This window comes from Spirochaetota bacterium, from assembly GCA_026415295.1.
In the GTDB taxonomy this organism is placed as follows: domain Bacteria; phylum Spirochaetota; class JAAYUW01; order JAAYUW01; family JAOAHJ01; genus JAOAHJ01.
Genome location: JAOAHJ010000026.1, coordinates 57,672 through 104,304, shown reverse-complemented (window position 1 = coordinate 104,304; position 46,633 = coordinate 57,672). Strand labels below are relative to the sequence as shown.

At 21.8% G+C, this 46,633-nt stretch carries 35 protein-coding genes (1 of these 35 running past the window's edge); 21 read left to right on the top strand and 14 right to left on the bottom strand.

The genetic code is table 11. The features are described from left to right. Window positions 1-289, bottom strand: a 289-nt coding sequence (locus N3A58_06515) for a hypothetical protein (protein MCX8059051.1), incomplete at its 3' end; no start/stop codon positions are given. Window positions 290-585: 296 nt separating this feature from the next. Between N3A58_06515 and N3A58_06510 the strand changes: the two genes are divergently transcribed. Together N3A58_06510 and N3A58_06505 are read left to right on the top strand one after the other, a co-directional pair. After that, on the top strand, window positions 586-1,974 hold the full coding sequence (locus N3A58_06510) for a hypothetical protein (protein MCX8059050.1): 1,389 nt from the start codon (window positions 586-588) through the stop codon (window positions 1,972-1,974). A gap of 92 nt (window positions 1,975-2,066) precedes the next feature. Next, complete coding sequence (locus N3A58_06505) at window positions 2,067-3,431, top strand: hypothetical protein (GenBank protein MCX8059049.1); 1,365 nt, start codon at window positions 2,067-2,069, stop codon at window positions 3,429-3,431. A gap of 88 nt (window positions 3,432-3,519) precedes the next feature. Here N3A58_06505 and N3A58_06500 read toward each other — a convergent pair whose 3' ends face one another. The 4 genes from N3A58_06500 to N3A58_06485 form a co-directional block, all read right to left on the bottom strand. Next, on the bottom strand, window positions 3,520-5,628 hold the full coding sequence (locus N3A58_06500) for a radical SAM protein (GenBank protein ID MCX8059048.1): 2,109 nt from the start codon (window positions 5,626-5,628) through the stop codon (window positions 3,520-3,522). A gap of 102 nt (window positions 5,629-5,730) precedes the next feature. After that, window positions 5,731-6,774: a CBS domain-containing protein gene (locus N3A58_06495; GenBank protein ID MCX8059047.1), complete on the bottom strand. Its 1,044-nt coding sequence runs from the start codon at window positions 6,772-6,774 to the stop codon at window positions 5,731-5,733. 144 nt (window positions 6,775-6,918) lie between these two features. Then, window positions 6,919-7,980 carry a hypothetical protein gene (locus N3A58_06490; GenBank protein MCX8059046.1) on the bottom strand — a complete coding sequence of 354 codons (1,062 nt, stop codon included), beginning with the start codon at window positions 7,978-7,980 and terminating at the stop codon, window positions 6,919-6,921. Window positions 7,981-8,138: 158 nt separating this feature from the next. Then, window positions 8,139-8,873, bottom strand: a complete 735-nt coding sequence (locus N3A58_06485) for a hypothetical protein (protein ID MCX8059045.1) — start codon at window positions 8,871-8,873, stop codon at window positions 8,139-8,141. 194 nt (window positions 8,874-9,067) lie between these two features. Between N3A58_06485 and ligA the strand changes: the two genes are divergently transcribed. The 5 genes from ligA to N3A58_06460 all read left to right on the top strand — a co-directional run bounded on the left by ligA (window position 9,068) and on the right by N3A58_06460 (window position 15,190). Then, window positions 9,068-11,377, top strand: coding sequence for an NAD-dependent DNA ligase LigA (gene ligA, locus N3A58_06480; GenBank protein MCX8059044.1), 2,310 nt, complete (start codon window positions 9,068-9,070; stop codon window positions 11,375-11,377). Further along, window positions 11,355-13,865, top strand: a complete 2,511-nt coding sequence (locus N3A58_06475; GenBank protein ID MCX8059043.1) for a hypothetical protein — start codon at window positions 11,355-11,357, stop codon at window positions 13,863-13,865. The genes ligA and N3A58_06475 overlap by 23 nt, the downstream gene beginning before the upstream one ends. Window positions 13,866-13,875: 10 nt before the next feature. Continuing rightward, on the top strand, window positions 13,876-14,295 hold the full coding sequence (locus N3A58_06470) for a secondary thiamine-phosphate synthase enzyme YjbQ (protein ID MCX8059042.1): 420 nt from the start codon (window positions 13,876-13,878) through the stop codon (window positions 14,293-14,295). Window positions 14,296-14,373: 78 nt separating this feature from the next. Beyond that, window positions 14,374-14,907, top strand: coding sequence for a hypothetical protein (locus N3A58_06465; GenBank protein ID MCX8059041.1), 534 nt, complete (start codon window positions 14,374-14,376; stop codon window positions 14,905-14,907). Window positions 14,908-14,947: 40 nt separating this feature from the next. Then, the gene (locus N3A58_06460) at window positions 14,948-15,190 is read left to right on the top strand and encodes a DUF370 domain-containing protein (protein MCX8059040.1); all 243 of its coding nucleotides are present in this window, start codon (window positions 14,948-14,950) and stop codon (window positions 15,188-15,190) included. A gap of 13 nt (window positions 15,191-15,203) precedes the next feature. Here N3A58_06460 and N3A58_06455 read toward each other — a convergent pair whose 3' ends face one another. The 3 genes from N3A58_06455 to N3A58_06445 all read right to left on the bottom strand — a co-directional run bounded on the left by N3A58_06455 (window position 15,204) and on the right by N3A58_06445 (window position 20,548). Further along, window positions 15,204-16,034, bottom strand: a complete 831-nt coding sequence (locus tag N3A58_06455; GenBank protein ID MCX8059039.1) for an ABC transporter permease — start codon at window positions 16,032-16,034, stop codon at window positions 15,204-15,206. A gap of 67 nt (window positions 16,035-16,101) precedes the next feature. After that, window positions 16,102-18,120, bottom strand: a complete 2,019-nt coding sequence (locus tag N3A58_06450) for a SpoIIE family protein phosphatase (GenBank protein ID MCX8059038.1) — start codon at window positions 18,118-18,120, stop codon at window positions 16,102-16,104. Window positions 18,121-18,766: 646 nt separating this feature from the next. Beyond that, entirely contained in the window at window positions 18,767-20,548 is a 1,782-nt protein-coding gene (locus tag N3A58_06445; GenBank protein MCX8059037.1) for a tetratricopeptide repeat protein, read from the bottom strand. 143 nt (window positions 20,549-20,691) lie between these two features. Here N3A58_06445 and N3A58_06440 point away from each other — a divergent pair, with 143 nt between their 5' ends. The 5 genes from N3A58_06440 (at window position 20,692) to N3A58_06420 (ending at window position 26,438) form a co-directional block, all read left to right on the top strand. Then, on the top strand, window positions 20,692-23,151 hold the full coding sequence (locus N3A58_06440; GenBank protein ID MCX8059036.1) for an EAL domain-containing protein: 2,460 nt from the start codon (window positions 20,692-20,694) through the stop codon (window positions 23,149-23,151). Window positions 23,152-23,341: 190 nt separating this feature from the next. Next, window positions 23,342-24,316, top strand: a complete 975-nt coding sequence (locus tag N3A58_06435; GenBank protein ID MCX8059035.1) for a ketoacyl-ACP synthase III — start codon at window positions 23,342-23,344, stop codon at window positions 24,314-24,316. Between the two features lie 59 nt (window positions 24,317-24,375). Then, window positions 24,376-24,801 carry a 3-hydroxyacyl-ACP dehydratase FabZ gene (gene fabZ, locus N3A58_06430; GenBank protein MCX8059034.1) on the top strand — a complete coding sequence of 142 codons (426 nt, stop codon included), beginning with the start codon at window positions 24,376-24,378 and terminating at the stop codon, window positions 24,799-24,801. 79 nt (window positions 24,802-24,880) lie between these two features. Further along, window positions 24,881-25,528 carry a TetR/AcrR family transcriptional regulator gene (locus N3A58_06425; GenBank protein ID MCX8059033.1) on the top strand — a complete coding sequence of 216 codons (648 nt, stop codon included), beginning with the start codon at window positions 24,881-24,883 and terminating at the stop codon, window positions 25,526-25,528. A 148-nt stretch (window positions 25,529-25,676) separates the two neighbouring features. Further along, a complete protein-coding gene (locus N3A58_06420; protein MCX8059032.1) occupies window positions 25,677-26,438 on the top strand; it encodes an enoyl-ACP reductase in 762 nt (253 codons plus the stop codon). A 9-nt stretch (window positions 26,439-26,447) separates the two neighbouring features. Here N3A58_06420 and N3A58_06415 read toward each other — a convergent pair whose 3' ends face one another. The 4 genes from N3A58_06415 to N3A58_06400 all read right to left on the bottom strand — a co-directional run bounded on the left by N3A58_06415 (window position 26,448) and on the right by N3A58_06400 (window position 31,957). After that, complete coding sequence (locus N3A58_06415) at window positions 26,448-27,650, bottom strand: ATP-binding protein (GenBank protein MCX8059031.1); 1,203 nt, start codon at window positions 27,648-27,650, stop codon at window positions 26,448-26,450. Window positions 27,651-27,689: 39 nt separating this feature from the next. Beyond that, window positions 27,690-28,616: a rhomboid family intramembrane serine protease gene (locus tag N3A58_06410; GenBank protein MCX8059030.1), complete on the bottom strand. Its 927-nt coding sequence runs from the start codon at window positions 28,614-28,616 to the stop codon at window positions 27,690-27,692. Window positions 28,617-28,708: 92 nt separating this feature from the next. Beyond that, the gene (locus tag N3A58_06405; GenBank protein ID MCX8059029.1) at window positions 28,709-30,814 is read right to left on the bottom strand and encodes a hypothetical protein; all 2,106 of its coding nucleotides are present in this window, start codon (window positions 30,812-30,814) and stop codon (window positions 28,709-28,711) included. 105 nt (window positions 30,815-30,919) lie between these two features. Then, the gene (locus N3A58_06400) at window positions 30,920-31,957 is read right to left on the bottom strand and encodes a hypothetical protein (GenBank protein ID MCX8059028.1); all 1,038 of its coding nucleotides are present in this window, start codon (window positions 31,955-31,957) and stop codon (window positions 30,920-30,922) included. A gap of 208 nt (window positions 31,958-32,165) precedes the next feature. On the opposite strand from N3A58_06400, the gene uvrB reads away from it, so the two are divergent. Further along, complete coding sequence (uvrB, locus tag N3A58_06395; protein MCX8059027.1) at window positions 32,166-34,148, top strand: excinuclease ABC subunit UvrB; 1,983 nt, start codon at window positions 32,166-32,168, stop codon at window positions 34,146-34,148. Window positions 34,149-34,152: 4 nt separating this feature from the next. Here the strand turns inward: uvrB and N3A58_06390 are convergent, their stop codons facing one another. Beyond that, window positions 34,153-34,800 (bottom strand): hypothetical protein, encoded by a 648-nt coding sequence (locus tag N3A58_06390; protein ID MCX8059026.1) that lies wholly within the window; start codon window positions 34,798-34,800, stop codon window positions 34,153-34,155. A 280-nt stretch (window positions 34,801-35,080) separates the two neighbouring features. On the opposite strand from N3A58_06390, the gene N3A58_06385 reads away from it, so the two are divergent. Together N3A58_06385 and N3A58_06380 are read left to right on the top strand one after the other, a co-directional pair. Next, on the top strand, window positions 35,081-37,465 hold the full coding sequence (locus tag N3A58_06385) for a hypothetical protein (GenBank protein MCX8059025.1): 2,385 nt from the start codon (window positions 35,081-35,083) through the stop codon (window positions 37,463-37,465). A gap of 89 nt (window positions 37,466-37,554) precedes the next feature. After that, window positions 37,555-38,262 carry a glycogen-binding domain-containing protein gene (locus N3A58_06380; GenBank protein MCX8059024.1) on the top strand — a complete coding sequence of 236 codons (708 nt, stop codon included), beginning with the start codon at window positions 37,555-37,557 and terminating at the stop codon, window positions 38,260-38,262. Window positions 38,263-38,323: 61 nt separating this feature from the next. Here N3A58_06380 and N3A58_06375 read toward each other — a convergent pair whose 3' ends face one another. After that, entirely contained in the window at window positions 38,324-38,824 is a 501-nt protein-coding gene (locus N3A58_06375) for a MarR family transcriptional regulator (GenBank protein ID MCX8059023.1), read from the bottom strand. Between the two features lie 143 nt (window positions 38,825-38,967). Here N3A58_06375 and N3A58_06370 point away from each other — a divergent pair, with 143 nt between their 5' ends. From N3A58_06370 to N3A58_06345, 6 genes are all read left to right on the top strand, one after another. After that, window positions 38,968-39,195, top strand: a complete 228-nt coding sequence (locus N3A58_06370) for a glutathione S-transferase N-terminal domain-containing protein (protein ID MCX8059022.1) — start codon at window positions 38,968-38,970, stop codon at window positions 39,193-39,195. A 21-nt stretch (window positions 39,196-39,216) separates the two neighbouring features. Beyond that, on the top strand, window positions 39,217-41,706 hold the full coding sequence (locus N3A58_06365) for a hypothetical protein (GenBank protein MCX8059021.1): 2,490 nt from the start codon (window positions 39,217-39,219) through the stop codon (window positions 41,704-41,706). Window positions 41,707-41,729: 23 nt separating this feature from the next. Continuing rightward, complete coding sequence (locus tag N3A58_06360; GenBank protein ID MCX8059020.1) at window positions 41,730-42,362, top strand: N-acetyltransferase; 633 nt, start codon at window positions 41,730-41,732, stop codon at window positions 42,360-42,362. Window positions 42,363-42,466: 104 nt separating this feature from the next. After that, the gene (locus N3A58_06355; GenBank protein MCX8059019.1) at window positions 42,467-44,014 is read left to right on the top strand and encodes a methyl-accepting chemotaxis protein; all 1,548 of its coding nucleotides are present in this window, start codon (window positions 42,467-42,469) and stop codon (window positions 44,012-44,014) included. Window positions 44,015-44,184: 170 nt separating this feature from the next. Then, complete coding sequence (locus N3A58_06350; protein ID MCX8059018.1) at window positions 44,185-45,723, top strand: methyl-accepting chemotaxis protein; 1,539 nt, start codon at window positions 44,185-44,187, stop codon at window positions 45,721-45,723. A gap of 307 nt (window positions 45,724-46,030) precedes the next feature. Next, window positions 46,031-46,633, top strand: partial view of a methyl-accepting chemotaxis protein gene (locus N3A58_06345; protein ID MCX8059017.1) — the 5' portion only. The gene runs 1,260 nt beyond the window's last position; the window shows 603 of its 1,863 coding nt (coding positions 1-603); it begins with the start codon at window positions 46,031-46,033; its stop codon lies beyond the right edge, outside the window.

Here is a 46,633-nt window from a genome sequence, read left to right as displayed (position 1 = left end):
AAAAAAAATTAAAAAGTTTAAAATTACTAAAAAATAAAATATTTTTAAAATTAAATTTATAAAAATCATTGAAATATTTTATAAATAGTTTGTCAATATATTTATTAAATTTTTCTGGGTCATTTTGGTATTCAAATAATTTTAATTTTGATAGAATAATTTTATTGTAAATAAAAAAGTCTTTTGGGGTTAGGTGATGAAAAGAATTTTTTAAATAAACAATATTTTTATAAATAGAGAATGGTTTAAGATATATTTTTAATTTTTTTTTTGGTAAAGCGTTTTCCATTTCTTATATTTTATTATATATTTTTTGTATTTTTAATTTTAAAATTAATATCTAATAAATATCATTTTTATAAATTTAACATAATTTTATCTCTTTTGAATAATAAAATTTTAAAAATTTAAGTTAAAAAAAATTAAGATAAGTAGTTATAATTTAAGTTAAGTTGATATAAATAATAGTTGTGTTATTTTTTAGATAGTGAGAAAAATATTTTAATAATTTATTTATTTAATATATTTTAATAGATAACAAAAATTATTTAATTTTTAATGTATTTAATGTTAGTGAGGTTAAATATGAAACCCAGAAATATTTTATTAATAATAATTATTTTTTTTATTTTGTTTATTTTTAACCATAGGATATGGGCTTATGAGGATTATAAAAAGAAAGATGTAGTTATTTTTTCTATTTTTTCAAAAGTTTCAAATGTTCCAGATAGTGTCTTACAATCAATAAATAGTTCAATTGAAAATGTTTTTGGTTCCTCAAAGAGGTTCAATGTTTATTATTATCCAAATTTACAGATGGATTTAAATTATATAGATGATTTAATTCTAAAGATAAAACAGATAAGAGAAAATAGTTATTCTGGGCAACAGGATTCAATTTTTGGTAATCTTGTAATTAATTATAGTGATCTATATAAATTTTCTCAATCTTTTTATATAGTTGTATCTAATTTAAGTTATTTTTCACAGTATCTAGATAAAAGCCAGGATAAAACAAGATATGTTTGTGAACTAGTAGTTAATGTTAAGATAATTAATGTTGAGTCTTATAAAATTGAAGCTGATATTTTAATAAAAGATAAATCTTATTCAGAAAAGGATATTTCAGATGCAGAGCTTAAATCCATTAATAGTTTTCAAACAACTTTGAGGAATAAGGTATATGAGCTTGATATGTTTAAACTAAAAGCAGGAATTATTAAAAGAGAAGGAAATTTGGTTTACATAAGTATCGGGGAATTTGTAGGAGTTGTTTCTGGACATGAGTTTATTGTAGTAGGAAAAGAAAAAATTGGAGAAAAGTTTATTGAAAAAGAGGTTGGTTTAATAAGAATAAAAAGTGTTTCAAAAGATATTGCAATGGGGGTTATATTGATTGAAAATCAAACTATAACAGAAGGTGACCAGATTAAAGAATTTGTTAGAAATATTTCTATAGGAATTGATAATTCTTATTATTTAACTGGATTAAAAGTAAACATTCCCTATAATATTTATGCTACTGATCAAACACTTCCTGAGATTTCATCACTTTTTGGAGGGGGTTTCAATTTGAGAGTTTATTTTGATTTTAATAAATATTTTTTAGTTGGAGCCGAAGCTTATATTTATAAATTACCTTTTATAAATTATTTTGGAGGTATGGGTTATAGTTTTTTTATTAGAAGGCTTATTACTTCTATTGAATTAAATTTTTGTTTGCTCGATCTTGGAATATATTCAGTTGAAAATTCTTATTCTTCAAGAACTTTTGGGGTTAGAGCTTTATTAAATTTTGAGTTTTTATTATCTCCATATTCTTCTATTTTATTAAGTGGTGGATATTGTATATTTGTTCCATTTAATGAAATTATTTATTTTGACAAAGACAAAAATCAATATAAATATTTCTTACAGAATCCTATTTCTATAAATGATTTTTTCATAAGATTGTCTTATAATTTAAGATTATAAATACAAAAAGTCAGAAATTAAATAAAAAGCGGTTAATAAAAAATATTTAAATATAAAATAAAAAAATTAAATAAAAAAGTAAGGAATTTTTTATGAAAAAGATCAATTTAATAAATTTTATTAAATCAAAGATAAAGATAAGACTTATTTTTATTTTTTTTATCAGCATTTCTTTATTTTCTTGTTCAATTAATAATTACGAAAAAAATGTTAGTCAAGGGCAAATATTAGAACAGAAATCTGAAAATAGAGTAAAAGTTATTGGACAAGATCCAGATTTTAATAAAGCTAAAATGAATGCTTATATGCTTGCTTGTAAGTATTATGTTATATTATTTATAGGTGAGCAAAGGGAAAAAGAAAACATAAAAAAAATAACTGAGAATATTTATAATAATCCTCTTAAATTTATTATTGAATATAAAATTTTAGATAAATATACTTCAGGCGGAGTTGTAAATGTTGTAATGGAAATTGTTATTAATATTGAAAAAATTAGAAATACATTGATATCTATAGGTCTTTTAAATACAGGTTCTTCAAATATGGTATCGAATCAACAATCTTCAACTAGCTTATCTTCATCAAGTACTACACAGTCAGTTCAATCAACTATTGATGATCTGTTTGGTATTGATGATGTTGAGGTTATGAAAGCTATAAACTCAATGAAACCAGAAGAAGTAAAAATTGTTAAAAATTATGTTAAAAACATGATATATATGGTTTATTATGATGAAACAAAGATCAAAGAGAACCTTGAATATTTTAAGTTTACTGTTTCTAGAATAAATAATTTTTTTTCTTCAAGAAATATAGAATATGTTGATCCAGATTATATAAATGAGTTAAAAAAAGATGCAGAGATAATAAGGTTAGCAACTCAAGGAGGTGTTTCTGAGTTACAACTTGTTGCTGATAGAATTGGGGCAGATGTATATACTGTGGTTGATATAGCTATTAACAAAAGACAGGAAAGTAATAGATATATTGCTCAGGTTAATTTAACTTTAAAAATGTTTGAAGCAGCAACAGCTAGAGGCCTTGGGGAAGAGATAGGAATTTCTGATGAACTCTTTTCAAACTCATCATTTGATGTTGTTATAAGAGCTTGTATTGATAATGCTGTGAAAAAAGTTATGGAAAAAATGATAAAATCAGTACAATATAAAATGTTTTTAGCTTTTAAAGATGGAATAAGATATAAAGTAGTCTTACACAATGTTCAAACCACAAAGAATAGACTTGAGTTTGAACAAGCAATAATGAAAACAAAAGGTTTTAGAAGTTTGAAGCCGATATCTGCAACAAAGGATGAAGCTTCCTATTTTGTTTATTATATGGGAACTTTGGAGGAGTTTGAGTTGGAGCTTTTTAAAATACTAGCAACTGTTGGTGGCTTTGAAAATTTTGATGAAGTTATAAAAAGAAGAAATAGTATTGAGTTTAAAATATAATTGTTTACTATTATTAAATATAGAATATTTCAAAAAGAAACCTGAATATTTTTTTTAAGAACAATTTATTAGGATTTATAAAGTTTTTTTATAAAATTTTAATAAAACCAATATTATTTATTAGTTTTTTTAACTCTTTATTTTTACTTGAAGATTTTAACATATCATTATCGACATAGGAAAAGAATCCGTATTCTTTGTATATTTCTTTTGCTTTTTGTAGCTTATTATTAATATTTAGAAAGTTTTCTATAAAAAGTGTAGTATTAAAATCTAGATAAAATATTTTTATAAAATGATCTATAAAGTTTAAGGTACTTAAAATTGTTATATTTTTTGAAAAGATTTCATCTGAATTGTAATTTATACATTCATGAAATTTATCAAAATAATTTTTATATCCAAAAAGATTTTTTTTAAATTCAATTAATATTTTGTATATATTTTCCAAATCAGAATTTTTTAATTCTTGATTAATATTTGTATTTTCAATATTTTCATTTTTTTTGCTTTTTTTATTTAGGAAAGTATTAATTGAAAAATCATAATTATAATTAAAGTAAAAAAAAATTTTTATAAAACATTCTTTTTTTTTTATAATTATTTTATATAGTTTATTGATAAAAGAATTAAAAAAATTTAAATTAAAAGGCATTGAAATTTCAAATAAAATAGTGAAAGAAATGTAACTAATATTTTGTAAATTATAAAAAAAAGATTCTATTTGATTTATTTTAGTAATATTAACTTTTAAAAAAGGAAAATTTTTATTAAACTCAAAAGGTTCAAAATATGATATATCTTTTTCAAATTCAAGATAAGAATAAAATTTTTTTATATCATCGAAATTATAATTTGAAGTTTCTATTGCGTAGTATGGAGGTTCATCTAAATATTTAAATCCACTTTTTTCAAATTTTTCTCTAATTTTTGTTCCTGGTAAAACAAGGAGATGATAAAAGTTTGAATTTCTTAACATATTATTATTTTCAAGATATGATATAGTAGATACCCAAGAATTGTAATTATCTTCAGGTAATCCTATGATGAAGTCAATAATTGGTTTGATTTTATATTTTTTTAATGATAAGAATAAACTTTTTAATTTTTCTTCTTTATTAAAAATTAAATTTTTATTTTTTATATTAAAGTTTAAAGATTGAACTCCAATCTCAATTTCTTTAAAATTTGCGTCTGATAAGAGCTTTATATCTTCTTCATTAAATATATATGGATTAAATTCACCAAAAAGCTTAATTTTTCTATATGATTTGCTTTTTCTATTATTATTTTCTAAGAAATTATTGTTAGTGTTTTCTAAAATAAAAGAATTATTGAGATTAATAAAATAATTTAGTAATGTATAAAAAAGATTTTTGTTATAATTTAGAGTTGGAGCTAAGAAGTAGATTTCTTTTAATTTTTTATTATTTTTTATAATGTTATAAATATAATTCAAAAATATATTTTCATCAATTGAAGTTTGCTTATAGATATTCTTAGCATATTGACAGAAATCGCATTTTTGAAAACATCCCCTTTCTATTTCACAAAAAACTATCTTAGAATTAAAATTTTTTTCTGATAATATCTTGAAAATCTCATTGATAAAATATTTTTCAAATTTGAATAATTTTTTATTTACATTTTCGATATTTTCAACATTGATTGATTTATAAAACAGAGATATCTTTATTTTTGAAAAAAAAATTGGTTCTAGAGGGTCTTTATTTAAAATAAATTTTTTTATTATTGAATCAATATTATTAAAAAATAGTGGTAGATCAAATAAATAGTCAGAGTCAAAATATAAATCAAATTTATATCCTTCTAAAAAGTTTTTATATAAAAAATTATTTTCTTTTCTAATTTCTGGTCCACCTGAAATGGTAAAGATATTTTTTCCAAACATTTCTTTAACTTTTTTTGATATATATAAAAACCTTTCAATATTCCAAAGGTAGCAAGAAAATAAAATAATATCTGGAGTGTATTTTTTGATTAAATTTATAATTCCTTCATTATTGAGTCTTCCAAGAATATTTTCATTTAAAGTAATAATGTTGAACAATTTTTTATTAATAATATTTTTCTTTATTAAAGCTTGAATATAGTGCTGAATTAGTGCAAAGTTTGTGTTATAAAACCATTTCATTGGTTCAGGGACAGGAGTTGATATGAGAAGAATTTTATACATTATATTAAAACAATTAAATTTTATATTAATTTTTATATTTTTATTTTAATATTAAATTAAAATCAAAAACAATATTTATTATATTTTAATTAATTTTGTTTTCTATTTAAAATAAACTTCAACTGTTAGATTTGTTGGAGAGTCCTTAGCAGACTTTAAGTCGAAGTAATCTACTGATTTTTTAATATTTGGAAGGCCCATTCCTGCTCCAAATCCAAGTTCTCTTGCTATAGAAGGTGCAGTAGAGTAACCTTCTTGGAGTGCGAGTTCTATATTTTCAATTCCAGGTCCTTCATCTATAAATTCAGCATGAAATTTGTCTTTATCTATATAAATATAAGCATAGCCTCCTACTGAATGAATTACAACATTCATTTCAGCTTCATAAGTTGCAACAGAAATTCTCCTTATTATGTTTCTGTCAATATTTAATTTTTTAAGAAGTTTTTTAACTTCAGATGAAAGTTTTCCAGCATTGTTAAAATCACCTTTTTTAAGAGGCCATTTAAATTCAATAGGTTTATCAAGTTTAATTTCATTAACAAGATTTAATTTTTGAATAAGAACATTTATTTCTGATTCTGTCTTTTTTGACATTTCATCTATTTGATAAAGAAGTTTTTTAATAATTATTCCATTTGTAATAATTCCTACAACATGCCTCTCATTATCTACAACAGGAATTCTACCAAATTTATATTTGTCTATAAGATTAAATGCTTTAATTAAATTAACATCTGGAGAAATGGTTATAACATTTTTGGTCATCCATTTTGTAACAGGATCATGTAATCCATTTGATGAAAGAGCATCAAGAAGATCGGCTATTGATATAATACCAACGATTTTATTTTCTGAGTTTACAACAGGAGCTCCTGTTATATGGTAACATTTCATTACTTCTTTAACTTTTTCAATATTCCATGTATCTTTTAAAAGTACAACTTCTATTTCCATAACATCTTTAACAAGCAATGTGTACAAAAGTTCCATAACAGGTGAAACAGATTTATTATCATCATAATCTTTATCTAAGTTTAGTTCAGCTAAATTAGAAGAATTAATTATATAAGTTATATTATTCTCATCATAATTTTCTATTTTTTCTTTTATTTCAGGTTGTTGGTCTTTTAATTTTTCATCCATTTTTTATCCTTTTTGTAAATTTTTTTATTGATTAATGTTTAAATATAAACTCAAAAAATTTGATAAAAAATTCTATTTAAAATATTTTATATTATTTTTTTTTTATTTTTATTATTTTTTATATAAAATATTTTATTAATAAACTTAAAAAGATGATTCACAACTTATTGTTATGGATTCAAAATAATTTGAAGTATTTATAAATTGGAAATTTGCATTAATATTAAAAAGTATTCCTCCTGATAATAGCTTAATAAATGGAACTACATATACTTCGTTTAGAGCAAAACCATCCAAAAGAAGTTTTGATAAAACTCCAATATGTAAAGTTTTATAAATGTTATTATATGCTAATGTTAATGAAAAAGTTATTTTAGAATAGTCAGAAATATTTTGATTATTAAAAAATGAAGGTTTAGAGAAGATAACAAAAGATTGAGAAAATTGTTCTAAATTAATTTTTTGTTCGAAAGAAATATATAGATCATATATATTTTGATAGTTTAAGAGATTGTGAGTTCCAATATTTAATTTAATATTAAAGAAGTCCTGATCAAAATAGATCATCCCACCTAATCTATAAATAGAAAATTTATCAGTTCCACCAAAAATTTCAAATTTTAAGTTTTCTATTATATTAAAAATTAAATAAATATCTATAGAGTAATCATTAATAAAAATATTTTTAAGGTAGCCTATAATTGAAAAATTAAATATTCCACCTGGTATGTTAAAATTTAAATCTACTCCACTACCGTATATAATAAAATTGTATTGAAAATTATTTAAATAATTGGGGGTTAAAAATTCTAAAGTGTATATAGGTGACATAAAATATGGGCCCTCAAATATTTTTTTATATAATCCATGAAAAATACTTATGTTTAATATATTAAAAATATCCTTAATTTGGGTAGTTATTAGAGATAGTTTAAACCCTGGATTCGTTTCTGTGCTTAAATAATAAAAATTTAATAAAATATTATATTTTAAACCACCAGAAATTGAAAAGTCTATATAAAAATAATTGGATAGACCATTAATAATATTGTACTTTGAAATAAATAAAACATATGGTATATCAAGGTTTGCAGAATATGCATGAAATGGTAAAATTAGTAAAGAAAAAATAATAATGAAAGAGAAGATTACTAAGTTAAAAAATTTATTTTTATTGAATTTTTTCAAATAAAGATATTTTTTCATCTATTCCTCCATAAATAAAATTAAACACAATTGGTTTTGTAAAATTATCTTTTTTAATAAAAATAAAAGATTTGTAAATTGCTTATAATTCTAAAATAGTTTTATATATAAATTTTAATATTTAAAATAATATATTTTATAAAATATCATAGCAATTATTATTTATAAAAGATGAAGTACTTTAGAAAACTTAATAGTTTTTCAAAATGCTCTTTTTTTATTTCTACAAATTTTAAACCAGCTTCTTTATTATAATAATAAATTAATTTTGTTAAAGAAACAAATGGTTCATCTGTAAAAAAGATTTTAGTTTCAGAAATTTTTTCTTTTAATTTATCATAAAATTCAAGATCTCTGTAAAATTTAATCTTTATCCCTGTTAATGAAATATTTAAAATTTTACCATTGGTATTTTTGAGTGTTAATGGGTTCTTATAAGAAGCTTCAAGATCAAAATTTTCAGTATCATAACGTTCACAAGATCTTTTTTCATTAGGCATTGGATGATAATTAAATATAAAATTTTTTATATTTATTATTGATAAATCTAAAGTATTTAATAAAAAAATTTTTTTTGGATAAAATTTTGAGATTTGCTCAAAATCATCTTTTGAAATATTTGAAGAAATTATTAATAAATTTTGTTTATTGCAAGAAATTTTTTCCTTTATTTTATTTAATAATTCAATATTATTATTGAAGTGAAATATTATTAAGCATTGTTCATCTTTTGGTGTAATAGACAAATCTATTTTTGTATTATGATTATAAGTAGTATTATTTTTATAAAATTCATCTATATTAATAAAAAATAACTTATAACCTTTTATAAATAATTCATTAAATATATTTTTATAAATTGTGTCATCATTATCAAAAAAGTAAATATTCATTTTACCCTGTTTAAATTATTTTTTACAAATTTTAACTAATTAAAATTATGTTATAAATTTTATTTAAGTCAAGATTAAAAAGATTATTGAAAAATATTAAACTAAAATTAAAATTTTTAAGAAAATATGTATAAAAAACAAAATTAATTTATAATATTAAATAGGATTTAAGAATAATAGTAAATAGGATTTTTATGAGTAATAAAATTGAAAAAAATGATAGTATTGAAAAATTAAAGAAAAGAGTTGAAGATTTAATTAAAAAAATTAATGAATATGATTACCATTATTATGTATTAAATCAACCTATTATTTCAGATAATGAATATGATGCTCTATATGAAGAATTAAAAAAAATAGAGCAAGAGTACCCTCAACTTAGATATCCAGATTCTCCAACTCAAAGAGTCGGATCTGATCTTGATAATAAATTTGAGAAACTCCCGCATAAAATTGAAATGCTTTCCCTAGATAAAATATATAATATAGAGGAAAGTAAAAATTGGATTTATAAAAATTTAAACTTATTTAATAATAGTTTTCCTGATAATAATATATTTTTTTCTCTTGAATATAAGTATGATGGTTTATCAGTTGTTCTCTATTATGAAAATGGCATTCTTTCTAAAGCTTTAACAAGAGGGGATGGAATTTATGGAAAAGATATAACAGAAAATATTAAAACGATAAGAAATATACCATTAAAATTAATTGACAATATTGACCTAGCAATAAAAGGCGAAGTTGTTATCTCATTTAAGGATTTTGAAAAATTAAATAAAGAACAGGATGAAATATTTGCAAATCCCAGAAATTTTGCCGCAGGTGTTCTAAATAGAGTTAAGAGTACAGAAGTTGCTAAAATACCATTAAAGTTTATAGCTTATGATGGATACATTTTATCAAATAATAGATATGATTTTGTTTCCTCTTTACAAATTTTAAATTTATTAATTAAGAATAAGTTTTTTATTGGAAATTTTTTTATGATATTTGGAGTTAAGAAAAAAGAAGATGATTATAAAATTTTAGATGGATATTTTGATAAAGAAATTTTTAAAGGATTAATTTATATAGATTCATATTCTAATTTTAGCCCAGGTTTATTTAATTTGTACTTTTCTCATGTTGAAAATATAGGTGAAATTATTCCCAAACTTGATCTTATGAGAAAAAAATTGGAATATCCTGTTGATGGACTTGTTATTAAGATAGATAACATAAATTTCAGAAACTATCTTGGCTCAACATACCATCACCCAAGATGGGCATTTGCATACAAATTTGAATCTCCTAAAGGAATTTCAAAAGTTATAGATGTTATATTCCAAATAGGAAGAGGTGGGAGAATTACTCCTGTGGCCATACTTGAACCAGTTGAAATATCAGGTTCTATAATTCAAAAAGCTACACTTCATAATGAAGATTTTATAAGAGCTCTAGAATTAAATATTAATGATATAGTTTCTATTTCAAAAAGAGGAGAAATTATTCCTGCTGTAGAAGAAGTGCTTGAAAAGGATGTAGAAAATTCTAAGCCCATTTTATTTCCACAAAAGTGTCCATCTTGTTCTTCTACTCTTATTAAGAATGGTCCTATTCATTTTTGTATTAATGAAGATTGCCCTGCAAGAATATTAGAAAGAATTAAATTTTTTGCATCTAAAAATGGTATGAATATTGAAACTTTGGGAGAAAAAATTATTACATTTTTATATGAAAAAGGTTTTATAAAAGATATACCTGATTTATATATTTTTGACTATGATAAGCTAATTCAATTTGATGGTTTTGGTGACAAAAAAATAAAAGCTATTAAAGAAAGCTTAGAAAGATCTAAACAAAATGATTTTATTACTGTTTTGGCTTCTCTTGGTTTTAGATATCTTGGTAGGCAGACTTGTGAATTATTAATAAAAAATGGTTTTAATAGTATTGATAAATTTATTGAGGTTGCAAAAAATAAAGATGAAGAAAAACTTTTATCTATTAATGGGGTAGGTCCAAAACTTGTTCAGGTAATTTTTGAAGAGTTTACAAATAAAAAAAATTTAGAAATTATTGAGAGGTTAAAAAATATTGGTTTAAATTTTGAATTTAATGAAAATGAATCCTATGAATTGCTTAATGAAAAAGAGAGACAGAAAAAATTTCCTTTACTCAATACAAAATGGGTAGTGACAGGGACATTCGAAAATTTTAAACCAAGAAGTAAATTGGAGGAATTAATTAAAAAATTAGGTGGATCTATTTCTGAAAATATTTCATCAAAAACGGATTATCTTGTTGTAGGAAGTGATCCAGGCTCTAAACTAGAAAAAGCTAAAAAACTGAATATAAAAATTCTTACAGAAGATGAATTTATTAAATTAACCCAAAAATATTTATCTGAAAATCAAAATTATGAAGAATTGTCAGGAAAAAATAAAAAAATTGATGAGCAAAATGAAAAATTAAATTTAGATAAAAAAAGGAATACCAATGGACAATCAACTTTATTTTGATTTTGAGAAAAATAGTACAGATTACTTTGTTATTGGTAGATTTTATGACCTAAAAAAATTATTACACCTTTATATTAAAGGTATAAAAATTATTAATCTTATTGGTAAAAAAGGAATAGGAAAAACATTTTTTGTACTTAAATTTATTCAAATATATAGAAGTTTTTTTCAAAAATCATCTGTTTTTTATTTTAATTTAAAAAATTATTATTACCATGATATAAATGAAATTCTATTTGATTTTAAAATATTTATTATTAATAGTGAAAAAAAAGATAATATATTGTTAATATTAGATAATTTTTTAGATAGTTTAGTAACAGAGGAGTTTAAGAATTTAATTGAATCATATGAAAACCTGAAATTATTAATTGTTTCGAATAAGAAATCTAAATACTTTAAAAACAAATATTTTTTAAGTCCTTTAAAAAAGTTAGATTTTAGAGAATTTTTATCTATATATGCTGGGTATAATAAATTAATTTATAAATATTTTATTTATTTTTATTCTAAATATAAAAAAAATATAGGAATTAGCATTAGATTTTTGAAAATACTATATGAAAAAAATATTTCATTGGATGAAAAAGATAATATTAGCAACATTTTGCAATATTTAAATTTTTATTACTTTAATAAGGATAATTTTTTTCTTTATCAAATATTTTCTTTTTTGCCTGAAGTTTCAGAAGAATTTATATTTTCTCTATCTTTTTTTATTTCTTCTAATCAAAATCAATTAAGAATATTTAATATTTTTAGCTATGATGATTTTATTAAAATATTAAATAAATTTTTTTATGAAAATTATAATATATTAAGTAGAAATGGTAAAAATTACTATATTTGTAAAAACAGAAAATTATTTAATGTTTTAGAAAATTTTATTCTTAAAAATGAGATGAATTTAATAGAGGATTTTTTATATAATTTCTATAAATGTAGAAATGAAGAAATTATACATTTTGATGTTTTTTTAAAAAAATTCAAAAATTCTGTTAAATTTTATGAGCTTGCATTTAACAAAATAAGTTTCTTTTTTAAAATTAAAAATAATGATAATGTTTTTAGAATAATCAATAATATTGAAGAAAAAAATGTTCCATCGAATTATATTTTAAGGTATTTATTAATTAAAGGAAATGTTTATTTTTTTAATAAGTCATATAGTGAAGCTCTTTATTACTTTAAAAAAATATTGCAGAAAAAAAAGGGAGATCCTTATTTAAGAGAAACACTTATATTGAAAATAGGATACATTAAAAACTACCTTGGTGAAACTGATGAAGCAATTGAGATAATAAAAGAAGTTATTAATAAATCTTTACTAGGAGGAGACTACAGGAAATATGCATTATTAACAATTGGTGAAATATTTTATTCCAAAAATAACTTTAAAGAAGCTTTGATATATTTTTTATTAATTTTGAAAGATATTGTAACATATTTATGTTATAGATCTAAGGAGAATTGTAATCATTTATCTCTTTCTTTTGAAAAGATAAGTATAGAACAGACAAAGATTATTAATTGCGGAGATCTTGCCATTCAAAATATTTTAAATCAAAATTTTAATTTATATGAAATGATTAAAGTAATTAGAGAAAACATAGATTATTTTTTTGAAACTGAAGAAAATAGAAATTTTTATGTAAAGCTTATTAAAGATATTGGTATTTGCTCTTTGTATCTTGAACTTTTCGATTTTTCAAAATCGATGTTTTTATTAGCTCTTGATTTATGTAAAAAAGAGGATTTATTATATGGAGTTATTTTAAATGATTTAGGTGTTTTACATAAGAAATTTGGTTATAATGGTAAAGCTTATTATTATTATTTAAAAGCTTATGATAAATTTAAATCTTTAAATTCTGATGCAAGAATTGCTATGGTAACAAATAATTTAGCTTCTTTATTAATGGGATTTAAAAATTTTGATAAAGCTTTGGAATATTTAAATATTTCATATGAAATTAAAAAAAAATATAATGATTTAAAACAACTTGGTGTTGCATATGTAAATTATGGTATTATTTATTATCATATGAATGCTATAGAACAATCTTATAATTTTTTGAATTTAGCATATGATGCTTTTTCTAAATCAAATGATAATAATCATCTTGTTATAACCCATTTTTATATTTTAATGATTGAAATATTTTATTATTCTACACTAAAGAAAAAATTTGATTTAAATTACTATAAAAATTCATTCGAATCTTTTATCATTGAGTTTGAAAAATCCAGTAAATATTATCAAGTTTTATTTGATTTTTTAAAATTTATTTTTCTTAAAAAATTTAATCTAATTTATCATGATTCTCTCATTGATATTAATAAAAATAGTGAGGAAATAGATAAATTTTTAAAAAATTATAACGATCAGTTTGTAATATCATATAAAAATTTGAAAGATATGGAACTAAAGATTTTAATAGGGGATTTAATTAAAATCCATAAAGTTGGAATAAATATTATTAAATAAAGGGGTTTCCATGAAAAGTTACCGGAAAGAGCTTTTGTTTAATACTAAAAATAGAGTTGAATTTATTAATATTACCTTTGAGGTTGAAAAAGCTATTAAAGAATCTGGAATTAAAGATGGTTTATGTTTAGTTAATGCGATGCATATTACAGCAAGTGTCTTTATTAATGATGATGAAGGTGGATTGCATAATGATTATAAAAAATGGCTTGAAGAAATTGCACCTCATGAACCAATAACTCTTTATGAACATAATAGAACTGGTGAAACTAATGGAGATGCTCATTTAAAAAGGCAGATTATGGGAAGAGAAGTTGTTATTGCTATTACTGATGGTAAGCTGGATTTTGGTCCTTGGGAACAGATATTTTATGGTGAATTTGATGGAAAAAGACCGAAAAAAGTATTAATTAAGATAATTGGAGAGTAAAATTATTAATTAATTATATATTAAATAAATTTAGTATTTAATTTATAATAATTAAAAAATTTGTTTAGAGCAGATATTATGAAAAACAAAAAAATAGTCTTAAGTAAATTATTCCTGATAGTAATTATATTTTTTTCTATTTTTTGTTGTTTTTATAATAAAACTTTTGGTAATGAAAATATATTTGATAAAATAGATGGTTCTATATATTTTGAAATAATTGGTGCTGGTGTTTTTTCTTCATTTAATATAGATTTAATATTTTATAATAGTTTTTTAATAAGATATGGAATTGTATATAATAAATATAATAAAGGTTTTCTTTTTGGGCTAGGAGGATTGATTAATTTTAAAGAGAATAATTTTATAGAGTTTGGTTCTGGATATGTAAAGATATTGGAAGGTTTTGGTGAAAATACATGGCACATTTTTATTCTTTGTGGATATAGATATCAACCAGATAATTTAGGAATAAGTTTTAGATTAAATATTTCTCCACTAATTAAATATTTAAAATATGAATTTATGACTCTTGAAGAACAACTTTATTATAAAAAAGATACTATTAAATTAATACTTTGGATAGGAGTTTCTGTAGGACTATCTTTTTAGTAGTTTATAGAAAACAATAATATATTGTGGAGTACTTTTTATGAAAAATACTGATTTTTTGAATATTGGCCTGGGAAGTTATGTAAATAAAAATAAAGTAGTTTGTATTTTATCTCCAGATGGAAATGCTGCTAAAAGACTTAAAGAGTATGCAAAAAAAAATCACTTATTATATGATGCTACTGCTGGTAGAAAGACAAGAGCAATAATTGTAACTGAAGCAAATCAAGTTATTCTTTCAGCTATACAGGTTGAAACACTTATAAATAGATCTGATGAATAATTTAAATCTATATTTAAATGTAAAAAAATATCGATAAAATTATATTTAATATAAAAATTGCTGTTATATTGCTCATAGTTGCTTTTGTTGTAACTTGGGGAATTTGTGTTGAGTTTGTTGCTTGAAATCCATGGTATATAGATATGCTTGCAATAAGTAAACCTTGTAGAATTGATTTTAAAAAACCTGAAAATATGTCAAATAAAGTTATATTGTTAATAATAAAATTAATAAAAACTTGAAATTCTATTCCTTGACTGATATAAAAGATTAAAAAGCCACCTAAAATACCCATTGTTGCAAAATAAATGTAAAGAATTGTTAAAGAAATTGATACTCCAACTATTCTAGGGAAGACTATAAATTTTAATGGATCTATGCCAAGTAGTTCAAGTGCATCTACTTCTTCATTGACTTTCATAGTGCTTATTTCTGCTGCAATAGCAGTTCCAGATCTAGCAGCAACAACAAAAGCAGTTATAAGAGGGCCTAGTTCTCTTATAAAAACAATATTTAGTATTTTGCCTATATAATCAAGTACTCCAAATTTTGAAAGTTGGGTAAATAATTCAATTATCGAAGCAGCACCTAATGATAAGGAAACTAGTATTATTAATTTTAAAGCCATGTAACCTGTAAAGTATATTTGGTTAATAATTATAGAGTTTACTAAATTGTTACCTTTTTTTTCTTTAAAGTAGGCAGGAAATGAATAAATTATGAGTCCAAATATTCCTCCGTAGTAATTGAAATATTTATTTAATTTAGATGTGAATGATTTTATGATTTTAAAATGAAAAACAAAAAAATTTTTTTTAATAATTTTATTTGAATGTTTATTCATAAATTAAATTAAAAAATATTGCAACTTTTTATTATTTTTTTGTTATTTTTAAACAAATAATTAAATTTTATTTAAAAGCTATTCCTATAATTGTTGAATCATCTTTTTCAGTTTGCCTATATTTTATAGATCTTTTTTCAAATTTAGAACTTTTAGATATTTTTTCAATATGAGAAAAAATATTTTCTATTTTATATTTAATAATTTCATGATCTATATTTTCATTTGTTTTATTTATTCCTTCATCTTTAATTTTATCATCATTGTTGTTTTCTGAAAAAAAATAGTTAATTAATTTATCTATCTCAAAGAAAGTTCCATCTTTTAATCTATTTTCAATAATTCCATCTGTAAAGAGAATGATACAAGAGTTTTCATTAAAATGAATTTCATTATTGAAATAGATTAAATCTTCTTTGATTCCAATAAAAGGAGAGTTTGATTTTAGTAAAATAATATTGCCATCACTAAAAAACAATTGTGGAGTATGTCCAGCTGAACAATAATCTATAATTTTTTTTTCAATATCAATTATACAATAAAATGCAGTAATATAATTATCCAATTTGATAGAATAGGTAATAAATTTGTTTATTTGATTAATAATAAATGAGGATTTAATATCATTTTCATTAGAAAATTTTCCAAGATTTATATTAAAAAACATTTTTAATAAGAGTGTACAAAATGAAGGGTATATTCCATGACCACAAATATCAGCAATAAATACTCCAATTTTTGTAGGTGAAAAAACAGTAAAATAATAAAAATCTCCAGACAAATCTTTTCCTGCTTTGAAATTAGTATAAATATGTATTCCTGGAATAAAAGGTGTTTCAGGCAATATAAGTGTATTGTAAATTTTTTTAACGATTTTTATTTCATTTTTCCTTTTTGTATGTAAATTGTTTAATCTCTTATTTAATTTTTTTAATTTATTAAATTTTAAATAAAACAATTCTTTTTCTTTTAAATCTTTCAATATTTGAAAGCTTTTTTCTTTTAAATTATTCTCTTTGATAAAACTTTCACTTTTTAATTTTATATTAGCTTTTAAATATTTTTCATAAAAAATAAAAGCATTCTTAAAGTCATTAATTGACTCATATATTTGAGATTTAATTAAAAAAAGATCTGGTAAAAGTCTAAATAGTTGTTGCTTTTTAATTTTTTTATATATATAGAAAGAAATTTTCTTAATTTTATTTAAAGTATTTATCTTTACTGTATTAGACTCGAGAGTGAAATTTTTTAAAATGAAACTATAGATATTTAGTTTAACTAATAAGGCTTCAATAATATTTTCCTTTTTTAATCCTTTTTTTGCTAAAAAGATACTTCTATTTATATAAATTAATGCTTTTTTTATATCATTTTTCTGCAATTTTATGAGGGAAAGATTCTTATAAAGCAAAGTTCTTAAGGATATCTCTCCTAATAATTTAGAAATTTTTATTCCTTTTAATGAAAATATTCTTGAAATATTGTATTTTTTTATTTTTATATATAATGAAGATAAGTTTGTTAATACTGTCAAATATTTATAGTTATCTTTTTCTATTTTAGCAATACTTAAAGATTTTTTATAATAAAAAAGTGCTCTCTTGAACAAATGCAATTTATTATAAGATTCTCCAATATTGTTATAAATTGTTAATAACAAATTGTTTAAGTTTTTATTTTTTATTTTTTTTAATATATTTTTAAAAATCTTTATACCTTCAATAGGGTACCCTGCTTCAGATATCATAATTCCCTGGGTTATCAATATTTTATAATATGTAATATCCTTTTTTAGTTTATATTTAGAATAATAATTTTTTATTATATCTATATATTTTATAACTTCATTAAAATCTTCTTTATAAAAATAAGCTAAAAGTAAATTATATTTTATATTAACAAGTAGTAATAATGATTCCTCAGATCTATCCTTAAAATTTTCAAGATAGTTATTAAAAGATTTATCAATCTTTATTAATTCTTCTATAACAATGTCAGGGGATTCTCTTATATTTTTAACTATTTCATTTATTGATTTATTTAAATTTGATAAATTAATAGAATTTGAAGCTTTTTTTTTCATAGAATAAAATTTTTTAAAGGATCTATCTTAATTATAATATGAAACAGGTAAAAATCCACCACTATATTTTCTAATAATTCTGAAGTATTTGCAATTTGTAAGGTATAAAAGCTTAAAATTATTATATTATAATATAATTATTTAATTTAGTAGTAAATTTATATTTAGGCATATTTTTAGCAAGTTGATTTTTGCTTTTATTGGAATAAAAAGATAATATAAGGATTTTCAAGTAAATAATAATTTTCTGTCTTTATTAATTAAGTATTTATTATTTTTTCAAATATTATTTTTAAATTTTTCTAAATTTTGAGTAATTTCAAATAATTGTTAATCTATAATTTTATTTTTAACTTTTCAATATAATAATTATTAAATATTTTAGAACATTAATATAATTTCAAGATTTTAAATACAAAAAGCAAAACTTTCATTATATTTTTTGATTCTTCATAGAAGAAATTCTTTTTTTTACTGGTAATTATATCAAAATTTTAAATTTTTAAAGTATATATAATTAAATTAATTATTTTATTTTTATCAATATTCATAATGATAAAATTAATAATAATAAAAAAATTTGTTGTATTATTTTTAATATAAAACTTTATTAATTTTAAGTATTTATTTATGTTTATTCAATTCATTAAATTATTGTTGATTTTTTAATTAATAAAAAGTTTGAAAAATCATGTAAATTATTAATTTCAAAATTAGTATTTAGTGAATTTACTGTATTTAAAAATAATTTTTGTTTGGATTCCTCAAAAGAAAAAATAATGAATTGTTCATTTTGGAAATCTGTAATAATTTTTCTTTTTTTATTTTCTAATAATACCTCTAAATTGCTATTATCTTTTTTAATACACTTAATGCTTATAAAATTTTTATTTGAATAAACTTTAAGGTAACCATCATATATTAGGTTACCAATTAGTATTTTAATAAATTTTATTTGTTTATCATCTAGGATTTTTTTCAGTAAGTTTACGAAGAAGATATATATGTTATGACATTCACCATAGAGTTTAATAAGTTTTAAAAAAATTGTATATATAAGTAAAGAAATGAAATAACCAGATAATTCAAAGTTTTTTATTTTTAACATAATAAAATATGTATTACCTTCAAAATATATGCACTGAGTAAGATATATTTTATTGCTATTTTTATTGTAGTTTGAATTATTTGAAATTATTGTATATTTTCCATTGTTTAAGTTCTGTGATTTAAATATTTTTTCAAATAATTTTTTTGAAAAATTTATTTCAACCTCTATTTCTGAAAGGATTTTTTTTATTTCAATATTTTTTTCCTTTAATTTTTTCCTTTTTATTTCAATAATTTCCATCTCTTTTTCTTTCTGTAAATCTAATAGTTCAAGTTCTTGAGATGTAAGTTTGTTAAAAACCATTTTTTTAAAAAGATTATTATAATATTTTATATATTTTTTTTTATAGAAAAGAGCTTTTTTAAATTCATTCCTTATAAAGAAATATTTTGATAAAATTTTATAAATATTTGCCATTGGTTCAACAGCTTTAATTTGTCTGGCTAATTTTAGTATAAAGATCAAATGTTTCTTAAAATTTCTAAATTTTTTATAAAATAGAAAAATTTCAAGAATTTCAATGTTGCTTAATAATATTTGCAAATTATTATTTATTTTATATGAATAGAAAATAGAATTTAAAAAGTAAATATAAGCAGTATCATATTCTTTTTTATCCTTGTATAAATTACCTAATTCATAATAAATATAAGATAAACCTCTTATTTTATTAATTTCAATGTTTATAGAGTTTAAAGTTTCTATAGATTTGTTGAAATAAAATAAAGCCATATCATATTTTTTTTCTTTAACATATGTTATTCCAATGTTTTCATAATGAACAACTTTAAAATTTGTAAGATTATTTTCATCAGCTATTTTTAAAGCTTGTAGAAAATACTCTCTAGCTTTAGAGAAAAGGTTGTTTTTTAAATAAATTACTCCGATATTGTTTAAAGTCTTAATATAAATGTCTTTACTTATTAAGCTTTTATACCTTTTTAAGTAATATAATATTTTTTGATAAAAGATAAGTCCTTTTAAATAATAGTTTCTCTCAGTAAAATTATACCCTAAAGATAAACATACTCTAGATAAACTTAAAATATCGTTTAATTTTTCAAAAATATTGTATGCTTGTATTAGAAATTGTTTAGCTTTTTCAAATTCAGAAATATAATTATGATAAACCCCTTTAAAGTAAAATGAATAAGCTATTCCCTTAAAATAGTTAGAATTATAAGATAAATTGTATATATTATTGCTTTCTTCTAAGAGATATTTTAATTCAATGTTGTTAAAACCTTTCTTTAAAATAAAATTTATCTTTCTATTAATATCTTTGTAGATATTTTTTGTATTTATAATATCATTCATAAAAAATTAAAATAATATTTCTTAATCTATTAAAATTTTAATATATTATTTACGATTTTCAAAGAGTACTATATTTTTAATTTTATAAAAATTTGAATTTTTATTAATGAAGTTTAAAATATAAATATAGAGAGATAATAAAATTGGAAATTAAATTAATAGAGTTATTTATTCCTGGTATAGGTTCTGGATTAATACTTTTTGGAACAATTTTATTCCTTTATTTATATTTTAAAACAAGAATTTCATTATATTTTTCAACTTTTCTAATAGGTCTATGTGCTTTAATATTTGTTGGTAGCGAATTTTTTATTATATATATTGGTGGGATAATAAGAAATAGAGGAGTTGGCATTTATTTCCATGTTTTACAACAACTTGGGGGATTATGGTTTTCTTTTACATTTCCTCTTTTTATTAAAAACTTTTTGAAACAAACAAAAATTGCTTTAAGGATAAATTTATTTTTAATATATGTGGGTTTTCTTTTTTCATTAATTGTTACATTTATTGCTTTTTATAAGCCAGATCTATTTATTTCTTTTAATATACCAAACGATAAATGGATGATTTTAGCTGCCAACTATTCCAGAGGTAAAGAAGGAATCCTTTACTATTTTAGAGATTTTTATCTTTATATAATTATTTTGTATTTCTATATTTACATAATTTATAATATTAGTAAATGCAAAAATATTCCAGTTATTAAAGAGATATTAATAGGTCTTACTATAAGTATATTGGCTGCTATTGATGATATGTATTTTGTTTATAAAGGAAGATATATTGGTTTTTTTACACAATTTCCATTCTCAAGGTTTTCAGCTGGTTTAATAATTTTTGTTCTTTCTACGATGATTACTATAATTAATGATTTTTATAAAAAAGCTTTAAGCGAAGATAAAATTTCTTCGGAGTTAACTAAGTTACAAGAGGATTTTGCGCTTATTTCTAATAATATAGATGAGGTATTTTGGATTTATAATAAAAGCCTAGAAAAAATACTTTTTGTTTCGAACTCTATTTCGAAATTATGGCCCTTTACTAAAGAGGAGTTATTAAATAATAATTTTTTATGGAAAGATTATATTTTTAATGAAGATAGGCCTATTGTAGAAACTTATCTTATAAATATTAAGCATTTAGAGATAATTGAATATAGAATTATTAATAAAGATAAAATTTTGTGGGTTAGGGATAAATATTATCCAATTAAAGGTATTGATAATGAAATATATAGGTGGGTTAGAGTTACAGAAAATATAACTAACTTAAAAGAATTTCAAAATGAGTTAATTTCTATATATTATTATGATTCTTTGACAAAATTAAAGAATAGAAAATCTTTCCTTGAAAAGCTAAAAGAAACTTTACTTGTGGCTTTAAGAGATCGAAATAAATTAAGAATTGTTATTCTTATTGATATTGATAACTTTAGTAACATAAATGATAAATATGGTTATACTGTTGGAGATGAATTATTAATTCAATTTGTTGATAGAGTGAGCAAGATAATAAGAAAAAGTGATAATTTTTTTAGAATTGGAAGTGATGAATTTGCAATTATTTTAGGAAATGTAAATGATAGATTTGATGGTACATATGTTTCACAAAAAGTTTTAGAATCTGTTAGTTATCCTTTTTATGTAAATGGTGAAGAATTTTTTATTACTTTAAGTATTGGAATTTCTATTTATCCTGAAGATGGGGATAATGCTGAGGATATTATTCAAAAGGCTGAGATAGCTTTAAATGAGGCGAAAAAAACTAAAAACTCTATCGTTTATTCAAATTTGACATTAAATCAATTAAGTTATAAAAGATTAAATATTGAATTATTGTTAAAGAAAACAATTTCTTCTTCATCTTTTTTATTATATTTCCAACCGATTTGTAAAATTAATAATGAACAACATATAGTTAAAAATAAAGAAAAGAAATTTGAAATTAAGAAACTAGAAGTATTACTTAGAATGAAAGATAATAATGGAAATTTTATTCCACCATCAGAATTTATTCCAATTGCAGAGACAACAAATTTAATAAATCAAATTGGTCATTTTGTAATAGAAGAAACATGCAATATAGTAAAGAGATATTTTTATGACAAAGATATTAGATTTTCTATAAATATTTCTGGCAAGCAACTTGAGGATAGAAATTTTATAATGGACATAAAAAATATTTTAGAAGAGAAATCGATAGATCCAAATAAAATAGAATTTGAAATAACTGAGTCTTTATTGATAAATAATGTTGAGGAAAATATAAACAAATTATATTCTATTAAAAATATTGGTATATATCTAGCACTTGATGATTTTGGTACAGGTTATTCTTCTTTAGCAAGATTAAAACTATTACCATTTGATATTATAAAAATTGATAAAACTTTTATTAATAATATAGATGTTAACAACCAAGATAAGGAAATAGTAAAAACAATAATAAATTTATCTCATTCTTTAAATATGGAAGTTGTTTCTGAGGGTGTTGAGAAAGAAAGTCAATTAGAAATTTTAAGAGATATATCATGTGATTACTTTCAAGGTTTTTATTTTTCAAAACCATTACCAATTGAGAATTTTTTAGATAAATATTGAATTGATAACAAAAAGTAAATTAAAAAACTTAGAAATTTTTTTCAATAATATCGATTTTCTCCAAATATTTTAGATTTGAACATTTTTAATAATTAAAAAATTTAGAAAAAATTAATTAATAAAAATAAAAAATAAACTTGACAAAAAATAAATTAGTCATTCAATTAAAAAAACGATTTGAGGATAATTGATGGTTAAAATATTATCAATAGGGAAATATTTACCTGAAAAAGTAATGACTAATGAGGATTTTGAAAAAATTATGGATACATCAGATCAATGGATAACTGAAAGAACAGGAATAAAAAAGAGATATTTTGCATCAGAAGGACAAGCAGCATCAGATCTTGCTATTCCTGCAATTGAGGAGGCAGTTAAAAAGGGAGGTATCTCTTTAAATGAAATTGAGGCTTTAATTGTAACTACAGTTACTCCAGATTATTTTTTCCCTTCAACTGGTTGTGTTATACTGAAAAAATTAGGTATAAAAGATATGCCTGCTTATGATATTCTTGCTGGTTGTACAGGATTTATTTATGGTTTAGATATAGCTAAAAATATGATACAATCTGGAAATTATAAAGCTGTTATGGTTGTTTCTGTTGAAGTACTGTCTAAAATAATGGATTTTAAAGATAGGAACACTGCTGTTTTATTTGGTGATGGAGCAACAGCGACTATACTAATAAAATCTGATGATAATGATGGTATTATTTCTTCTGTTATTTTAGCTGATGGGGAAAATTATGAAGATTTAATTATGCCAGCAGGTGGTTCTGTAAAACCTGCTTCTTATGAAACAATTGAAAATAGGGAACATTTTATTAAAATGAATGGGAAAGCTATATTTAAAAGAGCTGTAAATTACATGATTATAGCAACTGAGAAAGCTTTGCAAAAGGCAGGTTTAAATAAAAGTGATATAGATCTTTATATTCCTCATCAAGCAAATAAGAGGATTATTGAAGCTGTTGCAAATTTTTTTGAAGTTGATGTTAATAAGGTTTTTATAACAGTTGACAAATATGCAAACATATCTTCTGCTACTATTCCAATTGCTTTATATGATGCTATAGAGCAAAAAGCAATTAAAAAAGGAGATAAGGTTCTTTTAACAGCTTTTGGAGCTGGATTTACATATGGAGCTTCTATTATTAAATTTTAGAAAATTTTTACTTTTGAGGAGGTTCTCTGTAAAATAATAAAATTGATCATAATTTTAAAATTTCACTAAATATTAAAGAAATAGAGGCTATTTTACCTCACAGATATCCTTTTCTAATGATAGATAGAATAGATGAGCTAGAACCTCTTAAAAGAGCAAGAGGATATAAAAATGTAACATATAATGAACCTTTTTTCCAAGGACATTTCCCAGATGAACCTGTAATGCCTGGTGTTTTAATAATAGAGGCTTTAGCTCAAACTGGAGCATGTGCTGCATTATGTGCAGATGAATATAAGGGCAAAACAGCATATTTTCTAGGATTAGATAAAGTTAGATTTAAAAATAAAGTTGTCCCTGGAGATAAACTTGAACTTGAATGTATAATTGAGCACTTTAAAAATGGTAAAGGTAAAGGAATAGGAATAGCTTATGTTGATGGAAAAGTTGTATGTGAAGCAGAAATTCTTTTTATTGTTAGATAAATAAATTTTGAATTATTTAATTAATTAATAAATTGATTGTAAAGTTTGATAGTATTAATTAAATTATTGGAGAATATTAATGGGAAGGCCAAGAGGAAGATCAGAACTTCTAATAAAAAGAAGAAAAGAAAAGATAATGATATCGACCTATCTCACAATATCTGAAAAAGGTTATTCTACAATTACAATAAAAGATATAGCTGAAAGAGCTAATTTTTCTAGAGGATTACTTTTTTATTATTTTGATTCCAAGGAGCATATATTTATTGAAACTTTAAAATGGGTTAATGAAAGGATTTCTAAAAGACTTGAAAAAAAGTTATCTAACATAATGGATCCATGTGAGAAAATGAAAATTAAACTTGAAGATTCTTTTTTATCTATAAAAGAAAATAGACTTTTTTATCTTTTTTATCTTGATTTTCTTAGAGAGGGAGCCAGAGATAAAATATTTTATGGTCCAAATAAAGAGTTTAATAATTCTGCAATTGAAAAAATTAAAAGAATTTTAGATGAAGGTGTTAAAAGCGGAGATTTTTATGATGACCTTAATATAGAAGATGTAGCTAAAGTCATAAAAGCAATTGTTGATGGGTTATTAATACAATGGTTATTTGATGAAGCAGAAAATTTTTTTTACTATAAAAATTTAGCTATTAGCAATATAGGTAAACTAGTAATTAAAAACGAAGAAAAGTTAAAAAATTTTTTAAGAATTAATTTTTAATTAAAATTTAACTTTATAATTATCTTAATTCAATATAAATAAAAAAATATATGTGAATAATTTATAAATGTGATTAAAATATAATATTAAAATTTGTAGAATAAGAAAGTAAAAAATTACATTTATATAAAATTTTAATGGAGGGCAAATGTTATTAAAAGGTAAAACTGGTATTATTCTTGGAGTAGCAAATGAATTTTCAATTGCATGGGGATGTGCAAAAAAAGCTAAGGAAGAAGGAGCTAATTTAGTTCTTTCTTATCTTAATGAGAAAATGAAAAAGAGGGTTGAACCATTAGCAAATGAAATAAATGCAAAAATATTTGAAATGGATGTTACAAATAAAGATTCAGTTAAAAGTTTTTTTGAAAATATAAAGAACAATTATGAGAGTATTGATTTTCTTGTTCACTCAATAGCATTTGCAAACAGAGAGGATTTAGCTGGTGATTTTTATAATACTTCTAAGGAAGGATTTTTAATGGCTCTAGAGATTTCAGCTTACTCATTAATTGAAGTTGCAAGAGAAGTTGTACCATTTATGAAAAATGGAGGTTCTATTACAACAATGACATATATTGGGTCAACAAGAGCTGTTCCATCATATAATGTTATGGGGGTTGCCAAAGCTGCATTGGAAGCTAATGTAAGATATCTTGCTTCAAATCTTGGTCCAAAAAATATTAGAATAAATGCTATTTCTGCTGGACCAATAAATACATTATCAGCTAGGGGTATCTCTGGTTTTACAAATATACTAAAGTATACTGAAGAAAAAGCTCCCCTAAGAAGAAATGTTACTATAGATGATGTAGGAAATGTAAATAATTTTTTAGTATCAGATCTTTCATCTGCTATTACTGGTCAAATAATTTTTGTTGATTGTGGAATGAATATATTAGGTGTTTAACAAGGGATATTATTTTTTATATATAGGTAGAATTATTATCATTGAAGTTCCTTCACCATAAGTAGATTTAACTTCTATCTTTCCACCAAAATTAGTTATTATATTTTTTGATATTGCAAGTCCAAGTCCTGTTCCTCCTTTTTTACCTGATGTAAAAAATGTTTCAAATAGTTTACTTATATTTTCTTCTGGGATTCCAATTCCATTATCTTTTATTTCAACTTGGATCTCATTTTCATTAATAACTTTTATAAATGTTTCAATTTTTATTATATTTCTATTTGCTGAAAGGCAAGCTTCGTAAGCATTTTTTAATATATTAAAATATACTCTTTTAAATCTTAAAAGGTCTATTTTAATTTTATATTTTTCAATATTTTCACTTTCCACTATAAATTTATTTTCAATTCTGTTAATTCTATTGGTGTAGTCATAGAAGAATTCCTTTAAATATTCTAAAAATTTAATTAAATCTAATTCTTCAAATAAGTAATTTTCGCCCTTTTTCCCTTTTACAAAATCAAGTAGATCTTCCATCATGATAACAAGTGAATTAACTTCATCATGAATTTTGTTGGTAAATTTTGAAAGTGCTGGATCTTTCATTGAGAGTATCTCTGTGTATCCATTTATTATTCCAAGAGAATTCTTAATATCATGAAGGATAGAAGAAGTGAAAACTCCTAAAGCGGATAGTTTTTCTTTTTTAATTAATTCATCTTGGAGTTCTTTAACTTGTATAAAATTTCTTGTCATTTCAATTTTTTGCTGTTGAAGAATAAAGTTAGTTTGTTTAAGATTATTCAAAAGTTTTTCATTTTCATTTTTCAAAAATGAATCATATGAAGCATGATATATTAAAAATTTAAATTCGTTTATATTAAAAGGCTTTAATAAAAAATGATAGATTGGTAATTTATCAATTTTCTCTTCTATAAAAATTAAATCATTAATATCAAGTAAAAGAATAATATTGGTGTTTTTACTATTTTGAACTATAAAATTTAAATTTTCTTCTAAATTTTTTATTTTTTCTATATTTCCATAGACTATTAAATTAAAATCTTTTAAAATAGCCTTTATTTCTTTAATTTTTTCTTCATTTTCGATAAAAGAGTAGTTATAATTATAATCTTTAATTATGTTTTCAATTAATTTTTTGTTTAAATCTTCATTTTCAATAAATAAAATATTTAATCTTTTTTCATCCATTTATTACTTTTAAATATGAAATAGAATATTTATTATTATTTAATCTAAATTATGATCTTTTATATATCTCAAAATACATAAAGCAATTTTCGGGCATTTTAAACAATCTATATTATTAATTTCGAATATGTTAGAATCACAAATTATTTTTTCATTCTGATTCAATTTTTGACTAATATTTATTAATTCTTCTATTTCATATTGTGAGAAACCAATGTTATTTTTTATTTTATAAATAGAATTTTGAATTATCTCTACTTCATTTTTTATATTTTCATTTTTAAATTTTTTTCTGTTGCTAAAATTATTATAAAAAATATTTGATTTTTTATTGATATTAAATATTTCAGAAAAAGAAATATATTTATTTATTAAAATTGGATATAAGATAAAACCTACAATTATTCCAATAAGGTGACCCAAATGAGAAACTCTTGAACCTATAGCTCCACTAGGAGAAGGGGTAATTATCCAGAAAAATATATCTATTGCAGCAAAAAGAAAAGGGGTATACTTAGCCTTTATGGGAATTATAAAGTATATATTGACAATCGATTCTGGCATTGTTAAAGCAAAACCAACCATCAAAGAATATATAGCTCCAGATGCTCCAATTAAAAAAATATTATTTAATCCTGCTAGAAAATATATAAAAATTGAAATTAAACCAGTAATAGCTCCTGAAAGAAAATAAAAAATTAAGAATTTTTTTTGACCCCATAAAGCTTCAAGTAAAAGTCCAACTTGGAAAAATATAAACATATTGAAAAATAAATGAGAAAAATCACCATGAAGAAACATATAAGTAACTAATTGCCAAAAATAAAATTTATAAAATACTCCATATGAACTTAGAGCAAAATAGCCAATAAAATAGTAAAAAATAGATCTAAAGAGAAAAAAAGATAAAATATTAATAATAAGTATTATTAAAGTTGCACTTCTTTTTGTATTATAATTATACATCAGATATTCCTATAATATTTGACTATAAACAAAAATAATAAAATTATAATTTTTTTCAAAATTTTATTATTAATTTAATAAATTAATATAAATTAAATTAAAGCTGATATTTTGTTAGCAATATTAAGCAAAATTTCTTTATCGTATGTTTTCCCTTTTTTAAGAAAGAAACAAATAATATTGTTTAATTTAATTCCTTCAAATTTAGGTTTTAAATAGATCCCATCAATATTTGAAAAGAAATCTTCGTCTTTATCAAGAAGGGGTTTAAATTTATAGATTCCTTGTGGTATATAAATATCTTTTTTGAGTTCTAATAATTTTTCGATTAATGGTTCATCATTGTCAAAAGTTAAACTAAAATTTTCGTTTGAAGAGCCAACTGTTACAAATTTATTGTTTTCATTTTTTAATATAATAATATTATCTATTTTAAAATTTATAGCATATTCTTTAGATATCTGATCGAATGGAGATATTTGTTTTGTTTCGGCATCTTGAAAAATATCACTTATTTCTTTATCTGATAAAGCAATATCTTTATCTTCAGTTTCAAGGGATTCAGGTATTTTTTCTTCAGTTAAAGTTTGCTCTTCAAGAGAAGGAAGTTCAATCTCTTCTTCAGATATTTTAGGTTCTTCCTCTAAAGAAGGAAGTTCAATTTCTTCAGAGGTTTTTTCTTCTTCAGTAGAAACAATCTCTTCACTTAATTCAGGTAGTTCAAATTCACTACTTTTTTCTTCTTTAAGTTCAATTTCTTCAGTAGGTTGTTGATCAAAAGAGGATAAAGTTTCTTCATCAAGTTTAGGAAGTTCAAGTTCCTCTTCAGCTTCAAGGGATTCAGGTATTTTTTCTTCAATTAAAGTTTGTTCTTCAAGAGAAGGAAGTTCGATCTCTTCTTCAGATATTTTAGGTTCTTCCTCTAAAGAAGGAAGCTCAATTTCTTCAGAGGTTTTTTCTTCTAAAATCTTTTCATCTTCAGCAAGTGATGGTAGTTCTATATCAAAATGATCAAATTCTTGTGGTACTTCTTTTGCTTTTAATGAATCACTTTTGGATATATCTTTTATTAAACTTTTTAACTCTTCTTTTTTGCTTTCTTTGGTTTGAGTTGCTGAATATACACTTGTAGGGGTATAAGCTTCTTCAAGATAGTGGTCAGAGAAACTTTTCTTTGAGACTGAATCTAAAAATTCATCTTCTTCTCTTTTAATAAATTTTTTATCTTTTTTTTCGATATAAGGAGATTTTTTAATTTCCTTTTCTGCAATGCTAAATGATACTAATAAAATATATATTATAAGAGCAATGATTGATATTGCATATATTGTAATAAGTAATAATTGAAATTTATTTGTTTGAATTTTAATAGTTATTAGACCAAATTTATAATTTGATTCTGAAGGGGTTGCATCATAAAAAATATAATAGGTGCCTTTAGTTGATTTGAATTCTTTACTTGGACCCATAAATCCAAGTTTATTTTCTTTAGAGATAGTATTTATAATTCTAGAGAGCTCTTTCTTATCCTCGAGAAGTTCTGAATATGGTGAAAAAATTATAACATTATTACCTAATTGATAAATTAATGAATTAATATCTACAGAAGATCTTTCTTTTATTTCTTTTGCAATACTACTTCCATGAATGTGAAATAGAGCTAAACCAGAAAAACTACTATCTTTGTTATTATAAATAGGGTAAGGTATTATTATTGATGCTATTTTCGAATACTGATCATACTTTGAAAGTAAATTATCAAAAACAAAATTGTTTTTTAAATACTCGTTCAAAATTAAAGTATTTATTGATTTATTATTTAAATCTGGATTTTCCGGAGATGTAAAAAATATTTTTCCATTTTTATCTATTAAGGTAATAGCTATTATATCTTCATTGTTATTTAGAAATGTTTGAATTAAGAACTCTAATTCTTTTGTTCCTTTATAGTTTAAAAAATTATTAATAAAAATATTATTAATAAGTCCAATTTTTATTTTTGTTTTTTTAACATCTATATATTCATAAAAACTTGTTTTTATATTTAATAAATTCTTAAAGTATTTTTGCTGATCATTGTTAGTTAATATATTTATATTAAATGATATAATATTTGTTTTAATAAATATTAAAATTAAAATAAAGATTGAAAGAGCAATAACTATCGAAATAAGCAAATTCTTTAAACCTTTATCCATTTATAATCTCCCAATTTTTTATTTTTTAATTTATTATAAAAAAAAATTAATATATAAATTAAATCCAATATCTAATTTTTTTAAATATATTGATTAAATAAAGTATTATAAATCCAATATTTCTTTTTCTATTTCTTTAATTTCTTTATCAAAATTAAATTCTTTTTCATTTAAATTTTTGTTTTCAATAAGATTTAAATTATCTTCGCTAGTTTTTATTTTTGATTCAATTTTATCTTCTTTATAATTATTATTCAAAAAATTTGTTTTTTCAATTAAACTTTTATTGGTATCTTTCTTTTTAAAATTAATTGAGTTATTTTTTTCATCATTTAGGTTAATGTAGCTGAATTCTTTTTTATTTAATTCTAAAATTTCATTTTTTTCATTTACATTAATTATTTTTTTTTCTAAAAGAATAGAATAATAAGTTTGGGTAATTATTATTAGAAAAATAATTAAAAGTAAAAGAGAAAAGATCAATATATAATCAAGCAGTGATAATTTTGGAGCCCATGTGTAAATAAAAACTTCCTTATCAAAATAATTTAAATTTGAATATATATTTACGAAAAAGAATTTTTTTTCTATAGAGTCTGCAATAAAAATATTATTTGTTTCTAATATCTCATAATTTATATTTTTAACAATAAAGTTTTTTATAATATTTCCATTGGGCTTATATAAATATAAGTAAATTTTACTAAAGTCATTATTATTTGAATAAAAAGAAAAATAATATTCTTTATATTTATTTAGAATTAAAGGTTTGTAATTGCTTTCGATTTCTTCGAGATAATACAAACTGATTTTTTCTTTTGATGATCTATCAATGTAATTTAGCCCTTCATATAATGAATTTTCAAGAATTGTCTCTAGATATAGTTTTGCAAAAAAGACTTGATTTTCATATTTTATAAATTTTTGTTTTTTGTCAAAATAGAATATTTTGATTATTTTACTTTTTATTTTATTTATAAAATTATTTGAAACTTCATTTATTTTATTGAAGACCTCATTTATATTTTTTGCATAGATAGTTTGTGGAATTGCAAAAGAGGATAATAATATTGTAAATATTAATAGAGATGGTAAAATGGGTTTAGTAAATGTATATATTATTTTTTTATTATACTCTATCATATCTTATTTTTCGGTGTTTTAATAAAAACTTAATAATTTCTAGAATATATGTAAGTTTTTATTTTAATAGATAGTTATTAGATAATTTTTTATTATAAAGATTAAAATTATATAAAAATAATATTTAAATTAAAAGAATGTTTAATTATTCATAATAAGAAATCATAATAATAGAAATAAGCATAATAAAAGGAATAAAAAACAAGATATGAATTATAAATTAAAGTCGAGTTTTAAACCAGCTTATGACCAGCAAAAAGCAATAGAGCAAATTATAGAATCTTTTGAAAAAGGTAAAACAAAAGTAACACTTCTTGGAGTTACAGGTTCAGGCAAAACATTTACCTGTGCTAACATTATTGAGAAATTAGGTCTTCCTGCTCTTGTAATTTCTCATAATAAAACTCTTTCAGCACAACTATATAGAGAATTTAAAAATTTTTTTCCTGAAAATAGAGTTGAGTATTTTGTTTCAAATTTCGATTATTATCAACCAGAAGCATATCTTCCAAAAAGGGATTTATATATAGAAAAAGATTCTTCAATAAATGAAGAGATAGATAGATTAAGACTTAAAGCCACTGAAGCTCTTCTTTCAAGAAGAGATGTGATTATTGTTGCAACAGTATCCTGTATTTATGGTATAGGAAATCCAGAGGAGTTCAAGAAACAAAGAATACATATTTATAAAAATCAAAAGATAAAAATTAATGATTTATTATATAACCTTTTATCTATTTATTATCAAAGGGATGATATTTCTTTTGTAAGAGGTAAGTTTAGATTAAAAGGAGATATTCTTGATATATTTCCAGCCTATTCTAAAGATGCTATTAGAGTATTTTTCTTTAGTGACATTATTGAGAAAATTTATATAATAGATCCTTTATCCAGTAATAAAATAGAGGAGATAAGTGAATTTTATCTTTATCCTGCAAATTTTTTTGTAACTACTCCAGAGGTAAGAAAGATTGCTATTAAACAGATAGAGGAAGAGCTAAAAATAAGATATGATGAATTAATAAAACAGGGAAAGGAAATAGAAGCAAAAAGATTATGGTCAAGGACTATGTATGATTTAGAAATGTTAACAGAAGTGGGGTATGTTAAAGGTTCTGAAAATTATTCAAGATATTTTTCTGGTAGACTTCCTGGCCAACCACCTTTTACTCTTCTTGATTATTTCCCTGAAGATTTTTTAATAATTATTGATGAATCACATGTAACTATTCCACAACTTATTGGAATGTATCATGGGGATTATTCAAGAAAAAAGATACTTGTTGAATATGGGTTTAGATTACCATCAGCTTTAGACCATAGACCTTTAAAATTTAATGAAGTAGAAAAATATTTTAAAAAAATAATTTTTGTTTCGGCAACACCAGGTGAATATGAAAAGAAGAATTCTTACATAATAGTAGAGCAAATCATAAGGCCAACAGGATTAGTTGATCCAGAAATTGAAGTTAGAAAAAGTGAAGGACAGATGGATGATTTATTAAAAGAGATTGAAGGTAGGATAAAAGTAAATGAAAGAGTTCTTGTTTTAACTTTGACAAAAGAAAATGCAGAAAACCTTACCAAATTTTTATTAAAAAAAGGTGTAAAGGCAAAATATTTACATTCAGAAATAAAAACTTTAGAAAGAGTTGAAATTATATCAGATTATAGAAATGGGAAATTTGATGTACTTGTAGGGATAAATCTTTTAAGGGAGGGGATAGATATCCCTGAGATTTCACTTGTTGCTATTCTTGATGCTGATAAAGTTGGTTTTTTAAGATCAGAAAAATCTTTAATCCAAATGATGGGTAGAGCAGCAAGGAATGTTAATGGAAAAATAATAATGTACTGTGATAATGTGTCTGATTCTATGAAAGTTGCTATAGAAGAGACAAGAAGGAGAAGAAAAATACAGCTTGAATATAATGAAAAATATGGAATAATACCTAAATCGATAAGTAAAGAGAAATCTGAATTTATTGAAAGGGAAAAAATAAAAAAAGAAGAAATTAAAAAAGATGTTGTTTATGAAGATTTGCTTGAAAGTTATAATATATATAATATAGAGGATAGAAAAAAACTTATAAAAATTTTGAAAGATCTTATGGAAGAGGAAGCAAAAAAATGGAATTTTGAAAATGCAATATTTTTAAGAGAAAAAATAAATGAGCTTAAGAGTATGTAGGATTTTAATAATGAATTTTAATTTTTATTAATTCTTTTTTATTTGAGAATATTAAGATCTTATTTTTTTCAAAAGTATTTTGATTCTTAAAAAGAAAAAAGTATCCAAAATTCAAATTTAAATATTTTATTTTCCCTATTTCTTTATTTTTATATTTTTCTATGGTTTCATAGAGTTTTTTTTCATTATAATTAATGTGATTCATTAAGAAATTCATTAAAGGGATTGTTTGATTGAATTTATAAATAGATATTAAATTTATTGATGATAAACTTAAACTTTTATAAATAACTTTTTCTTCAAAACAATAAAGTAGAGATTGCTTAAAAATGTTATATAAATCTATTATATCAATTTTATCAGTTAACTTATTTTCTAATAAGTTTAAAACGGTTAAACTTAAAAAGCAAGGATAAAGTGTAATTTGCTCAGATTTTTTAATTTCAGGAAGTATATCAAAAGGGGTTAAAATAGAAAAAAAATTTGAGATAGGATTTTCAATCTGTTGACTAAAAAGAGGGACCGATATTTTATCTATAACTCCAAATATAATATTTAGATCTTTATTTGTAAATAATCTATAACTTATATTAACGAAAGATTCAGAGATTGATTTATAGAAACCAATTGATTTGCATGATAATAAGTTCATAAATAAAAATAAAAGTAAAAAATATTTAAGACAATATATAAATTTTATTTTAATTTTTTTTTTGTCCATTTTTTATTTTAACATACCATACATAATTGTTGTTTTTAAAATTTAATCTAATAAAATAAAAAAAAAAGTAAATATAAAAATTTATAAAAGAATTATAAAATATAGAAAAAATAAAATTTTATGATATAATTATATTTATAAAAATATATATAACTATTATTTACATATTTTTGTTTAATTTAATCTTATATTTAGAATAGGAGCTATAATGATGAAAAATATTTTAATTATTAACTATAGAAAAATTAAGGTAGGAATTTTAAAAGATCTATTACATGAAGAAGTTGATGAAAATTACTTTATAAATGCAAAAAATAAAATAGAATTAGATAATATTTTTACGGAGATAACTGATAGTATCATTAGTAAAGAAAAATATTTTAGTATTATATTAAATAATTTTGTTATTAAACTCTCAGATGATATTGAAGAGTTAAAAATTAATGAATTCGATATTGATATGAATATTAAATATAAATATATTGATGGAATTATAAGATATAAGAATGAAGAAATATTTTTAATTGATTTATCTTCTATTATAAAGGATATAAGTTTAGGAAATTTTAATAAAATTAACATTAAAGAATTAAAAGAATATTCAAGAGAATTAAATAAAGCTATAAATGATAATAATGAAAAAGATAGAAATATTATTAAAAACAATATTGAGGATAAAAAAATAAGAAAAGCAGAGGAAGAAATTTGGGCTATAAAAAATTCAGGGAATGATAAAGAAAGTGAGTCTGATGATGAGTATTTAGGAACTGAAGAAGATAAAAAAAGAATTTTTGAAGAGATTGAGAGGATTTCTGAATCTTTAAAAATAAGTGATGTTGGAAAAAGAATATCATTTTATTTGAAAAATACTATCTCCTTTACTAAAACAATATTTTTTCTCTATATCTTGTTAATAACTGTTTCAGGATTAGCTTTTGGTGGTTTTTTGATCTATTCTAAAAATGAAGAAATAAAAAGAAGTCAAAAGGTAGCCAAAATTGAAAGCATAGAAGCAATACTGATTAAAGAGTTAAAGAGAAAACAAGAAGAAGAAAAGAAAAAGTTAGAATCAATGCTTTCTCAGGTTCAGGATGAGTTAACAAAGGTAAATAAAGAAAAGGAAGAGTTTTTAAAAAATCAAGATAAGATACTTGAAGAAAGGCAGAAAAAAATTTACGAAGAGTATCTTGCTAAACTTGAAGAACAAAAAAAGTTATTAAAAAATAATACAATTTCAAAAGAAGAATATGATAAAATAGTTTCAGAAATTAATTCAAATTATAATAAACAGATGAATGATTTGAGAAATGAAGTTGAGAAAGCAAAACAAGAATACTTAAGTAAAGTTGCTGAAGTAGAGAAAAAATTACAACAGGATAAAGAGGTTTATCAAAACCAAATAAAAGAGAAGGAAAAAAATATAGAGGAAACAAAATCACAAATATCTTCCCTTGAAAAACAACTTGAAGAGGAAAAGAAAAAAAGTCAGGAACTTGAAAAAAAACTTTCTCAGGTTCAAATAATGTCAACAGAAGAGTTAAAAATACAACAAAATATATCAGATTATTTGCTTGATGTTTCAAATCAAATAAGAAAGAAAGATTACGATAAAGCGATTAAAAAGTTAAATGATTTTAAGGATTATTTAACAAATTCTCAAGATAGTAAAAAGATTGATAATGAAAGAAGAAATTACTATGTATCTTTGGTTGATACATTTTCATCTTTTATAAATAAATTACAAAATGAAGAGAATTATTATAATGAAAAGGTTAAGCTCTTAACTTTAGCTAATGATTATTTTAAGAACAAAAGATATGAAGAAGCTTTCAATACATATAGAAAAGCTTTTTCAAACTATTTTGTCGCTACTGAAATTGATAAACAAAGTATGGAAAATTTTATTAAAGTTTCATATTTATTAATTGATAAAAAAGAAAAACAAGATTTGGAAAATGAGGCTTCAAAAGTGTACGAAGAAATATTAAGACTTCAACAAGAAAACAAGTTTAAAGAAGGTATTGATCTTTGTAGAAGTTTTATAAAAAATTATTCATTTTCTTCTAATTTACCATCTGTTATTGACATAGCTTATAATTTTCAGAAATCTTTAGATTTAAGTAGAATGGATAATGAGGTTATAAAACTTCTTAGGGAACTAAATTCATTATATGAAACAGGTGATTATAATAAAGCTAAAGTAAAAGCTTATGATATAATTTTGAAGTATCCTGGTAATTCTTACACAAAACAGGTAATTGAAATTTTAAAAAGAATAGATGAAAAAATTGCAGAAAGTTTGAAAAATGTAAGCCAAACAGTTATAACTGCGCAAACACTTATAGAGAAAGCCCAATTTGAGATCCTTGGAAGAGTTATTTTCTATAGTGAAGACACAGAGGTTTTAAGATTTAGAATTGAAAAAATAGGTTCAGTAAAAGTAGGGGACGAATTAAAAGTGTATAAAGTGGATCAAAATAATAATTATATAATGATTGCTATTATTAAAGTAACTGAAGTTACAAATGATGTTGCTAAAGCTGTGGTTATTTCAAAGAAAGAAAATATTTCATTTGGTAATATTATATCTAAATAATAAAAAAATTTTCAAAGAAAATTAAACCTAATTTTAAATCTTTCGAAAAGTATAATAAACATTGAAAAATAAAATAAAAGAGTACTTGTATGTATTTTAAATTATGTAAAATAAAAGTTTTATTATTAATTTTATTTTTATCTTCTATTTTTTTAGGTTATATCGATTTTACAAATACTAAAATAGATGAAAATAATTTAAACAATATATCTAAAGCTTCAGAACCAATAATTTATTCTAATGGAGTTTTGTTTACTTACTCTGGACCAGGAAAAATAGTAAAAATATCTGGCTCATTTTTTGATTGGCAGTATATGGAAAGTATGAAAAAGTCTTTTTACGATATATGGTACTATTTTTTAAAAAAACCTTTAAAAAAAGGTTTTTATGTCTATAAATTTAATGTGGATAATTTTTGGATTCTTGATCCTAATAACTCAAGAACTTATAGAGATAATAATGACCACCAATTATCATTATTAGAAATTCCAAAAGATGTAAATTTTTATTCTATTTCACCGGTTGTGAATAATGATGGAACTGTTACTTTTTGGATGGAGGACAAAGGCCAAAAGTTTGTTCATGTTGCAGGTTCATTTAATAACTGGAATCCATTTGAATATTTACTTTATAAAGAAGATGGATTTTGGAAAATAAGTTTGAAACTTAAACCAGGTAGATATTTTTATAGGTTTATTATTGATTATTCAAAAGAGATAATTGACCCCAATAACCCAAATATTGGTTATGACTATTTTGGCAAGCAATGCTCTTATTTTAATTTAAACTCATATTAAATTAAAAATAAATTAAATTTAAATTAAAATAATATTTTGTAATATTTTCTACTTTAAAAGATTAAAAATAAAGTTTTTTGCTCTTTAAAGATAGTTCTTTTTCAAATTCTTCAAGTTTTTCTAAAAATTTTGTAAGACAATTGTAAAAGTCTTGTAAATATTCTTCTGAAGATTGATTGCTTAATATGGAGTTTTCAAAAAGAGTTGAACAAAGTTGTTTATTTTTTTGAAGAATCTCTTGACCATAATAAGTCAGTTTTAAACAATATACTCTTCTGTCATCTTGTGATGGTGTTCTTTCAATAAGCTTCTTTTCAAGTAATTCTGAGACTATTCTTGTCACTCTTGATTTATTTATTTTTAGCGCTTTTGCAATGCTCATCTGATTACAATTAATATTGCTATTTATTAAATCAAGAACTTTTGTTTCTACTGGAGTAATATTTAAATTTTTAATTATTCTTTTTTTACAAATAATAAACATTTTATAAATTTGCTCTATCTTTTCAAAAATATTATTCAAATTAATATTTTTAATTTCATTTTTTTCTATATTTTTCATAAATAAACAATAACAAAAAGAAAAATAAAAATCAATAAAAAATAGTATGAAATTTTTAATAAATTAAAAAAAAATTAATAGTTGACAATATAAACTTGTATTGTTATATTTATTTTAGAGATAAATTAAATTAGGAGGAATATATGATAATTGTTTATTCTACACCATCATGTCCATATTGTCAGTTAGCAAAGCAATTTTTAAAATCAAAAAATATTGATTTTGAAGATGTAGATGTTAGTAAAGATTACTCTAGAGCTTTAGAAATGGTTAAAAAATCAGGCCAAACTGGTGTTCCAGTTATAGATTTTAATGGTGAAATTATAATAGGTTTTGATAGAGCAAGACTTGAAAGGTTGATTAAAAATTAATTTGTGTTATTAATTTAATTAATGTACAATTTAAATAATATATTTAATAGTTTATTAAAATTAAGAAAATTAAAATTTATCAAAAGACCCTTTTTAATTTTTTTAATTTTAATATTTTTTCTTTTTGTTGTTTTGTTTTTAATTATAGTAAATAAAAATAGAAAGAGTGAAGTAAATAGTTCAATTAATCAAGAAATTTATAAAGTAGATGATGAGATAATTAAAAATTTATCATTTATTGATCAGATAGAAAATGAGTTTAATCAAACTTTTTTATTGAAAAAAGAGTTATATATTAATAAATTTTTTATTGAAAGATTTATTGAAAATCAAGGAGAATTTATTCTTGATGTTTCTGTATCAGGAGAAAAAGCTTATTCTGTTTATAACAAATTAAATAATAGGAAGTATGTTCTCGTAAAAACTGGGTTAATAAATGTATATAATAGTGGGAAAATAATACAAACTATTTCAGGTGATCTTATAAAATTAAATTCTCTTGAACAAGTGAAAAATGTTTCCATAAGTAAAAATGCTAAAATAGTTGACTATAATAATAACATTGAAATTTTATCAGATATAATGTTGATTGATCTAGAAAAAAAAATAATTAACTGTTTTTATGATTCTAAAATAAAAAGTATTAATGATAGAGTTAACCAGAATGATGAAAACATTTTTGTCCAATCTGATTTTATTATTTTAGATAATAATAATTTGAAAGTTTCATTTAAGAATAATGTAAAAGGTGAAATATCTAACAAAAATAATAGAATAGATTTTAGGGGAGAATTTGTATCTATAAAAAGGGAAAATTTAAATACATATATTGAAATTGAAAGTGGAGATTATTTAATTTTTGACTATAATAAAAAGTTATCTTTTAGAGGAGCAGGAAGATCTCATAAATTCAAAATTGAATTACCTGAAAAAGATGTAAATAAAGAACAAAATGAAAATAGTTTAGAAAATTCAAGTATTATTAATTCTAACATTGAAATAAAAACATTAGATTATATTTATAATTCAGCTACTGTTATTTATGAGAGCAAAGATGATAGAATCCACTTTTATGGAAATAATGGTGTTTTTACATATAAAGATTATGGACAAAATTACATATTAAAGATAAATAAGGGAAATTTAACTAGATTATCTGAAAATACTCTATTTTATTCAGATGGATCATACCTTGAATATGAATTTGTAAATAGGAATCTAGCTATTAGGGATAAAAAAAACGAGTCTAATAAGAAAAGTGATATAAAAGCAACATACTACAGATTTTCTTATAATAATGCTTTTAATTATGTAATTGAAGTTGATAAAGAGAAAAGTAAAATCGATTTTTCTAAAATTAATTATTTATATAATAATGAGAAAAATTATTATTATTTAAACTTTTCAATTTTTTTTGATAAAGATTTTAAACTTAGAAATTTTAAAAATTTAAGAGAAAAAGAGGAAATAAAAAATTATATATTTTTTTCTTCAAAAGAAGGAGATTTTTATTCGGATCAATATTTTTCTATAAGAGAAATGTGTATTGTAAAAAATTATTTAAAAAATTATATAATAATTGGTGATGATTTTTACTATGATTTTATTAAAGAAGAAGCTTATTCAAATAAAGATGTTTTAATTTGCGAGTATAAATATGAACCAGAATTTTATGATATTTTCAAAGTTGATACAGATAACCTTCTTAACTTTAAAAATCTTTTGATTGAAAATGAAAAAAATGAAATAGAATTGATTGAAAAAAATAAAGAAAATTTATATTTTTTTACTTATCCTGCATCAAATAAAATTATATATGAAAATATTCAAAAAATATCTAGGTTTGAAATAGATAAAGATAAAATTTCAAAAGAAATCAGGAAAGATTTATCTATTTTTTTTGCTTCAAGAATAATTAAAGGTGATAAAGCCAAAATTAATAATAAAATAGGTAGCTTTCAAATAGAAAAAAATGTTAAAGTTTTTGATTTTGTAAATTTACTTTATATTTATTGTAATAACTTAATTTATGAAGGAAAAGAGGAGGATACTTATCAACTTGATGAGAAAGTCCTTTTGATAAAATGGAGCAATGAAAATGATTATCTTCAAAGTGATAAAATAGAATTAATACAAAGAGGTGAAAGTGCTAAAATAGTTAATAAAGAAAATTTTGCATCTATTATTGGTTATCCTTTTTTTATTAATATAAAAGATAAGTTTATTGTTAAATCAGAGGTTATGGAAGTTTTATGGGAAAGTAAGACATTTTTATTTAAAAATAAAGTGTCTTTTATTTTTGAACAAAGCGATATAGATAAAAAAAGAGGTGTTTTTGCAAAAGGAGATTTTGCAACATACTTATATGAAAGTGGGGAGTTAAATATTTCAGGAAATTGTGAGGTATTTATAGATAGAAATTCAACGAAAGCAAACTATCTCAAAATATATATTAAAAAGAGGATTATAGAAGCAGGAAGTCTCAAAGAAATAAAATTTATTAGTTTTTAATAGAGATAATAAAAGGAGATTTTATGGGAGAGTTTTTAAGAAAAGAAGGTGAACTTAAAATATTTAAATCGGATGATGGTTTAGGAGAATATAAAGTTCATGAAAGTTCTTATATTGATGCTGGTTCTTATATAGGTACGGGAACAAGAGTGTGGCATTTTTCTCATATAATGAGTGGTGCGAGAATAGGGAAGAATTGTTCAATTGGTCAGAACGTTAATATTGGTTCAAAAGCTATTATAGGAAATGGCGTTAAAATACAAAATAATGTTTCAGTTTATGATGATGTTGTTCTTGAAGATGATGTTTTTTGTGGTCCTTCGATGGTTTTTACAAATGTTATAAATCCAAGGGCTTTCATAGAAAGAAAACATGAATATAGGAAAACTCTTGTTAAAAAAGGAGCTTCTATTGGAGCTAATGCAACAATTGTATGTGGGGTGACAATAGGTGATTATGCTTTTATTGGTGCTGGAGCAGTAGTTGTAAAGGATGTTCCTTCTTTTGCACTAATGGTTGGAGTTCCTGCAAAACAAATAGGATGGGTTTGTAAATGTGGAGTAACATTGCAAAAAAGAGAAAATAATGTTTATTTTTGCTCTCAATGCAATAAAATTTATGAAGAATATTCAGATGGGTTAGTTGAAAAGTATTAAAATTTTTTAAAAAAATTAATAAAAAAAAAATTATTAAAAAATAAAATTAAAACATTTTCTTGTTTCTCTTATATAGGGAGATTTCTTCCTTTATAGGAGATTTTATGTCACTAAAGAGAAAAATAACACTTATAATTTTTTTTATATCTATTACGATAATAATTTTATTTGTTTTTACCTTTCTATTTTTAACTAGAGAATTAATAAGTAGCTTGATAAATGATAATCTTATAAAAGGTTCTAAAAATTTTTTATTTTATATTAAAGAAAATCCAGAATTGATAAATGAACTTTTAAATTTTAATAGAGAGTCATCTTATTATTATAAAATATTAAATTTTCTTGATGAAATTTGCTCAATATTCAATTTTAGATATATATATATCTTTAAACCATCAGATCAAGGTTTTGTTTTTTTGATTTCAAATGATAGAAACTCAAGTATAAATAAATCAAATTTTTTTTGGATATATTATGATGCTCCACCAGAAATGGAGAAAGCTTATTATGAAAAGAGAGAAGTATTTTTAAGTAAACCTTATAAGGATCAATTTGGAGAATTTGTTGCTTTATTTTGTCCAATTACAAAACTTGATAAAGTTCAAGCTATTGTTGGTTTTTATTATGATATCGATTTTGTTAATAATTTTTATAGAAGATTTTACTTTTATGCTGGTTTTATAGTATTTTTTGTTTTAACAGTTATTTATATTTTTACTTTCTTTATACAAAGAAAAATTGTTTTTCCTTTAAAAAAAGTTTCTCAGCATACAGGACATATTTCTAAAGGATTTCTCCAAAAATTTTATCATAAGGACAATAATGAAAACAATGAAATAAATGTATTAATTAAAAATATTAATATAATGGTTGATAATTTTAAAATTATTATAGAGCACCTTAATAATACCACACAAAAACTTAAGTATATATCTAATAAAAATAATGATGTAGTAGAAGATTTTATTGATTCTTTTAATTATCAAGCATTATCAATTGAGAAAATTTCTTCTTCAATAAGGAAAGCAACAAAAAATATAAAGGAAATTGAGCAATATGTTACAGAAAATACAATTATTATTCATGAAGGGAATAAGAAAGCTTTTGATGCTAAGAATTATATTGACAGAATGATTAATGCAATGAATAATATTTATTTATCTTCTAAAAACCTTAAGAAAACTTTAAAAATAATATATGATATAACAGATGAAACTAATCTATTAGCTTTAAATGCAGCAATAGAAGCAACTAAAGCTGGTAAAATGGGTGTAGGTTTTGCTGTTGTTGCAACAGAAATAAAAAACCTTTCAGATAAAGCATCTCAAATGCTTGTAGAAATAGAAAATTCTATTAAAGAAAATGATAAAATTATAAATGAAGCTTTAAACCTTGTTAATGATTCAAAAAATAAACTTAATAATATAATTGAAATAAATCTTATTTCTTCAAAAATTCTTGATAATATAAAGAATAATATTTCTGAGAATGTAAACAGTGCAGAAAATATAACAAAAGCTATTGAAGAAATAAATGAAATTGCACAAAATTATCTGAAAAATAGTAAAGAGATAGAGATACTCTCATATCAGATAAGTAATATTTCAGAAGAAATAAATGAAAATATCAAAAAATTTCAGTATGAATTTTAATATGAACTTTTAATTTTATTCTAATAATTTTATTCTAATTTACTCTAAATTTTTTAGAATTAAATTAGTTAAAATTTTCTCTTTTTTTAATAAAATTTTTTTTTTAATCAAAAAATATTGACAAATATTTCATTTTATATAAAAATTTTTTAAAAAAAAGTGGAGGAAAAATGTCTATTAGATTTAGAGTTGCTTTAATTATTTTTATTTTTGCTTTATTTATTGTAATTTTTACATTTTCGTTAATTAGAAATTTTATATTATATGAGTTAATATTTAAAGATTTTAAAGAAACAATGAAAAAAGGTATAGAAATAGCAAAACTAATTCCTGAATATACAGATGTAAATAAAATAAAAGAGCTTGCCAATAATTGGGAGGAATATAAAAAAATTGTTGATCAAACTAATAGAATAGCTAAAATATTTGGTTTTATTTACCTTTATATTATGGAGCCAAAAGATGATAATTTTATTTTTTTAATGTCAAATGAATTTGATTATGAATTATTTAAAAAAGATTACCTTTCAGTATATGATTATCCACCTAAAGAACTAGTTGAAGCTTACAAAACAAAACAAGCTACATTTACCAGAAAACCTTATACCGATGAATATGGAACTTTTGTTTCCTATTTTGAACCTTTATTAAATGATCAGGGCGAAGTTTATGCTATTATTGGTGTTGACTATGATGTAAGCTTTTATGTAAAAATTCTTTCTAAGATGTACTGGAGACTTCTTGCAGTTATTATCTTTGTTTTTATTATGGATATAATTTTAATAATATATGTAGAAAAAAAGATTATTGCTCCTATTAATAAGATATCAGATCATACAAAAATTATTGCGGACGGTAATCTTAGAAAAATAAACATAAAAATTAAAAAAGACGAAATAGGTAAACTATCAAATTCTGTAAATATAATGGTTGATAATCTTATAAATATTATAAATGGCCTTAAAAATATTACAGAAAGATTAAATAATATTTCTTATAAAAATAATTCTTTAATGAGCAATTTTTTAGAATCCATTAATTCTCAAGCTTCATCTCTTGAAGAAATATCTTCAGCAATTGAAGAAGCTACTTCTTCTATTAAGATGATTTCAGAAAATGCAAAAGAAAGTTCTGAAAAGATAATCGAAGGAAGTAAAAAAGCTATTGATGCTACAAAATATATTGATAGTATTGTGGATTCTATATCTAAAATTTTTGATTATTCAAAAAAAATAAGGAAATCTATTGAGCTTATTTATGAGATAACTGATGAAACACATATTTTAGCTTTAAATGCTTCAATTGAAGCTTCAAAAGCTGGGGAAGTAGGAATAGGTTTTGCTGTTGTTGCTCAAGAAATAAGAAATTTAGCTGAAAAAGCAGAAAATACAGTCTCTGAAATTGAAAAAATTATTAAAGAAAATGAAAAAATTGTGGAAGAATCGCTTGAATCTATTAAAAGTTCAAAAGAAAAGCTTAAAAGTATTCTTGAGTTGAATGTTTCTTCATCAAATGTTTTAAAAGAGATTAAAGAATCTATTTCTGAGCAAGCAAATGTAAACGAAGAGTTATCAAAAGCAGTTGAAGATATAAATCAAACTACACAAAAATTTCTTGAAAGTAGTGAAATCCTGGGAAGGATTGCTAAAGATATTTTGAGCACATCTAAGAAGATAGATGAAAGTATAAAAAATTTTAAAATAGATTAAAAGTAAAAAAGATTATAAAATATATGGTTTAAAAATAATAAAATTTTCAAAAATATTTTGATTTTTTAATTTTTTTTTATAAAATCTACATAAAGAAGTGAAAACTTATTTTTTCATATATTTTCTCCTTTTAATTTCAATGTTTAAATCAACTTTATTAGTTTTAAATTTATTTTTAAATTTTGTAAAATGTTTTTTAATATTTAATTTTTTTAAAATACTATTAAAAATTTTACAAAGTCGAAAATTAATAGTGATTATCAATCAAAAAATTAATAATTAATAATATAAATAAAAGAGTATTAATATGAAAATATTTAAGTCAATTAAATCAAAAATATTTATCCTAACATTTTCTTTTATTCTTTTGATGCCAATTTTATTTAATATATTGTTTTTAACATTTGGTAGAAACTTTTTTATAAACAATATAGAAGAAAATATTGTTCAATCTATAAATTATACTTTAAGATTAACTGAAGATATCTTTTTTAAGTTTTCTAAAGAAGTTGAGATATTAAGAGAGATGCAAATTTTTAAAACAAGAAATCAATCTGAAATTTTGAAACTTCTTTTTAATTATGCAAAAGGTTTTACAGATATATCAGCAGCATATGCATGGTATGATGATAATATGCTTTATTTTGCTGATGATGAGACTATTTATGTTAAAGAGCTTGATAAAAGGTTTAAAGGATGGTATGAGGATGTAAGAAATAAAAATGATACTTTGGTAACTGATTTTTACAATGATCCTGTTACAGGAAGTCTTACTGTTACTATAGCTACACCAATATTTAACAATGATGGATTATTCGAAGGAATACTAGCTTTTGATGTCAATATGACAGCTTTTGTTTCTATGTTGAAAAGGCAAATAAAAGCTACTACTTCTGACCTTATAGTTTTT

Coding starts and splice junctions, on each gene's coding strand:
- N3A58_06510 (MCX8059050.1), top strand. CDS start 586: ATGAAACCCAGAAATATTTTATTAATAATAATTATTTTTTTTATTTTG.
- N3A58_06505 (MCX8059049.1), top strand. CDS start 2,067: ATGAAAAAGATCAATTTAATAAATTTTATTAAATCAAAGATAAAGATA.
- N3A58_06500 (MCX8059048.1), bottom strand. CDS start 5,628: ATGTATAAAATTCTTCTCATATCAACTCCTGTCCCTGAACCAATGAAA.
- N3A58_06495 (MCX8059047.1), bottom strand. CDS start 6,774: ATGGATGAAAAATTAAAAGACCAACAACCTGAAATAAAAGAAAAAATA.
- N3A58_06490 (MCX8059046.1), bottom strand. CDS start 7,980: ATGAAAAAATATCTTTATTTGAAAAAATTCAATAAAAATAAATTTTTT.
- N3A58_06485 (MCX8059045.1), bottom strand. CDS start 8,873: ATGAATATTTACTTTTTTGATAATGATGACACAATTTATAAAAATATA.
- ligA (MCX8059044.1), top strand. CDS start 9,068: ATGAGTAATAAAATTGAAAAAAATGATAGTATTGAAAAATTAAAGAAA.
- N3A58_06475 (MCX8059043.1), top strand. CDS start 11,355: ATGGACAATCAACTTTATTTTGATTTTGAGAAAAATAGTACAGATTAC.
- N3A58_06470 (MCX8059042.1), top strand. CDS start 13,876: ATGAAAAGTTACCGGAAAGAGCTTTTGTTTAATACTAAAAATAGAGTT.
- N3A58_06465 (MCX8059041.1), top strand. CDS start 14,374: ATGAAAAACAAAAAAATAGTCTTAAGTAAATTATTCCTGATAGTAATT.
- N3A58_06460 (MCX8059040.1), top strand. CDS start 14,948: ATGAAAAATACTGATTTTTTGAATATTGGCCTGGGAAGTTATGTAAAT.
- N3A58_06455 (MCX8059039.1), bottom strand. CDS start 16,034: ATGAATAAACATTCAAATAAAATTATTAAAAAAAATTTTTTTGTTTTT.
- N3A58_06450 (MCX8059038.1), bottom strand. CDS start 18,120: ATGAAAAAAAAAGCTTCAAATTCTATTAATTTATCAAATTTAAATAAA.
- N3A58_06445 (MCX8059037.1), bottom strand. CDS start 20,548: ATGAATGATATTATAAATACAAAAAATATCTACAAAGATATTAATAGA.
- N3A58_06435 (MCX8059035.1), top strand. CDS start 23,342: ATGGTTAAAATATTATCAATAGGGAAATATTTACCTGAAAAAGTAATG.
- N3A58_06425 (MCX8059033.1), top strand. CDS start 24,881: ATGGGAAGGCCAAGAGGAAGATCAGAACTTCTAATAAAAAGAAGAAAA.
- N3A58_06420 (MCX8059032.1), top strand. CDS start 25,677: ATGTTATTAAAAGGTAAAACTGGTATTATTCTTGGAGTAGCAAATGAA.
- N3A58_06415 (MCX8059031.1), bottom strand. CDS start 27,650: ATGGATGAAAAAAGATTAAATATTTTATTTATTGAAAATGAAGATTTA.
- N3A58_06410 (MCX8059030.1), bottom strand. CDS start 28,616: ATGTATAATTATAATACAAAAAGAAGTGCAACTTTAATAATACTTATT.
- N3A58_06405 (MCX8059029.1), bottom strand. CDS start 30,814: ATGGATAAAGGTTTAAAGAATTTGCTTATTTCGATAGTTATTGCTCTT.
- N3A58_06400 (MCX8059028.1), bottom strand. CDS start 31,957: ATGATAGAGTATAATAAAAAAATAATATATACATTTACTAAACCCATT.
- uvrB (MCX8059027.1), top strand. CDS start 32,166: ATGAATTATAAATTAAAGTCGAGTTTTAAACCAGCTTATGACCAGCAA.
- N3A58_06390 (MCX8059026.1), bottom strand. CDS start 34,800: ATGAACTTATTATCATGCAAATCAATTGGTTTCTATAAATCAATCTCT.
- N3A58_06385 (MCX8059025.1), top strand. CDS start 35,081: ATGAAAAATATTTTAATTATTAACTATAGAAAAATTAAGGTAGGAATT.
- N3A58_06380 (MCX8059024.1), top strand. CDS start 37,555: ATGTATTTTAAATTATGTAAAATAAAAGTTTTATTATTAATTTTATTT.
- N3A58_06375 (MCX8059023.1), bottom strand. CDS start 38,824: ATGAAAAATATAGAAAAAAATGAAATTAAAAATATTAATTTGAATAAT.
- N3A58_06370 (MCX8059022.1), top strand. CDS start 38,968: ATGATAATTGTTTATTCTACACCATCATGTCCATATTGTCAGTTAGCA.
- N3A58_06365 (MCX8059021.1), top strand. CDS start 39,217: ATGTACAATTTAAATAATATATTTAATAGTTTATTAAAATTAAGAAAA.
- N3A58_06360 (MCX8059020.1), top strand. CDS start 41,730: ATGGGAGAGTTTTTAAGAAAAGAAGGTGAACTTAAAATATTTAAATCG.
- N3A58_06355 (MCX8059019.1), top strand. CDS start 42,467: ATGTCACTAAAGAGAAAAATAACACTTATAATTTTTTTTATATCTATT.
- N3A58_06350 (MCX8059018.1), top strand. CDS start 44,185: ATGTCTATTAGATTTAGAGTTGCTTTAATTATTTTTATTTTTGCTTTA.